The sequence below is a fragment of the Pseudomonas sp. CFBP 5748 genome, assembly GCF_053850495.1.
Map to the genome: position 1 here is coordinate 283,369 of NZ_JBSPTN010000006.1, position 55,072 is coordinate 338,440.

The 55,072-nt window shown below is 60.3% G+C and carries 56 protein-coding genes (1 of these 56 cut by a window edge); 24 read left to right on the forward strand and 32 right to left on the reverse strand.

Going from position 1 to position 55,072, the window contains the following annotated elements:
- Positions 1–56, reverse strand: partial view of an Rnf-Nqr domain containing protein gene (locus tag ACWNZ1_RS16270; protein ID WP_135846859.1) — the beginning only. The gene continues 517 nt to the left of window position 1, outside the view; only the first 56 of its 573 coding nucleotides appear in the window; it begins with the start codon at positions 54–56; its stop codon lies beyond the left edge, outside the window.
- A gap of 129 nt (positions 57–185) precedes the next feature.
- On the reverse strand, positions 186–2,231 hold the full coding sequence (gene metG / locus ACWNZ1_RS16275) for a methionine--tRNA ligase (protein WP_135846858.1): 2,046 nt from the start codon (positions 2,229–2,231) through the stop codon (positions 186–188).
- A 217-nt stretch (positions 2,232–2,448) separates the two neighbouring features.
- On the opposite strand from metG, the gene apbC reads away from it, so the two are divergent.
- Positions 2,449–3,543 (forward strand): iron-sulfur cluster carrier protein ApbC, encoded by a 1,095-nt coding sequence (gene apbC / locus ACWNZ1_RS16280; protein WP_256453632.1) that lies wholly within the window; start codon positions 2,449–2,451, stop codon positions 3,541–3,543.
- Between the two features lie 65 nt (positions 3,544–3,608).
- Here the strand turns inward: apbC and ACWNZ1_RS16285 are convergent, their stop codons facing one another.
- Positions 3,609–4,367 carry an SDR family oxidoreductase gene (locus ACWNZ1_RS16285; RefSeq protein WP_135846856.1) on the reverse strand — a complete coding sequence of 253 codons (759 nt, stop codon included), beginning with the start codon at positions 4,365–4,367 and terminating at the stop codon, positions 3,609–3,611.
- 164 nt (positions 4,368–4,531) lie between these two features.
- On the opposite strand from ACWNZ1_RS16285, the gene ACWNZ1_RS16290 reads away from it, so the two are divergent.
- The 4 genes from ACWNZ1_RS16290 to groL all read left to right on the forward strand — a co-directional run bounded on the left by ACWNZ1_RS16290 (position 4,532) and on the right by groL (position 8,037).
- Positions 4,532–5,263: a HugZ family pyridoxamine 5'-phosphate oxidase gene (locus ACWNZ1_RS16290; protein ID WP_256453631.1), complete on the forward strand. Its 732-nt coding sequence runs from the start codon at positions 4,532–4,534 to the stop codon at positions 5,261–5,263.
- A gap of 66 nt (positions 5,264–5,329) precedes the next feature.
- On the forward strand, positions 5,330–5,806 hold the full coding sequence (locus ACWNZ1_RS16295; RefSeq protein WP_210640289.1) for an FxsA family protein: 477 nt from the start codon (positions 5,330–5,332) through the stop codon (positions 5,804–5,806).
- A 244-nt stretch (positions 5,807–6,050) separates the two neighbouring features.
- On the forward strand, positions 6,051–6,344 hold the full coding sequence (locus ACWNZ1_RS16300; protein WP_024619193.1) for a co-chaperone GroES: 294 nt from the start codon (positions 6,051–6,053) through the stop codon (positions 6,342–6,344).
- Positions 6,345–6,393: 49 nt separating this feature from the next.
- On the forward strand, positions 6,394–8,037 hold the full coding sequence (groL, locus tag ACWNZ1_RS16305; RefSeq protein ID WP_053124505.1) for a chaperonin GroEL: 1,644 nt from the start codon (positions 6,394–6,396) through the stop codon (positions 8,035–8,037).
- Between the two features lie 192 nt (positions 8,038–8,229).
- Here groL and ACWNZ1_RS16310 read toward each other — a convergent pair whose 3' ends face one another.
- Positions 8,230–8,973, reverse strand: coding sequence for a phosphatase PAP2 family protein (locus ACWNZ1_RS16310; protein ID WP_135846853.1), 744 nt, complete (start codon positions 8,971–8,973; stop codon positions 8,230–8,232).
- Positions 8,974–9,304: 331 nt separating this feature from the next.
- On the opposite strand from ACWNZ1_RS16310, the gene colR reads away from it, so the two are divergent.
- The 5 genes from colR (at position 9,305) to ACWNZ1_RS16335 (ending at position 12,985) form a co-directional block, all read left to right on the forward strand.
- Positions 9,305–9,988: a two-component system response regulator ColR gene (colR, locus tag ACWNZ1_RS16315; protein WP_025215158.1), complete on the forward strand. Its 684-nt coding sequence runs from the start codon at positions 9,305–9,307 to the stop codon at positions 9,986–9,988.
- Complete coding sequence (locus tag ACWNZ1_RS16320) at positions 9,978–11,255, forward strand: sensor histidine kinase (RefSeq protein WP_265072337.1); 1,278 nt, start codon at positions 9,978–9,980, stop codon at positions 11,253–11,255. The genes colR and ACWNZ1_RS16320 overlap by 11 nt, the downstream gene beginning before the upstream one ends.
- A gap of 116 nt (positions 11,256–11,371) precedes the next feature.
- Positions 11,372–12,040, forward strand: coding sequence for a class I SAM-dependent methyltransferase (locus ACWNZ1_RS16325; protein WP_135846851.1), 669 nt, complete (start codon positions 11,372–11,374; stop codon positions 12,038–12,040).
- A gap of 4 nt (positions 12,041–12,044) precedes the next feature.
- Positions 12,045–12,755 (forward strand): lipopolysaccharide kinase InaA family protein, encoded by a 711-nt coding sequence (locus ACWNZ1_RS16330; RefSeq protein WP_135846850.1) that lies wholly within the window; start codon positions 12,045–12,047, stop codon positions 12,753–12,755.
- Positions 12,756–12,757: 2 nt separating this feature from the next.
- Positions 12,758–12,985 (forward strand): hypothetical protein, encoded by a 228-nt coding sequence (locus ACWNZ1_RS16335; protein WP_135846849.1) that lies wholly within the window; start codon positions 12,758–12,760, stop codon positions 12,983–12,985.
- A 170-nt stretch (positions 12,986–13,155) separates the two neighbouring features.
- On the opposite strand, the gene ACWNZ1_RS16340 is transcribed toward ACWNZ1_RS16335, so the two are convergent.
- The 11 genes from ACWNZ1_RS16340 to ACWNZ1_RS16390 all read right to left on the reverse strand — a co-directional run bounded on the left by ACWNZ1_RS16340 (position 13,156) and on the right by ACWNZ1_RS16390 (position 25,466).
- Positions 13,156–16,182 (reverse strand): multidrug efflux RND transporter permease subunit, encoded by a 3,027-nt coding sequence (locus ACWNZ1_RS16340; RefSeq protein ID WP_135846848.1) that lies wholly within the window; start codon positions 16,180–16,182, stop codon positions 13,156–13,158.
- A 13-nt stretch (positions 16,183–16,195) separates the two neighbouring features.
- Entirely contained in the window at positions 16,196–17,344 is a 1,149-nt protein-coding gene (locus ACWNZ1_RS16345) for an efflux RND transporter periplasmic adaptor subunit (RefSeq protein WP_135846847.1), read from the reverse strand.
- A gap of 155 nt (positions 17,345–17,499) precedes the next feature.
- Entirely contained in the window at positions 17,500–18,597 is a 1,098-nt protein-coding gene (locus tag ACWNZ1_RS16350; RefSeq protein ID WP_256453628.1) for a DUF1513 domain-containing protein, read from the reverse strand.
- Positions 18,598–18,599: 2 nt separating this feature from the next.
- Positions 18,600–19,664 carry an imelysin family protein gene (locus ACWNZ1_RS16355; RefSeq protein ID WP_135846845.1) on the reverse strand — a complete coding sequence of 355 codons (1,065 nt, stop codon included), beginning with the start codon at positions 19,662–19,664 and terminating at the stop codon, positions 18,600–18,602.
- A 29-nt stretch (positions 19,665–19,693) separates the two neighbouring features.
- Positions 19,694–21,121 (reverse strand): di-heme oxidoreductase family protein, encoded by a 1,428-nt coding sequence (locus ACWNZ1_RS16360; RefSeq protein WP_406822741.1) that lies wholly within the window; start codon positions 21,119–21,121, stop codon positions 19,694–19,696.
- Positions 21,122–21,263: 142 nt separating this feature from the next.
- Positions 21,264–22,604 carry a sensor histidine kinase gene (locus ACWNZ1_RS16365; protein WP_135846843.1) on the reverse strand — a complete coding sequence of 447 codons (1,341 nt, stop codon included), beginning with the start codon at positions 22,602–22,604 and terminating at the stop codon, positions 21,264–21,266.
- 65 nt (positions 22,605–22,669) lie between these two features.
- Positions 22,670–23,107: a Spy/CpxP family protein refolding chaperone gene (locus ACWNZ1_RS16370; RefSeq protein ID WP_135846842.1), complete on the reverse strand. Its 438-nt coding sequence runs from the start codon at positions 23,105–23,107 to the stop codon at positions 22,670–22,672.
- 259 nt (positions 23,108–23,366) lie between these two features.
- Positions 23,367–24,044: a response regulator transcription factor gene (locus ACWNZ1_RS16375; protein ID WP_135846841.1), complete on the reverse strand. Its 678-nt coding sequence runs from the start codon at positions 24,042–24,044 to the stop codon at positions 23,367–23,369.
- Positions 24,045–24,051: 7 nt separating this feature from the next.
- Positions 24,052–24,462 carry a translation initiation factor 2 gene (locus ACWNZ1_RS16380; RefSeq protein WP_135846840.1) on the reverse strand — a complete coding sequence of 137 codons (411 nt, stop codon included), beginning with the start codon at positions 24,460–24,462 and terminating at the stop codon, positions 24,052–24,054.
- Between the two features lie 106 nt (positions 24,463–24,568).
- On the reverse strand, positions 24,569–24,868 hold the full coding sequence (locus ACWNZ1_RS16385; RefSeq protein ID WP_135846839.1) for a YciI family protein: 300 nt from the start codon (positions 24,866–24,868) through the stop codon (positions 24,569–24,571).
- A 1-nt stretch (position 24,869) separates the two neighbouring features.
- On the reverse strand, positions 24,870–25,466 hold the full coding sequence (locus tag ACWNZ1_RS16390) for a septation protein A (protein WP_135846838.1): 597 nt from the start codon (positions 25,464–25,466) through the stop codon (positions 24,870–24,872).
- 87 nt (positions 25,467–25,553) lie between these two features.
- On the opposite strand from ACWNZ1_RS16390, the gene ACWNZ1_RS16395 reads away from it, so the two are divergent.
- The 5 genes from ACWNZ1_RS16395 to rluB all read left to right on the forward strand — a co-directional run bounded on the left by ACWNZ1_RS16395 (position 25,554) and on the right by rluB (position 30,349).
- Positions 25,554–26,417 carry a PHP domain-containing protein gene (locus tag ACWNZ1_RS16395; protein WP_135846837.1) on the forward strand — a complete coding sequence of 288 codons (864 nt, stop codon included), beginning with the start codon at positions 25,554–25,556 and terminating at the stop codon, positions 26,415–26,417.
- Positions 26,418–26,430: 13 nt separating this feature from the next.
- A complete protein-coding gene (locus ACWNZ1_RS16400; RefSeq protein WP_135846836.1) occupies positions 26,431–27,060 on the forward strand; it encodes an L-threonylcarbamoyladenylate synthase in 630 nt (209 codons plus the stop codon).
- 129 nt (positions 27,061–27,189) lie between these two features.
- Positions 27,190–27,888 carry a segregation and condensation protein A gene (locus tag ACWNZ1_RS16405; RefSeq protein ID WP_165826070.1) on the forward strand — a complete coding sequence of 233 codons (699 nt, stop codon included), beginning with the start codon at positions 27,190–27,192 and terminating at the stop codon, positions 27,886–27,888.
- 11 nt (positions 27,889–27,899) lie between these two features.
- The gene (scpB, locus tag ACWNZ1_RS16410; protein WP_135846835.1) at positions 27,900–28,859 is read left to right on the forward strand and encodes an SMC-Scp complex subunit ScpB; all 960 of its coding nucleotides are present in this window, start codon (positions 27,900–27,902) and stop codon (positions 28,857–28,859) included.
- 254 nt (positions 28,860–29,113) lie between these two features.
- Positions 29,114–30,349 carry a 23S rRNA pseudouridine(2605) synthase RluB gene (rluB, locus tag ACWNZ1_RS16415; RefSeq protein ID WP_135846834.1) on the forward strand — a complete coding sequence of 412 codons (1,236 nt, stop codon included), beginning with the start codon at positions 29,114–29,116 and terminating at the stop codon, positions 30,347–30,349.
- A 220-nt stretch (positions 30,350–30,569) separates the two neighbouring features.
- Here the strand turns inward: rluB and ACWNZ1_RS16420 are convergent, their stop codons facing one another.
- Both ACWNZ1_RS16420 and ACWNZ1_RS16425 read right to left on the reverse strand, forming a co-directional pair.
- On the reverse strand, positions 30,570–31,535 hold the full coding sequence (locus ACWNZ1_RS16420; protein ID WP_135846833.1) for a M29 family metallopeptidase: 966 nt from the start codon (positions 31,533–31,535) through the stop codon (positions 30,570–30,572).
- 94 nt (positions 31,536–31,629) lie between these two features.
- Complete coding sequence (locus ACWNZ1_RS16425) at positions 31,630–31,767, reverse strand: hypothetical protein (RefSeq protein WP_003178782.1); 138 nt, start codon at positions 31,765–31,767, stop codon at positions 31,630–31,632.
- A 935-nt stretch (positions 31,768–32,702) separates the two neighbouring features.
- On the opposite strand from ACWNZ1_RS16425, the gene ACWNZ1_RS16430 reads away from it, so the two are divergent.
- A complete protein-coding gene (locus tag ACWNZ1_RS16430; RefSeq protein ID WP_135846832.1) occupies positions 32,703–34,121 on the forward strand; it encodes an amino acid permease in 1,419 nt (472 codons plus the stop codon).
- Positions 34,122–34,282: 161 nt separating this feature from the next.
- Positions 34,283–34,696, forward strand: a complete 414-nt coding sequence (arfB, locus tag ACWNZ1_RS16435; protein WP_060740976.1) for an alternative ribosome rescue aminoacyl-tRNA hydrolase ArfB — start codon at positions 34,283–34,285, stop codon at positions 34,694–34,696.
- Here the strand turns inward: arfB and ACWNZ1_RS16440 are convergent.
- The 4 genes from ACWNZ1_RS16440 to ACWNZ1_RS16455 all read right to left on the reverse strand — a co-directional run bounded on the left by ACWNZ1_RS16440 (position 34,693) and on the right by ACWNZ1_RS16455 (position 37,588).
- Entirely contained in the window at positions 34,693–35,892 is a 1,200-nt protein-coding gene (locus tag ACWNZ1_RS16440) for an MFS transporter (RefSeq protein WP_256453624.1), read from the reverse strand. The two genes, arfB and ACWNZ1_RS16440, sit on opposite strands and share 4 nt — an antisense overlap.
- 102 nt (positions 35,893–35,994) lie before the next feature.
- Positions 35,995–36,189, reverse strand: coding sequence for a hypothetical protein (locus ACWNZ1_RS16445; RefSeq protein ID WP_135846830.1), 195 nt, complete (start codon positions 36,187–36,189; stop codon positions 35,995–35,997).
- Positions 36,190–36,266: 77 nt separating this feature from the next.
- Positions 36,267–36,410 carry a hypothetical protein gene (locus tag ACWNZ1_RS16450; RefSeq protein WP_162893862.1) on the reverse strand — a complete coding sequence of 48 codons (144 nt, stop codon included), beginning with the start codon at positions 36,408–36,410 and terminating at the stop codon, positions 36,267–36,269.
- A 155-nt stretch (positions 36,411–36,565) separates the two neighbouring features.
- Positions 36,566–37,588, reverse strand: a complete 1,023-nt coding sequence (locus ACWNZ1_RS16455) for a transporter (RefSeq protein ID WP_135846829.1) — start codon at positions 37,586–37,588, stop codon at positions 36,566–36,568.
- Positions 37,589–37,950: 362 nt separating this feature from the next.
- Here ACWNZ1_RS16455 and ACWNZ1_RS16460 point away from each other — a divergent pair, with 362 nt between their 5' ends.
- Entirely contained in the window at positions 37,951–39,576 is a 1,626-nt protein-coding gene (locus ACWNZ1_RS16460; protein WP_135846828.1) for a methyl-accepting chemotaxis protein, read from the forward strand.
- Positions 39,577–39,654: 78 nt separating this feature from the next.
- On the opposite strand, the gene ACWNZ1_RS16465 is transcribed toward ACWNZ1_RS16460, so the two are convergent.
- Positions 39,655–39,960: a PepSY domain-containing protein gene (locus tag ACWNZ1_RS16465; protein ID WP_456027746.1), complete on the reverse strand. Its 306-nt coding sequence runs from the start codon at positions 39,958–39,960 to the stop codon at positions 39,655–39,657.
- A 152-nt stretch (positions 39,961–40,112) separates the two neighbouring features.
- On the reverse strand, positions 40,113–41,240 hold the full coding sequence (locus ACWNZ1_RS16470) for a glycerophosphodiester phosphodiesterase (RefSeq protein ID WP_256453623.1): 1,128 nt from the start codon (positions 41,238–41,240) through the stop codon (positions 40,113–40,115).
- Positions 41,241–41,484: 244 nt separating this feature from the next.
- On the opposite strand from ACWNZ1_RS16470, the gene ACWNZ1_RS16475 reads away from it, so the two are divergent.
- Entirely contained in the window at positions 41,485–41,811 is a 327-nt protein-coding gene (locus tag ACWNZ1_RS16475; RefSeq protein ID WP_135846825.1) for a DUF2025 family protein, read from the forward strand.
- Between the two features lie 275 nt (positions 41,812–42,086).
- Here ACWNZ1_RS16475 and ACWNZ1_RS16480 read toward each other — a convergent pair whose 3' ends face one another.
- A complete protein-coding gene (locus ACWNZ1_RS16480) occupies positions 42,087–42,401 on the reverse strand; it encodes an antibiotic biosynthesis monooxygenase family protein (protein WP_135846824.1) in 315 nt (104 codons plus the stop codon).
- Positions 42,398–43,108 carry a CTP synthase C-terminal region-related (seleno)protein gene (locus ACWNZ1_RS16485; RefSeq protein ID WP_265072336.1) on the reverse strand — a complete coding sequence of 237 codons (711 nt, stop codon included), beginning with the start codon at positions 43,106–43,108 and terminating at the stop codon, positions 42,398–42,400. The genes ACWNZ1_RS16480 and ACWNZ1_RS16485 overlap by 4 nt, the downstream gene beginning before the upstream one ends.
- A gap of 14 nt (positions 43,109–43,122) precedes the next feature.
- Here ACWNZ1_RS16485 and ACWNZ1_RS16490 point away from each other — a divergent pair, with 14 nt between their 5' ends.
- Both ACWNZ1_RS16490 and ACWNZ1_RS16495 read left to right on the forward strand, forming a co-directional pair.
- The gene (locus ACWNZ1_RS16490) at positions 43,123–44,070 is read left to right on the forward strand and encodes a LysR family transcriptional regulator (RefSeq protein ID WP_265072335.1); all 948 of its coding nucleotides are present in this window, start codon (positions 43,123–43,125) and stop codon (positions 44,068–44,070) included.
- A 94-nt stretch (positions 44,071–44,164) separates the two neighbouring features.
- The gene (locus ACWNZ1_RS16495; protein ID WP_135846821.1) at positions 44,165–44,695 is read left to right on the forward strand and encodes a DUF1003 domain-containing protein; all 531 of its coding nucleotides are present in this window, start codon (positions 44,165–44,167) and stop codon (positions 44,693–44,695) included.
- A 26-nt stretch (positions 44,696–44,721) separates the two neighbouring features.
- On the opposite strand, the gene ACWNZ1_RS16500 is transcribed toward ACWNZ1_RS16495, so the two are convergent.
- A complete protein-coding gene (locus tag ACWNZ1_RS16500) occupies positions 44,722–45,330 on the reverse strand; it encodes a TetR/AcrR family transcriptional regulator (RefSeq protein WP_256453620.1) in 609 nt (202 codons plus the stop codon).
- 188 nt (positions 45,331–45,518) lie between these two features.
- Between ACWNZ1_RS16500 and ACWNZ1_RS16505 the strand changes: the two genes are divergently transcribed.
- Complete coding sequence (locus ACWNZ1_RS16505) at positions 45,519–46,577, forward strand: MBL fold metallo-hydrolase (RefSeq protein ID WP_135846819.1); 1,059 nt, start codon at positions 45,519–45,521, stop codon at positions 46,575–46,577.
- Positions 46,578–46,592: 15 nt separating this feature from the next.
- Here the strand turns inward: ACWNZ1_RS16505 and ACWNZ1_RS16510 are convergent, their stop codons facing one another.
- Positions 46,593–46,910 carry a helix-turn-helix domain-containing protein gene (locus ACWNZ1_RS16510; RefSeq protein ID WP_063324696.1) on the reverse strand — a complete coding sequence of 106 codons (318 nt, stop codon included), beginning with the start codon at positions 46,908–46,910 and terminating at the stop codon, positions 46,593–46,595.
- Between the two features lie 82 nt (positions 46,911–46,992).
- Complete coding sequence (locus tag ACWNZ1_RS16515) at positions 46,993–47,769, reverse strand: AraC family transcriptional regulator (protein WP_265072334.1); 777 nt, start codon at positions 47,767–47,769, stop codon at positions 46,993–46,995.
- Positions 47,770–47,881: 112 nt separating this feature from the next.
- Between ACWNZ1_RS16515 and ACWNZ1_RS16520 the strand changes: the two genes are divergently transcribed.
- Positions 47,882–48,694: a sulfite exporter TauE/SafE family protein gene (locus tag ACWNZ1_RS16520; protein WP_135846817.1), complete on the forward strand. Its 813-nt coding sequence runs from the start codon at positions 47,882–47,884 to the stop codon at positions 48,692–48,694.
- 5 nt (positions 48,695–48,699) lie between these two features.
- Here ACWNZ1_RS16520 and ACWNZ1_RS16525 read toward each other — a convergent pair whose 3' ends face one another.
- The 4 genes from ACWNZ1_RS16525 to ACWNZ1_RS16540 form a co-directional block, all read right to left on the reverse strand.
- Positions 48,700–49,689: a hypothetical protein gene (locus tag ACWNZ1_RS16525; RefSeq protein WP_135846816.1), complete on the reverse strand. Its 990-nt coding sequence runs from the start codon at positions 49,687–49,689 to the stop codon at positions 48,700–48,702.
- 457 nt (positions 49,690–50,146) lie between these two features.
- A complete protein-coding gene (locus ACWNZ1_RS16530) occupies positions 50,147–51,394 on the reverse strand; it encodes a ribonucleotide-diphosphate reductase subunit beta (RefSeq protein WP_135846815.1) in 1,248 nt (415 codons plus the stop codon).
- Positions 51,395–51,880: 486 nt separating this feature from the next.
- Positions 51,881–52,096: a hypothetical protein gene (locus ACWNZ1_RS16535; RefSeq protein WP_135846814.1), complete on the reverse strand. Its 216-nt coding sequence runs from the start codon at positions 52,094–52,096 to the stop codon at positions 51,881–51,883.
- 31 nt (positions 52,097–52,127) lie between these two features.
- The gene (locus ACWNZ1_RS16540; protein WP_135846813.1) at positions 52,128–52,391 is read right to left on the reverse strand and encodes a DUF2790 domain-containing protein; all 264 of its coding nucleotides are present in this window, start codon (positions 52,389–52,391) and stop codon (positions 52,128–52,130) included.
- A gap of 565 nt (positions 52,392–52,956) precedes the next feature.
- On the opposite strand from ACWNZ1_RS16540, the gene acs reads away from it, so the two are divergent.
- A complete protein-coding gene (acs, locus tag ACWNZ1_RS16545) occupies positions 52,957–54,912 on the forward strand; it encodes an acetate--CoA ligase (protein WP_135846812.1) in 1,956 nt (651 codons plus the stop codon).
- Positions 54,913–55,072: the final 160 nt, after the last annotated feature.

Below are 55,072 nucleotides of genomic sequence, written 5' to 3' on the forward strand. Positions count from 1 at the left end.
AACACGAGGTTGTTGATCAGGGCGGCGCTGAACAATGTGAGAGCAAATTCGGTCATGGGCGTGCCGGCGATAAAAGGCCTGTTACAAGATTAGGCATTATCCGGCACGCGGGCAGGGTGGGCCAGATATGAAAATCCCACAGCCGCCTGCAAGGCGACTGTGGGATCGGTGCAACGCGCAGTCCTTTACTTGATCCGCTGACCCGGCTTGGCGCCGCTGTCGGGGCTCAGCAGGTAGATTTCCTCACCGCCGGGGCCTGCCGCCATCACCATGCCTTCGGAAACACCGAAGCGCATTTTGCGTGGCTTGAGGTTGGCGATCATCATGGTCAGCCGGCCTTCGAGCTGGGCTGGGTCCGGGTAAGCGCTCTTGATGCCGGAGAACACGTTGCGTTGCTCGTCGCCGATGTCCAGGGTCAGGCGCAGCAGCTTGTCGGCACCCTCGACGGCTTCGGCCTTGACGATCAATGCCACGCGCAGGTCAACGGCGGCGAAGGCGTCAAAATCGATTTCCGGCGACAACGGATCCTTGGCCAGTTCGCCGTTACCGGCCGGCGCGCCGGTGTCGGTCTGGCTGGCGGCCAGGTCTTCCTTGGAAGCGTCGGTCATCGCTTGCACCTTGGTGGCGTCGATACGGGTCATCAACGGCTTGAACTCGTTCAACTGATGGTTGCTCAGCAGGGTCTGGTGATCGTTCCAGGTCAACGGCGCGACGTTGAGGAATGCCTCGGCATCGGCGGCCAGCAGCGGCAGCACCGGCTTGAGGAAAATCACCAACTGGCGGAACAGATTGATGCCCAGGGCGCAGATCGCCTGGACTTCGTCCTGCTTGCCTTCCTGTTTGTTCAACGACCAGGGGGCCTTGTCGGCGATCCAGGCATTGGCGCGGTCGGCCAAGGCCATGATTTCGCGCATGGCCCGGGCAAAGTCGCGGCTCTCATAGGCATCGGCGATGCTTGGCGCCGCGGCCAGGAAGGCGTCGGTCAGCTCCGGCGCGGCGTTGCCGGCTACCAGGACACCGGCGTTGCCCTTGTGGATAAAACCGGCGCAGCGGCTGGCGATGTTGACCACCTTGCCCACCAGGTCGGAGTTGACCTTCTGCACGAAGTCTTCGAGATTCAGGTCCAGGTCGTCGACGCCACGGCCGAGCTTGGCCGCGTAGTAGTAGCGCAGGTATTCCGGCGACAGGTGGTCCAGGTAGGTCCGGGCCTTGATGAAGGTGCCGCGGGACTTGGACATTTTCTGGCCGTTGACGGTCAGGTAGCCGTGGACATTGATGCCGGTCGGTTTACGGAAACCGGCGCCTTCAAGCATGGCGGGCCAGAACAGCGCGTGGAAGTTGACGATGTCCTTGCCGATGAAGTGGTACAGCTCGGCGCTGGAGTCCTTGGCCCAGAACGCGTCGAAGTCCAGCTCCGGCGTGCGGTCGCAGAGGTTCTTGAAGCTGGCCATGTAGCCGATGGGCGCATCCAGCCACACGTAGAAATATTTGCCCGGCTCGTCGGGGATCTCGAAACCGAAGTACGGCGCATCGCGGGAGATGTCCCACTGTTGCAGGCCGGCGTCGAGCCATTCGGCGATCTTGTTGGCCACCGCGTCCTGCAGGGTGCCGCTGCGGGTCCAGGTTTGCAGCATTTGCTGGAAATCTGGCAGCTTGAAGAAGAAATGCTGGGAATCCTTGAGCACCGGCGTCGCCCCGGAAATCGCCGATTTCGGGTCTTTCAGGTCGGTCGGTGCGTAGGTGGCGCCGCATTTTTCACAGTTGTCGCCGTACTGGTCTTCCGTGCCGCATTTGGGGCAGGTGCCCTTGATAAAGCGGTCGGCCAGGAACATTTTCTTTTCCGGGTCGAAATACTGGGTGATCGAACGGGTGGCGATGTGCCCGGCGTCGCGCAGCTTCAGGTAGATCTGGCTCGACAGCTCGCGGTTTTCTTCGGCGTGAGTGGAGTGGAAGTTGTCGAAGTCCACCAGGAACTCGGCAAAGTCGGCGCTGTGTTCAGCCTGGACGTTGGCGATCAGTTGTTCCGGGGTGATGCCTTCCTTTTCCGCGCGCAGCATGATGGCCGAACCGTGGGCGTCGTCGGCGCAGACATAAATGCATTGGTTGCCGCGATGCTTCTGGAAGCGCACCCACATATCGGTCTGGATGTACTCCAGCATATGGCCTAGGTGAATCGAACCATTGGCATAGGGCAGGGCACTGGTGACGAGGATCTTGCGTGGCTCGGACATGGGGCTCGGCTACTTGATGAAACGGAGGTCGGCCACTATAAAGCGCTGGCGGCTTTTTTTCACCTTTCGGGGCTGTTTCCGGATACATCGGTTGGGAATGGCGAAAGGTGTGAGCCAGGCACAAAAGGTGTTCGCACCGCGGTAATCGGGTCGCCACAACAGCATGTGGGGCGTAGGATAGCGGCCTGTTTTTCAAGTCTTGCTATCGGAGTTGCCCATGAGCGCCGTCAATCGCGCAGCGGTGGAAGCCGTCCTTCGCCAGTACACCGACCCTTATCTGAACCAGGACCCGGTCAGCGCCGGATGCGTGCGCGCCATCGACATCCAGGGCGAGCGTGTCAGCGTCCAGCTGGAGATCGGCTACGCCGCCGATCTGTTCAAGAACGGTTGGGCGCAGATGCTGCAAATGGCGATCGAGTCCCTGGACGGTGTCGCCAGCGCCAAGGTTGAAATCACCAGCGTGATTGCGGCCCACAAGGCCCAGGCGCAGGTACCGGGGCTGGCGAACGTCAAGAACGTGATCGCCGTGGCCTCGGGCAAGGGCGGCGTCGGCAAGTCCACCACCGCCGCCAACCTGGCCCTGGCCCTGGCCCGTGAAGGGGCGAAGGTCGGGATTCTCGACGCGGACATCTACGGTCCGAGCCAGGGCATCATGTTCGGCGTTGCCGAGGGCACCCGGCCGCAGGTCAAGGACCAGAAATGGTTCGTGCCGATCCAGTCCCATGGCGTGGAAGTCATGTCCATGGCCTTCCTGACCGACGACAACACGCCGATGGTCTGGCGTGGGCCAATGGTCTCCGGTGCCCTGCTGCAACTGGTGACGCAAACCGCCTGGGGCGACCTGGATTACCTGGTGATCGACATGCCGCCAGGCACTGGCGATATCCAGCTGACCCTGGCGCAGAAAGTCCCGGTGGCCGGTGCGGTGATCGTCACCACGCCTCAGGACCTGGCCCTGTTGGACGCGCGCAAGGGCGTGGAAATGTTCCGCAAGGTGAACATTCCGGTGCTGGGCGTGGTGGAAAACATGGCCGTGCATATCTGTTCGAACTGCGGGCATGCCGAGCATCTGTTTGGCGAAGGGGGTGGGGAGAAGCTGGCGAGTCAGTACGGCGTCGAACTGCTGGCCTCGCTGCCGTTGTCGATGTTGATCCGCGAACAGGCCGACGGCGGCAAACCAACCGTCATCGCCGAGCCGGACAGCCAGATCGCCATGGTCTATCAGGAGCTGGCCCGTCACGTGGGCGCGCGGATCGTGTTGCAAGAGGCCGCATCACCGGCGATGCCGAACATCACTGTCAGCGATGATTGATGCTTGAAACGCCATCCAATGTGGGAGCGAGCAAGCTCGCTCCCACATTGGCTGTGTGCAGGTCCTTAGATCCGCAACCCACCATCCATCTCCAAAATCCGACCGGTGTAGTAGTCGTTCTCGAAGATGTACGCCGCCGAATGAGCAATCTCCTCAGGCTTGCCCATGCGTTTGAGCGGAATCCCCGAGGTCATTTTTTCCAGGGCCTCGGGTTTCATGCCCAAAGTCATCTCGGTTTCGATGAAGCCGGGGGCGATGCCGGCGACACGGATGCCATAGCGCGCCAGTTCCTTGGCCCAGGTCACAGTGGCAGCGGCTACTCCGGCCTTGGCGGCCGAGTAGTTGGTCTGGCCGACGTTGCCGGCGCGGGAGATCGACGAAATGTTGATGATCGCGCCGCTGTTCTTCAGCTCGACCATTTTCGCCGCCACTTCACGGGTGCACAGGAACACACCGGTGAGGTTGACGTCGATCACCGCCTGCCATTGGGCCAGGCTCATCTTGGTCATTTCGCCGTCCTTGACCTTGAGCAGCAGGCCGTCGCGCAGGATCCCGGCGTTGTTGATCAACCCGTGGATCGCGCCGAAATCCTCGGCTACCCGGGCGACCATGTCGGTCACTTGTTCTTCATTGGCGACGTTGCACAGGTACGCCCGGGCTTCGACACCCTTGGCCGCGCATGCGGCAACCGCCTGATCGAGTTTTTCCTGGTTGAGGTCGACCAAGGCGAGCTTTGCGCCTTTGCCAGCCAGATACTCGGCCATGGAGCGGCCCAAGCCCTGGCAACCGCCGGTGATAATGATTACTTTGTCGGTGAGTTGCATTCTCATGTCCCGGTGGCAGAACGGTGAAGGAAGTCCTTTTGAAGGCCTCTCGATCTGCGACGGTGTAGCCCGGCTGCACACGAGAACTGCCCCCGCTGGCGCACTGGAACAGAGTCCAGTTGCCCGACCGTTTTTAAGACGGTTTCTATCAAAGGAGTCATAAATTGAGCGTTGAAGCTGCCAAGCATGCCCGAGAATTGCTGCTCAAGGAATACCGTGGAATGCTCTCCACCCATTCCAAGTCCATGCCCGGTTTTCCGTTCGGCTCCGTGGTGCCGTATTGCCTGGACGAACAGGGCCGGCCACTGATCCTGATCAGCCGCATCGCCCAGCACACCCACAACCTGCAAAAAGACCCCAAGTGTTCGATGCTGGTGGGCGAGCGGGGTGCCGAAGATGTGCAGGCGGTCGGGCGCCTGACCTACCTGGCCGAGGCCCGGAAACTGGAAGACCGCGCCGCCATCGACGCCGCCGCTGAGCGTTATTACCGCTACTTCCCTGACTCGCAGAACTATCACAAGGCCCATGATTTCGATTTCTGGGTGCTTGAACCGGTGCGTCATCGTTACATCGGCGGCTTCGGCGCCATTCATTGGATCGACCAGCTCACCCTGGCCAACCCCTTTGCCGGCAAAGCCGAAGCCAGCATGATCGAGCACATGAACGCTGATCACACCATGGCCATTGCCCATTACGTGGATCTCGCCGGCCTGCCGCACACCGAACCGGCGCAACTGGTGGGTATCGACAGCGAAGGCATGCACCTGCGTATTGGCCAGGGCCTGCATTGGCTGGCGTTTCAAGAGCCCTGCAACACCCCGACACAAGTACGCGAAGCCTTGGTTTATCTGGCTCACGCCGAGCAATGGCCGAAAAATACCGCGGCTGACGCTTGAATTCACGAAAGGGCGACGTCATTTAAGGTCTCATAGCAAGGCATTCTTGCGTTGAGGAACCATTTGATGCGCCCTTTTTTGTTGCTCTTTCTGCTGTTCCCGGTGTTGGAGCTGTTCGTATTCGTCAAGGTCAGCGGTGCGATCGGGTTTTTCCCGGCGCTGTTGCTGGTCATTCTCGGCTCGATGCTCGGCGTGTTCGTGCTGCGTATCGCCGGCCTCGCCACGGCATTGCGTGCCCGTGAAAGCCTGAACCGAGGCGAGCTGCCTGCCCAGACCATGCTTGAAGGCCTGATGCTGGCCCTGGGTGGCGGTCTGTTGATCCTGCCTGGCTTCATCAGCGACGTGCTGGGCCTGGTCATGCTGTTGCCATTCACCCGTCGGATGCTGGCCAATAAAATGCGCCAGCGCGCCGAAGAGCAGGCGATGCGCCAGCGGGCCTTTGCCGACGACCTACAGCCCCGTGGCGGGCCAGCTCCGCGCGAACCTTTGGGCCGCGAGCCCAACGTGATCGAAGGCGAATTCGAACACCGCGACCCTCGGTAAAAACCAGCGACACGGCACCTTCAGGTGCCGTGTTCGTTTTTGGCTGCGTGAAGTAAAAAATTTCATACCCGGCCCTTGTAATCGGCTTGTCCGCCCTTATGTATGGGTCACCGCAAGGTTTCCGGTGGCAACACCGGACAGACTTCCGCGGTTCGCTTGACGAACCGCACCCGGCACCGCCGGATTCGTTAAACCCGCCGGGACTACACCGGCCGATGAAAACCACAATTAGGAGAGATCGACAATGAAGCTTCGTCCTCTGCATGACCGCGTCGTCGTCCGTCGCAGCGAAGAAGAAAAGAAAACCGCTGGCGGTATCGTCCTGCCAGGTTCGGCTGCTGAAAAGCCAAACCAGGGTGAAGTACTCGCTGTAGGCCCAGGCAAAGCACTGGAAAACGGTGAAGTACGTGCGCTGTCCGTGAAAGTGGGTGACAAGGTTGTTTTCGGCCCTTACTCCGGTAGCAACACTGTGAAAGTTGATGGCGAAGACCTGCTGGTTATCGGCGAGAGCGAAATCCTCGCTGTTGTCGAAGGCTGATTCCCCGCTCATTTTTCCGCGACTACAAAGTATTTAAGGAATATCGATCATGGCTGCTAAAGAAGTTAAATTCGGCGATTCCGCCCGCAAGAAAATGCTCGCCGGTGTCAACGTCCTGGCTGACGCAGTAAAAGCGACCCTGGGCCCGAAAGGCCGTAACGTGATCATCGAGAAGAGCTTCGGCGCTCCGACCATCACCAAGGACGGCGTTTCCGTAGCCAAAGAAATCGAGCTCAAAGACCGCTTCGAAAACATGGGCGCGCAACTGGTCAAAGACGTTGCCTCCCGTGCCAACGATGACGCTGGTGACGGCACCACCACCGCTACCGTCCTGGCTCAATCGATCGTCAACGAAGGCCTGAAAGCCGTCGCTGCCGGCATGAACCCGATGGACCTCAAGCGCGGCATCGACAAGGCGACCATCGCCATCGTCAAAGAGTTGAAAGCCCTGTCCAAGCCATGCGCTGACACCAAGGCAATCGCTCAGGTCGGCACCATCTCGGCCAACTCCGACAACTCCATCGGCGACATCATTGCCGAAGCCATGGAAAAAGTCGGTAAAGAAGGCGTGATCACCGTTGAAGAAGGCTCGGGCCTGGAAAACGAACTGTCGGTTGTTGAAGGCATGCAGTTCGACCGTGGCTACCTGTCCCCGTACTTCGTCAACAAGCCGGACACCATGACCGCCGAGCTCGACGGCCCGCTGATCCTGCTGGTCGACAAAAAGATCTCGAACATCCGCGAAATGCTGCCAGTGCTGGAAGCCGTTGCCAAAGCCGGCCGCCCACTGCTGATCGTGGCTGAAGACGTTGAAGGCGAAGCCCTGGCGACCCTGGTTGTGAACAACATGCGCGGTATCGTCAAGGTTGCTGCCGTCAAGGCACCAGGCTTCGGCGACCGTCGCAAAGCCATGCTGCAGGACATCGCCGTACTGACCGGCGGTACCGTTATCTCCGAAGAGATCGGCCTGAGCCTGGAAAGCACCACCCTGGAGCACCTGGGTAACGCCAAGCGCGTGATCCTGTCCAAGGAAAACACCACCGTGATCGACGGTGCTGGCGTCGAGGCTGACATCCAGGCTCGCGTTACCCAGATCCGCGCACAAGTGGCCGAGACTTCGTCCGACTACGACCGTGAAAAACTGCAAGAGCGCCTGGCCAAGCTGTCCGGCGGCGTTGCAGTGATCAAGGTTGGCGCCGGTTCCGAAGTTGAAATGAAAGAGAAGAAAGCCCGCGTTGAAGACGCCCTGCACGCAACCCGCGCAGCCGTTGAAGAAGGCGTGGTACCTGGCGGCGGCGTGGCACTGGTTCGTGCCCTGCAAGCCATCAGCGAACTCAAAGGCGACAACGATGACCAGAACGTGGGCATCCAGTTGCTGCGTCGCGCTGTAGAAGCTCCTCTGCGCCAGATCGTTGCCAACTCCGGTGACGAGCCAAGCGTTGTGGTCGACAAGGTCAAGCAGGGTTCGGGTAACTACGGTTACAACGCTGCTACCGGCGAATACGGCGACATGATCGAAATGGGTATCCTGGACCCAGCCAAAGTGACTCGTTCGGCTCTGCAAGCGGCTTCGTCGATTGCCAGCCTGATGATTACCACCGAGGCGATGATCGCTGAAATCAAGGAAGACGCTCCAGCTGGCGGCGGCATGCCAGACATGGGCGGCATGGGTGGCATGGGCGGCATGATGTAAGCCAGCCTTACCCCTGTAGCGAAAAACCCCGCCTGCGAAAGCAGGCGGGGTTTTTTATTGCCTTGGGTTCATGGCGCGGGGCCAATCCCCCTGTGGGAGCGAGCTTGCTCGCGATAGCGGTGGGTCAGCGCCGGGTATATGAACTGATACACCGTAATCGCGAGCAAGCTCGCTCCCACATTTGAATCATGTTCAGGCGTTGGCGGGTTGGCTCAGCGCTACGCGATCAGTCATGGCGGCCGGTCGATACAGGATGTAGTAGTAACACCCCAGGCAAATCAGCCAACAGAACACCGCGGTCCACACGTTGTGGGAAAAGAAGTGCGCCCCTTGCATCATTCGACCCACGGAAAATACCGTGCCCAGGGCAAAGGCGAATACCAGGGCTTGCCGGGCCAGGCGCGGGCGGCGGTCGCGCAGCGCGAAGAACAGCGCAAACAGCGTGAACCCGGTGGCGGCATGACCGCCGGGCCAGCAGCGGCCGGGCTTGTCGGTGGCCGGGCGCGGGCTCAGCAGCTCACTGTAGGTTTCCTTGCCGCCGAATTCCTTCAGGCTCCAGGGGCATTGCACCGCCGTCACGGCTTTCATCGGTGTGACGAAAGAGGTCGCCAGGGCCAGGGACAACACCAGGCAGCCCAGTTCGCGTTGGAATGGTTTGAGCCGGGCGACGAAAAACGTACAGATAAACCCGAGGACCGCCAGTGCGGAAAATGCGATGACCACCTCTTTGGCCCGGTCGTGCAGGATATCTTCCAGAAAAAAACTGTGCCGACCGATGAACTCCGCGCCAACCGGGTCGTAAAACAGCTTGGCCAGGTTCATGTCCAGTGTGGTCAGTTCCAACAACACCATAATCACCGCGACAACGGCGGGCAGGCCCAGGGCGATGCGCAAGTTCAGCGGCCTGGAAGCGGGGCGGATGGCGGTGGAAACCATGAGAGTACCTTTGATGGGTTTTTCGTAAGCAGCGCGTTGCGCGTAGTCTGGTCTGCGTTGCGTTGGAGAGGTGTGAATGTTGGGTGAAAAACTCGTCAATGCCCACGCCGCCGCGTTTCTTGGCTCACTCGACTTATGTGTAAGTGGGCTTGCTCGCGAAAGCGTCGGTACATTCAACATGGATAGCGGCTGGTCCCGCGCATTCGCGAGCAAGCCCGCTCCTACATGGACATACTCGCCAGGGCCACCGATACAACCCTAGCCGTGAGCCAAACTTGGCCTTAAGCTGCGCGGGCCACGACGACTGCCTACGTGCGCAGAGGAGATGCCCATGCGAATTCTGTTGGTTGAAGACAACCGCGACATCCTGGCCAACCTGGCCGATTACCTGGGGCTCAAGGGCTATACCGTCGATTGTGCCCAGGACGGTTTGTCGGGGCTGCACTTGGCGGCCACCGAACACTACGACCTGATCGTGCTCGACATCATGTTGCCGGGTATCGACGGCTACACCTTGTGCAAGCGCCTGCGCGAAGATGCCCGACGCGATACACCGGTGATCATGCTCACCGCCCGGGATCAGTTGGACGACCGTTTGCAGGGCTTCAAATCCGGGGCCGATGATTACTTGATCAAACCCTTTGCCCTGTCGGAACTGGCGGCGCGGATCGAAGCCGTCATGCGACGAGCCCAGGGCGGTGGCCGCCGTGCCTTGCAGGTCGGCGACTTGAGTTACGACCTCGACACCCTGGAAGTGACCCGTGAAGGCAAACTGCTCAAGCTCAACCCCGTAGGCCTGAAGCTGCTGGCGGTATTGATGCAGAAAAGCCCCCACGTGCTGCGCCGGGAAATCCTCGAAGAAGCGCTGTGGGGCGATGATTGCCCGGACAGCGACAGTCTGCGCAGCCACGTCCATCAACTGCGCCAGGTGATCGACAAGCCGTTCGATAAGCCGCTGTTGCACACTGTGCACGGCGTGGGGTATCGCCTGGCCGAGGGCCGAGATGGAGTTTAAGCAGAGCCTTGCCCAACGGATCATCATCGCGTTTGCGCTGATGAGCGCGTTGGTCGCCGGGGCGTTCGCCATGGGCATCGTGGCGACGGTCCACCTGGTGGAAGAAAAGCTGATTTCCGCCGGACTTGGCGGCGATCTGCAACGCCTGCTCCTGATGGACAGCGTCTCGGACTGGAACCACCGTCCGGAACCTGACCAGTTGTTCTATTTCAGCGGCGGCCCGGGTGACTTCGAGTTGCCCAAGGATCTGCGTCACCTGGAGCGTGGTTTCCACGAGGTGTTTCGCGAGCAATTGTCCTATCACGCCATGGTCGAGATCGTTGACGGTCGGCACTACGTGCTGTTGCAAGACCAGAGCGACTTCGAGGAACGTGAGCGCGTGCTGTTCGCCGTGGTGCTGGTGGGCTTCGTGCTCAGCTTGGCGCTGGCGGTATTCCTGGGCTGGGTCCTGGCACGTCGGGTGATGGCCCCCGTGGTTCGCTTGGCCCAGCAGGTACGGCATCGCGACCAGCTCCTCGGACTCGCTCCGCCGCTGGCTCCGGATTACGCCGCCGATGAAGTGGGCGAACTGGCCGTGGCGTTCGACGCGACACTGGGTCGGTTGCGCCAGGCCTTGACTCGCGAGCGGTTGTTCACCAGCGACGTGAGCCACGAGTTGCGTACACCGTTGATGGTCCTGGCGACCTCCTGCGAGCTGCTGTTGGAAAACCCGGCCCTGGATCCGCGTGGCCGCACGCAGGTGGAGCGCATTAGCCGGGCCAGCGAAGAGATGCGCGAGCTGGTGCAAACCTTCTTGATGCTCGCCAGGGCAGAGCGTGAAGACAACGGCATGTCACCTCGGCTGCCCCTTGCCCAGGTGGCTGAAAACCTCCTCGGGGTGTGGCGTGGTCCCATCGAATCAAAAGGCCTCATGCTGATCTTCGAACCGGGGCAAACCGTCGACACGCTGTATAACGCCACATTCCTGACCGCGGTCATGGGCAACCTGCTGCGAAATGCCTTGCACTACACCGACCAGGGTTTCATCCGCCTCTCGTTGACCACTACCGGATTCGTGGTCGAGGACAGCGGCGTGGGCATCCCGGAGGAGAAGCGCGAGGCGATGTTCGAGCCGTTTGTACGCGGCAATGAAAAGCGTGGCGAGGGGTTGGGGTTGGGGTTGTCACTGGTGCAACGGATTTGCGAGAACCAGGGCTGGACGGTCAGCCTCAGCACGATGGAACCCAGCGGGTGCCATTTCGAGGTGGAGTTGAGTTCGAAGGGGTGAGCCCTTGGCTTGGAAAAGTCTTGTAAACATTGGGTTGTTTACATGACTTTTTTTTCACAAAGAGATGACAAACCAATTCATAAGGTGGGGCTGATCAGAAAGAGAGGCCCTCCTCAATGTCCAAACCCATCAAGCTCGATTTTTCCGAAAAATACGATGAGCAGCATGCCCGAAGATATTTTCGTAAGCATCGCAGCGGTGTGAGTCGCCGTCTTTCCAACCTGAGAGATCAACAACTGGCCAGGCGCGCGTTAGCGCTTGTGGGCGATCCGGGTCTGGTGTTGGATCTGCCCTGCGGTGCCGGGCGCTTCTGGCCCTTGTTGGCCGAAAAGCCGAATCGGGTGATCATCGGCGCGGACAATTCCCAAGCCATGCTCCAGACCGCATTGACGTCTCAACCGGCTGATGTCGTGAAACGGGTACAACCCTTGCACACTTCTGCGTTCGACATTGCTTTACCTGATAACGCCGTCGACAGCGTTTTTTGCATGCGTCTGTTGCACCACATCGGTGAACCCGCGCATCGACTGGCGATTCTCAGGGAATTGGAGCGTGTCACCCGCGATAGCGTGATCGTTTCGTTGTGGGTCGATGGCAATTTCAAGGCCTGGAAACGCAAGCGCGAGGAGCGCACTCGTGGGCAAAGAACCTACCAGAATCGATTTGTGTTACCGGTCGCTACAGTAGAAGAAGAGTTTCGGCAGGCCGGGTTTCGCATTCAGGAACGACTGGATTTTCTACCGCTGTATGCCATGTGGCGAGTTTACGTATTACGCAAGAGGTGACGGCATGGGTGTCCAGGTAGCGCAGGCATCAACGATTCCCTTTGACGACTTCGAATACTTCTGGAGTCAGCAGGGGGAGTGGGTGGAAGAACCCAATGTGCGCCGTGGCGGTGAAAGCGGTGTGCAGCGGATCAAGAGCAAGGATGGCAAGCTGTTGTATGCCAAGCGTCAGACCGGCCATATTCATCGCAGTTGGCTGTACCCGTTCGGTCGACCGACTGTGTTGCGTGAGCGGGATGCACTCCTGGCGTTGACCCGGCTTGGTGTGCGCGTCCCCCAGCTCATTTTCTGTGGTGCCCAGCGGGACCCGGTTCATAAGTGGCGTGCGCTGCTGGTGACCCAGGCACTCGAAGGTTTCGAAGAGATCAAGCATTGGTATGCCGCAGGTGGGCGCGAGCGTCATGGGGAAGCAGTGCATGACCAAATCCTCGCAGCATTGGCTGAAAGCCTGGCCCGCATGCACATGGGCCGTTGGCAGCATGGTTGTATCTACATCAAGCACGTGTTTGTGCGCGTGACCGGGGAGGGTGAGGCGGCCCGGGCCGAAGTGGCCTTGCTGGATTTTGAAAAGTGTCGCCAGCGCCTGACTGCCCGGAGCGCTGCATCCCATGACCTGAAGCAGCTGCGGCGCCATTCGTCGTTCAGCGACGCCGACTGGAAAAAACTCGTCTACTTTTATGAGGCGGCGTTTGGCAGCGCTATCAAAGGTTTATAGCGATGAAACTAGAAATTGCTAGAGGTTTATTTTTAGTAGGAGCCCTGGCAGTTGCATCGATGGCGGTGGCTGTATGGGAACAGCCGCGTTCGCAGATCCTCAGTGCTTCCCACATCGACGCCCATTGCCCTGTGCCCAGGGTGGTCAAGGCCAGCGAGGCGATCCGACCGGATAATGATCTGCTGCTGTTCATGTTCAGTCTTTCTCAAGGGATGAGGCCGCAGAGTTGAGCATCATGAAGCCAAAATAAAGGCCTCACCTATGTGAGGCCTTTATTTTTGCGTAGAGGTTCTTCAATGCCTCCCCCCGTCTGCAGCCAAATACTCACCCTGTGGCGAGGGAGCAAGCTCCCTCGCCACAACAGCATCCCGTACCAAAATGAGGTGTGTTTGAACAGTCCTCAGGGTTTGTCCGGCTTGGCCAGCAGTGTGTAGACGCAAGGCAGCACGAACAGTGTGAACAAGGTGCCAATCGACATCCCGGTAGCGATCACCGTGCCGATGTCGAAGCGGCTCACCGCACCGGCACCGGTGGCCAGGATCAGTGGCACCATGCCAAACACCATCGCCGCGGTGGTCATCAGCACCGGTCGCAGGCGAATCGACGCGGCTTGTTCCACGGCTTCCCGTGGCGTCAGGCCCTGTTCCTGGCGCAACTGGTTGGCGAATTCGACGATCAGGATGCCGTGCTTGCTGATCAGGCCGATCAGCGTCACCAGCCCCACCTGGGTATAGATGTTCATGCTCGACCAGCCAAGGAACAGCGGAATCAACGCGCCGCAAATGGACAGTGGCACCGTTACCAGGATCACCAGCGGATCCCGGAAGCTTTCGAACTGGGCCGCCAGCACCAGGAAGATAATCGCCAGGGCCAGGGCAAAGGTGACCCACAGTGCGCTGCCTTCCTGGACGAATTGTCGCGAAGCTCCGGCGTAATCGAAGGCGAACCCTACTGGTGCTTCTTCCCGGGCGATCTGGCGGACCGTCTCGATGGCTTCGCCCATGCTCACGATGGGAAAGCCGGAAATTGTGACCGCATTGAGCTGCTGGAACTGATTCAGTTGCCGTGGCCGCGCCCGGTCGCTGACCTTGATCAGGGTGGACAGCGGCAGCAGCTCACCCTGGGTATTTTTCACGTAGTAATTGTTCAACCAATCCGGGTTGTCTCGAAATGGCCGTTCAACCTGGGCAATGACCTTGTAGCTGCGTCCTTCGATGGTGAAACGGTTGATCTCGGATTCACCCAGCAGGGTTGCCAGGGTACCGCCCAGGTCCTGCATCGAAACCCCCATCTGGGCCGCCTTGGCGCGATCGATGTCTACCACCACCTCGGGTTTGTCGAAGGCAAGGTCAATGTCCATGAAGGCAAATTTGCCGGATTCCAATGAGCGTGCCTTAACCCGCTCGGCGATCTCCAACAGTGTGGCGTAATCCTTCGGCGAGTTGATGACGAAGGCAAATGGCAGGCCTTCGCCGGTGCCCGGCAGCGAGGGCAGGTTGAAGCCGAAAATCTGCAAGCCGGGAATGTTCTCCAGCTTGGCCTGGACTTCAGGCAGGATTTCCATCTGGGTGCGGCTGCGTTCGTTCCAGGGCTTGAGCAGGAAGCCGCCGATGCCGGACTGCACGCCGTTGTAGCCGTTGATCTGGAACGAGGAGTAGTACTCGGGGAACTCCTTGAAGATCGTGATGAAGTGATCGGTGTAGGCGTTCAGGTAGTCGAGGTTGGTCGTCTTCGGGGCATTGGCCATCATGAAAATGATGCCCTGGTCCTCGTCGGGTGCCAATTCGGACTTGGTGAACATGATCAGCACCGGAATCAGCAGCAGGATGATCCCGGCGAACACCAGCACTACCGGGCGGGCATTGAGGGTGCCGTGAAGCAGGCGCTGGTAGCGGCTCTTCAAGCGTTCGAAGACCACGTCCAACCGATGGGCCAGCCCCGACGGGTTCTCGTCATGACGCAGCAGCAGGGCGCACATCATCGGCGACAGGGTCAGGGCGACGATCCCGGAAATCACCACCGCCCCGGCCAGTGTCAACGCGAACTCCTTGAACAACGCTCCGGTCAGCCCTTCGAGCAGGCCAATCGGCGCGTACACCGCTGCCAGGGTGATGGTCATCGAAACCACCGGCATGGCGATTTCCCGAGCACCTTCAATCGCGGCCTCGAACGGGCTCTTGCCTTCCTCGATGTGCCGGTGGATGTTTTCCACCACCACGATGGCATCGTCCACCACCAGACCGATGGCCAGCACCATGGCCAGCAGCGTCAGGAGGTTCAGCGAGTAGCCCATCAATTGCATGAAGAACATCACGCCGATCATCGACAGCGGGATGGTCACCACCGGGATGACCACTGAGCGCAGTGCGCCGAGGAACAAGAAGACCACGACGATGACGATCAGCACCGCCTCGAACAGGGTTTTTACCACCTCGTCGATGGAAGCCTGGATGAACAGGGTGGCGTCGTAGGCGATCTCGGCCTTGAGGTTGGTCGGGAGCTGGGCCTCCATGTCCGGCATGATCTTGCGCACTTCCTTGATCACATCCAGCGGGTTGGCGCCGGGCGTGGCCTTGATCCCGATGTACACCGAGGGCGTGCCACCAAAGGAGCTGATGGTGTCGTAGTTCTCGGCACCCATTTCCACGCGGGCCACGTCCCGCAACAACACGCGGCTGTCGCCGTCGGTCTTGAGCGGGATCGCGGCGAAGGTCTCGGCGGACTTGAGTTCGGTGTTGGCGTTGATGCTGGTGACCACATACTCGCCTTTCACTTCACCGGCAGCGGAGAGGAAATTGTGCTGGCGCACGGCATTGGTCACGTCGGTGGCGGTCAGGCCGAAGCCGGCGAGCTTGACCGGGTCCAGCCACAGGCGCATGGCGAAGACCTGGTTGCCGAGAATCTCCGCTTCGGCCATGCCCGGCAGTGTCGCCAGCTTGGGCTGGATCACCCGTGAGAGGTAGTCGGTGATTTGCGGGTTGTTCAGTTCCTTGCTGAAGAAACTGATGTACATCAGTGCCGAGGCATCGGCGGCCTCGCGGCTGAGCACCGGGTCTTCGGCGTCCTGGGGCAGTTGGTTCTTGACCTCGTTGGCCTTGGCCAGCAGTTCGGTAAAGAGTCGGTCGCTGTTGGCGCCGATGCGGGCATAGACCGATATCACCGAGAAGTTCTGGCGGCTGACCGAGGTCATGTAGTCGATGCCTTCGGCACTGGCCAGGCTCTGCTGCATCGGTTGGGTGATGTAGCCCTGGATGGTTTCGGCGTTGGCCCCGGGGTAAGCGGTGGTCACTGTGATCAGGGCGTTTTCCATCTGCGGGTACTGGCGCAGGGGCAGCTTGCTCCAGGCCTGGAAACCCAGAAGCACGATCAACAGGCTGACCACGGTGGCGAGCACCGGACGGCGGATGAACGGATCGGTAAAAGCCATGGGGGTTCCTTGATCAGTCCGCGCGCGGCGGGCTGTTCTGTTCGGTCAGGGTCTTGTCGTCGCTGATGGCGATGGGCGTACCGTTATCGAGTTTGAGCTGGCCGGCGATCACGACTTGTTCGCCGCTTTGCACGCCTTTGGAAACCAGCACGTGCCCGTCGCGTCGCTCGCCAGTTTCAACGAAGCGCCGTTCGGCGATCAGGATCGGCTGGCCCTTGTCGTCTTTCTCGACACTGCCGTCGGCGGCTTTTTTCTGCGTCACCACGTACATGGAGTTGCCATAGAGGGTGTAGGTCACGGCGCTTTCCGGTACGACGATGCCGGCGGCCACGTCCGGCAGGATCACCTGCAGGTTGGCGAACATACCGGGCAGCAGTTTGCCGTCGGGGTTGGCCAGGGTGGCGCGCACCAGCACGTTGCGGGTGCTGTCCTCGACCTTGGGGTTGATCGCGCTGATGGTGCCGACGAAATTCTGCCCGGGATAGGCCGAGACGCTGACGTTGACTGACTGGGCAACCGCGAGCCTGGGCACCGTTTGCTCGGGGACGTAGAAATCCACGTAAAGGCTGCTGAGGTCCTGCAGGGTGGCGATCACTGTGCCGCTGGCCAGGTAGTCGCCGACGTCCACCTGGCGAATGCCAATGGTGCCGCTGAACGGCGCCAGGATGTGCTTCTTGGCCAACGATGCCTTGAGTTGATTGACCGTGGCCTGGTTCTTTTTCAGCTGTGCCGCGAGCCGGTCGAACTCGCCTTTGGAGATCGCCTGGCTGCCCACCAGTTGTCGGCCGCGACCGAAATCCAATTGTGACAGGCCAAGGTCGGCCTCGGCGGTTTCCAGCAGGGCGCTTTCGACGTCACTGTCCAGTTGCAGGAGCGGCTGGCCGGCCTTGACCTTCTGCCCGGACTGGAACTGCACCTTCTGCACGGTTCCGGCAGTTTCCAGGCTCAGGTCCACGCCTTGCAGCGCCTTGAGGCTGCCAACGGTCGGCAGGCGGGCTTGCCAGGGCTGCTCGACGGCCTTGGCCACGGCGACGCTGACCGGTGGTTTCGGTACGGAAAACATCTGGATCTGCTGGTAGACGGAGAAGGCCTTGTAGCCGGCCAGTAACAGCACAACCAGCAGGACAACCCCCAACATGATCAGCATGCGGCGTCGCAGCATGTTCCACTTCCTTGGAAAAAAGCCGAGAGAAAAGACAGACAGGCGGGCACATTACTCTGAGTGTGCGGGCGATTCCAGCCGCTATAAGCCTGCCTGGCGTAGGAATATTCCCAAAAGTCAGGGCGCTTGGCGCCGATAGGCTTCGCTCCCTTGCATCAGGCCAGATGCAAATGGTTGTCCCAGAGCCCTGCCGGCAGATCCAGCGGTTTTGCAACCAGTTGTGTCTGCCGACAGTCGTAATAGCGGCAACGCCCCTGGCCCGACGTCACGACGAAACCGTCGGCCACCGCACCCACGCCGGCACAGTCCGGCAGCGGCGCATCCAGGCGTACTTCGCCACTGTCCAGGTCCCAGATGAAAAAGCGGTTGCCACGGGGCGCGGTCAAGGCCACCAGGCGCAGGTCGCTGTGCACGGCGACGCTGGCGGTGTAATGCCCCATGGCCTGCAATTGCTGCTCGGGCACCGGGAACGCCTGGAATGGCTGGTCTGGCCGCTTGATCGCCAGCAATTGCGAGGGCTCGTGGGCAGCGCCCATGAACTGCTGGCCGGAGACAATGGTGCCGTCGCGGGCGATGCCCAGGTGACGCACGCTGTTCATCGACTGGGCAAGGGTTTCCTTGCTCAACAGTGTGCCATCGCGTTGCATCAATACCAGGCTTGGCTCCATGGCGTTGAGGTTCATCTCGACCCGGCTCTCGGCCTCGGTGCGAATGCCGCCATTGGCCACCACCAGCGTCTCGCCGTCGGGCATCCATGACACCTGATGCGGGCCGATGCCGTGGGTGGAAATCTCGCCGCTGTGCACCAGCCGCTCGCCTTCGAAACGGTACACGCCCAACAGGCCACGTCCCGGATCGGTGGTGTCGTTCTCGGTGGCATACAACCATTCGCCACTGTTATGGATCACCGCGTGGCCGTAGAAATGCCGGTTCGGCAACGAGGTGATGGTTTGCAGCAGCGCACCATCGCGCAGGTCGATCAGGTAGCTTTCGGTGCCGGGCCGACGGGCGACGAACAGCGCAATCGGCAGCGTCGGATGGTTGATGATGTCATGGCACCGCTGGCCGACCTGGGTGACGAACACCCGGCTGCCGTCCAGCCGATAGCCCACGGCGTAGTGCTTGCCGTCGCCATCGTCCCGTGCCGAAAGCAACAGCGGACTCTTGTCCTTCTGCTTGAACAGCGTCCAGCCGCCCAGGGTAACGGCGCCGAGCAGCAGACTGCCCAGTGCCAGAGCCTGACGTCGAAACATGATCAGTCACCGTCGTTGGCGTTGAAGCCCAATTGAATACCCAGCGCCTTGGCCAGTTCGCCTTCATGCAGGCGATGGACGACGTTGAGGCTGTCGTACAAATCGTTGAGTTGCTGGCGCCCGGCATCGTCGCCGAGCATTTCGCTCAGCGAACGCTGGCTGCTGGCGAACAGCTTTAACGAGGCGTCGTACGCCGCATCGATTTTGTCGGCCAGAGGCTTCTGGTCGCCTGGCAACAGACCGCGCAGGCCTTGGTTATCGACGCCCACCCAGACGGTTCGAGCGGCGCTCAGGCTGGCCTCCAGGCTTTGCAGCGACGACTGGCTGCGCCAGGCATCGGCCTGGAACGGTTGCGGCACGCCCTTGCTCTGGCGGCCCATTGGCGTACCGAGTTTTTTCTTCAAGGTGTCGAGGGCGGTGACCTGGACCCGCAGCAGATCGGCGATGGCTTCGTGGGAATCGGCGTAGCGCTGGTTCGGGAATTTGCTCATCTGGGCGAGCATGCCGTCGTTGGTGTTCCAGCGCGACAGGATCTCTTCAGCCAGTTGCTTCTGGCGCTCACCGATGGCGGTCAGCAGTGGGCAATACTTGGCTTTCTGTGCACTGTCGGCCATGTCGATCTTGGCGTCGAACAGCAGGTACTCATAGGCTGAGAGGCCCTGGACCACAACGCTGGACTTGGCCAGGGCCGCGGCGTCGATCTGCGGCTGGCTGTTGACCAGTTGCTCGACCTGACGGCCCACCAGGTTTTTCTTGTCCGGCCAGAACTGTACCTGCCAGGCGCGGTTACCCTCGGCCAGCGGACCGATCAGCAGCGGTTGCAACTCGGCCCAGGCTTTTTGTGCCTTGAGGAAGTCGGCGCGGGCGGTTTCCAGGTTTTCCTTGCCCTGGCAGAACGCCAGGGCGCTGGTCGCCAGTTGCCGGTCGGCATCGACCCAGCGGCTGTAGGTCGGCAGGATCACTTGCTTGGCGATGGCCGCCGAGGTGACCGCTTGCGGGTCTTGGGGCGAACAGGCTCCGAGGGCGAGGGCGGCGAGGCTGGTGAACAACAGCTTGGGACGGAACATGTCGGGCTCCCGTTTTTCGGAAAGTGCGTTTAAAGGGAATTCAGGAACGCCAGCAACGCAGCACGCTGCTGGGCATTGAACGATAAAACCTGTCGCTGCGCCGCTTGCGCTTCGCCGCCATGCCACAGCACGGCTTCGAGCAGGTTGCGGGCGCGACCGTCATGCAGGAACTGGGTGTGGCCGTTGACGGTTTCGGTCAGGCCGATGCCCCACAGCGGTGGGGTACGCCAGTCACGGCCGCTGGCCTTGAACTCACTGCGGTTGTCGGCCAGGCCTTCGCCCATGTCGTGCAACAGCAGGTCGGTGTAAGGACGGATGACCTGGTTCGCCAGTTCCGGTTCGGCAGCGTTGGCGGACGTGGTGTATTTCGGGGTGTGGCAGGACTGGCAACCGGCCTGGAAAAACAGATTCTTGCCGGCCAGCACCTGAGGTGAATTCACTTCGCGACGGGCTGGCACGGCGAGGTTGCGGCTGTAGAACAGCACCAGGCGCAGGATGTTGTCGCTGACTTCCGGCTCGCCGTCGGGGCCGTTGCCGCTGGGGGCGCGCTTGCAGTCGACCTGGGTCTCGGTGCAATCGTCGAAGGGCCGCAGGCGGGTCGTCAGGCCCATGTCACCAGAGAACGCGTGGACGTTCTGTTGGTTGAGGTTGGGCTGCCCGGCCTTCCAGCCGAAGCGCCCCAGTACGGTTTTTTGCTGGGCATCGTCCCAGACCTGGTTGGGGCGCCCGGCGATGCCGTTGTTCTCGCGCGCCTGGGCCTCGGCGTTCGCCAGGATGGCTTCGTCGGGGATCGCCTCCAGCAGCCCCAGGCCGATCATCGGCGGTGCGACGCGGGCGGAGAAGCGCGTGTCCGGGTGCATCGGTCCATAAGCCAGTTGCGTGATCTGCAGGCTCGGCTTGCGCAGTTCCACGACGGTGCCGTCCTTGAAACGCACGGGCACGGGGGTGTAATCGACTCGCACCTTGCCTTCGGGGGCGACGCCGGGCACAGACATATCCTGCAACTGCCCACCGTAAACCGGTTCCGGCACTACCCCCAGTTGTTCGATGACCTTGGTGTAGGCCGGCGCGTCGGGGATCGAAAGGCGCACCAGCATCGACACCGCGCTGGTCGCGTCCGGCGCCGGCGGATGACCGCGACCGTCCTTGACGTGGCAATTCTGGCAGGCGTTGGTGTTGAACAAAGGCCCGAGGCCGTCGCGGGCGGTGGTGGTCGATGGCGCGATCACCCAGGGGCTGCGGAAGAAACTGTTGCCGACACTGAAGTCCACGCGCCGTGAGGGTGGCAGGTTGGCCGAGGGCAGGGAGAAGGCATTCTGATCGCTCTTGCGCACCGTTGCGGCGCCACCGGATCGGGCTTCGCCGGGTTCGGCCTGGGTAAAACGCGGGGCATCATCGCAGGCACTCAGGCCCAAGGCCATGAACAGCGCGCAAAAACGAAGAGGCAACGACGGCATCGGGCATCCAGGGAGAGCGAAACGGGGGCGCAAAGTCTAACAGGGCGGGGCGCTTTGAATAAGAGGAATTATCGTTTGGTTCGAGGGGGCTGTTTGATTCATTGTGGCGAGGGAGCTTGCTCCCTCGCCACAGGCTCATCCCTCAGGGTTGGCCAATAGCCCCCGGCACCAACGGCAACTCCAGGCTGGCGATGAATCCGCCCCCTGGGTGATTGGCCAGCACCAACGCGCCACCATGGCGTTCGGCGGCACGGCGCGCAATGGCCAGGCCCAGGCCATGGCCGGCGGCGGTCTGGCCGGGCGCTCGGTAGAACGGCTCGCCCAACTGACCCAAGTGTTCGGCGTCCACCCCAGGCCCGTGGTCGCGCACGCTGATCAGGATCCGTTCGCCCTGGCGCACCGCGCGCATCTCGATGGGTTGCCCGGCTGGGTTGAAGCGCTGGGCGTTGCGCAGCAGGTTATCCACCGCCCGTTCGATCATGGTTGGCCAGCCCTTCAGGGCCAGGTTCGGTTCCGTTTCCAGTTGCACGCTCTGTTCGGGGGAAGCCAGTTGCGCATCTTTTTGCAGGGTAATCAGCAGATCGTTGAGATCCACCTCTTCAGCGCTGGCGTTGTCGGCATCGACCCGAGCCAAGACCAGGATTTCGCTGATCAGCGCTTCCAGGCGATCACATTCGCGGGTCAGGCGCGGCCAGAGCTTTTCCCGTTCCTCGGGGCTGGCCCGTTCTGCCAGTGCCAGGGCGATGCGCAACCGGGCCAGAGGCGAGCGCAGTTCGTGGGAGACATCTCGCAATAGCTGCCGTTGACTCGCAATCAGGCTTTGCAGGCGTGCCCCCATACGGTTGAAATCGGTGGCCAGCACGCCGAACTCGTCCCGACGGTTGGCCAGCTTGGCGAGGCTGTTCTGCTGGTAGGTGGCTTGGCCCAGGTCATGTACGGCGCCGCGCAGACGGTTCAGCGGGCGAGTGATGGAGAAGGTCACCAGCAGACTGAACAGGGTCAGCACCACCAGGGCGATCCCCAAGGCACTGAGGGGCCACAGCAAGCTGTCGCGGTGCCAGGCGTCCAGTTCGGGGTGGGGGATGCGGTAAATGAACAGGTACGTGTCGCCGGTTTTGGCGCTGGTGAACTCATCGGTCAGTCGCCGCCACGGCAGGCGTCGGTCATCGTTGTTCTGTCGCGCCTCGAAGGCTGCCGCGCGACGCGGGAAGGTGCCGCGCACCACCGGGTCGCCGCTCTCGTTGAGCACCTGGACGTCGATGTGGTACTGGCGCTTGCGCCCTTGCAGGATGTCCTGCGCCGCCTCTTCGCCCTGGCTTTCGTAGGTTCGCGTCCACTCTTCGGCCAGGGTGTTGAGACCCGGATGGCGGCTGAGGATCCAGGCGTCCTGGTTGAGCATGTGGCCCATGAGAATCGACAGCCCTGCAACCAGGGCGATGGCCAGCCAGAAACTGGCCAGGATGCGCCAGAACAATGAACGCACGGTAAATCCTCGAAAACAAAGAAAGCCCAACGGCGGTTGCCGTTGGGCTGGGGCACTTCAGTGCATTATTGCGCTTTTTGCGGTTGCTGCGCTTTCCAGGCCTTGAACTCGGCCCATTCGGCGCGGCGCTCGGCTTGCTTCTTCTGGATCGCGTCGAACTCTTTTTGCTGCTCAGGCTTGAGCAAACCACGGATCTGGGCGTCGACTTTCTGGTGTCGGGCCTCCATTTCGTCTTTCATGGCTTTTTGATCGGCTGGCGACAGTTTGGCCAGGTACTTGTCGACCAGTTCCCGTTGTTCGTGGCGCTGTTCGCCCATGATATGGCGAATCTGTTGGCGTTGTTCGCGGCTCAGGTCCAGTTGGCTGAAGGGACCTTTGTCGTGCATCTGGCCGCCATGACGCGGGCCGTCCATCGGACCCATCGGGCCGGCGTCTCCAGGCATGGCCATGGCGACGGTGGGCAGGGCGGCAGCGAACATCAGAGCGATAAGGGTCTTGCGCATGGGGTATCTCCTTGTCTCATTCCCGGTCAGTTCCGGATGTGTGCAGATTACGGAGATCAAGGTCAGCGGCGGTCAGGGGAGGGTAAAGCTTGGGTAAAGACGATTTGGTGCGGAGCTGACAAACACCGGCCACTCAGCGTCAGGCCTATCACCTGTAGGAGCTGTCGAGTGCAGCGAGGCCGCGATCTTTTTCCAGACAATTGAGTCGCAAGGGAACGCCTACAAGTCAGGATCAAACGATCGCAGCCTTCGGCAGCTCCTACAGGCTGTAGTAATAGCCACGGCTACGCAGGGCCACGATGCGGGGTCGGCCGTCGGAGTGGGGGCCGATTTTCTTGCGCAGGTTGCTCACGTGCATATCGAGGCTGCGGTCGTACAGGGTCAGCTTGCGGCCCAGGGCGATCTGCGCCAGTTCCTGCTTGTCCAGTGGCTCGCCCGGTTGCTTGAGCAACGCTTCGAGCAGGCGGCTTTCGGATACGGTGAGGGTCTGTTCCTGTTCATCGATGCTGACCACGCCACGCACCGGGCTGAAGGTCAGGTCACCCAGTTCGATCTGGCTGGACACTGCCGCCGGGTGGCTGCGGCGCAGCACGGCGCGCAGACGGGCGGTCAGTTCACGCGGGTCGCAGGGTTTGGCCAGGTAGTCGTCGGCCCCCAGTTCGAGGCCAAGGATGCGGTCCAGCGGTTCGCCACGGGCCGAGAGCATCAGCACCGGCAGATCCGGATGATCGCTGCGTAGCTGCTTGAGCAGTTCCAGGCCGCTACCGTCGGGCAGCATCACATCCAGCACCACCGCCGCCGGGGCGGTTTCGGCCAGGGCTTTGCGGGCGCTATGGCCATCGTGGCAGGCGCGGACCTGAAAACCTTCCTGGCCCAGCCAACTGCCAAGGAGCTCACACAGCTCCTGGTCATCATCAATCAGTAACAGCTCACTCATGACTCACTCAATTTAGCCATTGCCGACGTTGTCTACGTCCACCGCTGGCAAAGATACCGCAGAGCAGGGCCAATAGCGCTACCCCGGCGCCAATGACGAACCATTGCTGTTGATCGGTCAACAAGCGTGGCAGGGGGTTGGACTGGGCTTCCTTGAGTTGCAGCTTCAGGCGCTGGTTCTCCTGGCGCAACCGGGCGAGCAAGGCACTCTCGCGTTCGCTGTCGGCGTTTTGCAATTGTTTGCTCAACTCCTCGCGCTGGCGCTCGCTGTCTTTCAAGCGTTGCTGCAGTTCGGCGATCTGGCCGCCGGCACTCAGGGACAAGGGCGCCGAATGGCTGCCCTCGGTGCTCTCCTCGCCATGGGCGGGTGCCCCGATCGCCAACGTGACCCATAACAGGCACAACGGACCTTTGCGCATTGCCACTCCTGATTTCCAATCGAGATTAGAAAGGTTGTCGGCAGGCAAACGAGAACAATGAGCAATTGAGCGCAATGAGCCGCGCAGGCTCATTGCGCTTGGGGATTTACGGCAGGACTTGCTTGAACGGCTTGACCACGACATTGGCATAGACGCCGGCCGCAACAAACGGATCGGCCTCGGCCCAGGCTTGGGCGGCGACCAGGGAATCGAACTCGGCCACGATCAGGCTGCCAGAGAAACCCGCTGCGCCCGGGTCATTGCTATCTACCGCCGGGTGCGGGCCGGCCAGCACGATACGGCCTTCGGCCTTGAGCTGTTGCAGGCGTGCAAGGTGCTCGGGGCGAGCGGCCAGGCGTTTTTCCAGGGAGTTGGCGACGTCGGTGGCAATGATTGCGTAGAGCATGTCAGTCCTCGGCTTTTGGCGTAGTGGGGTCGGCATCGTGCAGATGACGGGACAGGTAGATGCCCTGGCCAATCAGGAACAACAGCGTCATGCCCAGGCTGCCGAAGACCTTGAAGTCGACCCAGTAGTCCTGGAACGTGAACGCAACGAATAGATTGGCGGCACCACAGAACAGGAAGAACGCGATCCAGGCGATGTTCAGCCGGGTCCAGATCAGGTCTGGCAGGCTGATGGCGTGGCCCATGATGCGCTTGATCAGCAGGCGATCACCGATGAAGTGGCTGCCGATGAAGGCCAGGGCGAACAGCCAGTTGACCACCGGGGCTTTCCATTTAAGGAAGGTTTCGCTGTGGAAGGCCAGGGTCAGGCTGCCGAACACAAGGCAGGCGATCAGGGTCAGCCACTGGCTTTTCTCCAGCTTGCGCTGGGACACGAACAGTGCGCCATAAACCACCAGGGAACTGATGATCAGCACTGCGGTGGCGCTGTAAATACCGCCTACAGTCAAGGAGTGACCGGCGATATCGACGGTTCGTGGATCAAGTTTGTAGACGATGAAAAACAGCAGGAGCGGGATGAAGTCGATGAATTGTTTCACAGTGGCAGCCAGAAGCAGGATGTGGCGGCATAATAACAAACATCCTTGGCCGCGATAGGGCCAGCTGATTTGAGGTAACAAACTCTCGTGAATGTTGATTTGCACTGCCATAGCACGGCCTCCGATGGTGCCCTGGCGCCTGCGGTTCTGGTGGCGCGGGCGTTCGAGCACGGCGTGCGGGTCCTGGCCCTGACCGATCACGACACCCTTGAAGGTCTCGACGAGGCCCGCAGCGCCGCGACTGCGCTGGGCATGCAACTGGTCAATGGGGTCGAGTTGTCCTGTACCTGGGGCGGGGCGACCATTCACGTGCTGGGCTACGGTTTTGATGTGAATGCGCCGGCGCTGGTCCAGGCCATCGCGCAACTGCACGACGGCCGCTGGCTACGCTCCGAAGAGATCAGCCGCAAACTGGCACTGAAGGGCATGCCCGGTGCCCTGGACGGTGCCCGGCAGATCCAGCAGGAGCTGGGCGACAGCGGCAACGCACCGGCCCGGCCGCACTTTGCCGATTGGATGGTGCACGAAGGGTTCGTCAAGGACCGCGCCGAAGCGTTCCGCAAATGGCTGGGGGCCGGCAAGCTGGGGGACGTCAAGCAGCACTGGCCGACGCTGGAGCAGACCGTCGAAACCCTGCGGGCCGCCGGGGCCTGGGTCAGCCTGGCGCATCCATGGCACTATGATTTCACCCGCAGCAAGCGTCGTCGCCTGGTCGCCGACTATATTCAAGCAGGGGGCCATGCCATCGAGGTGGTCAACGGCCATCAGCCGGCCGAGCAGGTCGGCAGCCTGGCGATTCTGGCCCGTGAGTTCGGTCTGCTGGTCACCGCCGGCAGTGATTTCCATGGCCCTGGAGGCTGGTCCGAGATCGGCGAATATCGCCCGTTGCCGGAAGATCTGCCGCCACTATGGTGTAGATTCAAACATGATCTCGTTACCGCCGCCGTCTGAACAGGTAGAACACGTGAGTCAATTTTTCCAGATTCATCCGGAAAACCCGCAGGCGCGCCTGATCAAACAGGCCGTGGAAATCATCCGTGGTGGTGGTGTGGTGGTCTATCCCACCGATTCCGCCTACGCCATTGGTTGCCAGATCGGTGACAAGAACGCTGTTGAGCGGGTAAGACGCCTGCGTCAGTTGGATGACAAGCACAACTTCGCGCTGATCTGCAGCGACCTGTCGCAACTTGGCCTGTTCGCCAAGATCGACACCGGCACCTTCCGTCTGCTCAAGGCCCATTTGCCGGGGCCGTACACCTTTATTCTCAACGCCACGCGGGAAGTCCCGCGGCTGTTGCTGCACCCGAAAAAACGCACCATCGGCCTGCGGGTGCCGAGCCATCCCATTGCCCTGGCGCTGCTGGCGGAACTGGGCGAGCCGCTGATGAGCGTGACGCTGATCATGCCCGGCGACACGGAGCCGTTGACCGACCCCTATGAGATGCGCCAGATACTCGAACATCAGGTGGACTTGATCATCGATGGCGGTTTCGGGGGCATGTCGGCGTCCACGGTGATCAACCTGGCCGACGGCGAGCCGCAGGTGGTACGTGTCGGTTGTGGCGACCCGGCGCCGTTCATGGTCGAGGCCTGAATGTCGGCTGTGGAAACCGTGGAAAGCGCCGACAGCCAGGCCGGCGCCCAGCAGGAGCTGCCGTTCGCCATGGTTTATGGCCAGGCGGTCATGGAAATGCCCCTGGACTTGTACATTCCGCCGGACGCGCTGGAAGTGTTTCTCGAAGCCTTCGAGGGCCCGCTCGATCTGCTGCTGTACCTGATCCGCAAACAGAACATCAATATCCTCGACATCCCCGTGGCGGAAATCACCCGCCAGTACATGGGCTATGTGGAGCTGATGCAGTCGGTGCGCCTGGAGCTGGCGGCTGAATACCTGGTGATGGCGGCCATGCTCGCCGAGATCAAGTCACGGATGCTGCTGCCGCGCTCGGCCGAGGTCGAAGCGGAAGAAGACGACCCGCGGGCCGAGCTGATCCGCCGCTTGCAGGAATACGAGCGCTTCAAGGTCGCGGCCGAAGGCCTCGATGGCTTGAACCGGGTCGGGCGCGATGTGGTGGTGCCCAAGCTCGATGCCCCCGAAGCGCGGGCGCGCAAGTTGCTGCCGGATGTCAGCCTGGAAGAGTTGCTGATGTCCATGGCCGAGGTCCTGCGCCGCGGCGATATGTTTGAAAGTCACCAGGTCAGCCGCGAAGCGCTGTCCACCCGCGAACGCATGAGCGATGTGCTGGAGCGGCTCAAGGGCGGCGGCTTTGTGCCGTTCGTCGAGCTGTTCACCGCCGAGGAAGGGCGGCTGGGCGTGGTGGTGACGTTTATGGCGGTCCTGGAATTGGTCAAGGAATCCTTGGTCGAGCTGGTGCAGAATGAGCCGTTCGCAGCGATCCACGTGCGGGCACGAGCCGAATAACGAGCAAATCAATGAATCTGACTGAACCCCGCGAGCTGGCCCCCTTGCTTGAAGCTTTCCTGTTGGCCTCGGGAAAGCCGCAATCGATGGAGCGGCTGTTCGAACTCTTCGAAGAAGGCGAGCGGCCTGAGCCGGCCGTGTTCAAGAAAGCCCTGACACTCCTGGGTAAATCCTGTGAGGGGCGGGCTTTCGAGCTCAAGGAAGTGGCTTCTGGTTATCGCCTGCAGATTCGCGAGAAGTTCGCGCCCTGGGTCGGGCGTCTGTGGGAGGAACGGCCGCAGCGCTATTCCCGCGCCATGCTCGAAACCATGGCGTTGATCGCTTATCGCCAACCGATCACCCGGGGCGAGATCGAGGATGTACGGGGCGTGGCGGTCAACAGCCATATCGTCAAGACGTTGCTGGAGCGTGAGTGGATCCGGGTCGTCGGCTATCGCGATGTGCCGGGCAAGCCGGCGATGTTCGCCACCACCAAGGCTTTTCTCGATCACTTCAACTTGAAGAATCTGGACGACCTGCCGCCCCTGGCTGAACTGCGGGAGCTTGAACCCGAGCCGATGCTGGACTTCGACGACGCCCCGGTGCCCCAGGGCCTGCAGGAACTGGCCGACGCCAGCGCCGAGCCGGAGGAGCCCAAGGAGGAGACCAGTTTCCACACGTTGTTGTTGGAGCTGGACACCATGGAGGAGGGCCTAAAGACCGATTTCGACGACCTGCTGCGTGAAGGCCCCGGTCCTGAAGGCGAGCCGGATGAACTCTCGCCGCCCGACGGTGAAGTTGAGCTTCAGACCGAGCCTGAACCCGAGCCTGAAGAAGACATTCTTGGCGTTGCCGAGGCTCGGGAAAAACTCCTGGCGGCCGTCGCCGCCCTCGAACCGCGTGAACCCGAGCCTGAGCTGAGCGATGAAGAAGCCGAAGCCCGGGCCTTGGCTGAAGCGATTGAAAACGAACGGCGTCAGTTCGACGATTGATCTCGTTTTTTGGAACACATCTCTGTGGCCCCGCGACCGGAGCACCGCTATCGCGAGCAAGCTCGCTCCCACATGAATACAGTGCATCACCGGTCGGCGGAAAAACCGCTGAGCGTGGGTTGATCAACTAGTCTCTGATGCGCAAACGCCACAACAGGCGTATGATTCGCGACCCTTTGGCGATCCCTTCGTCGAAGACCCGTTTTCAAAGTGTCAGGCCTGGCCTGACCCGACCACACCGGGAGGTGCCCAGAATGAAAGACCTAGACCAGAACGACAGCCAGGAAATCGGCCCAGCAGGCGAGAAACTGCAAAAAGTCCTCGCCCGTATCGGCGTCGGCTCGCGCCGCGACGTGGAAGCCTGGATCACCCAGGGCCGGATCAAGGTCAACGGCAAAGATGCCACCTTGGGCCTGCGTGTCGACATGCACGACGCCATCACCATCGATGGCAAGGTGATCAAGCGCGAAGAGGCCGCCGAAACGGTGCGCCGCGTGATCATGTACAACAAACCCGACGGCGAGATCTGCACCCGTGACGACCCGGAAGGCCGTCCGACCGTGTTCGATAAAATGCCACGTCCGAAAGAAGGCCGCTGGATCAACATCGGTCGCCTGGACATCAACACCACCGGTCTGCTGATGTTCACCACCGACGGTGAGCTGGCCAACCGTTTGATGCACCCGTCCTACGAGATGGACCGCGAATACGCCGTGCGCGTACGTGGTGAAGTCGATGACGAAATGATCGAGCGCCTGAAGGCTGGCGTCGTGCTGGAAGACGGCCCGGCGCGTTTCACCGACATCAAGCAGGCGCCCGGCGGTGAAGGCTTCAACCATTGGTACCACTGCGTGGTGATGGAAGGCCGTAACCGTGAAGTGCGTCGCCTGTGGGAATCCCAGGGGCTGGTGGTCAGCCGCCTGAAGCGCGTGCGTTTCGGCCCGGTGTTCCTCAACTCCGACCTGCCGATGGGCCGCTGGCGCGAAATGAGCCAGTATGAAGTCGACATCCTGGCGGCCGAAGTAGGCCTCAAGCCGGTGGCGATGCCGCAGATGACCGCCAAGAGCAAGGACAAACTGGAGCGGATGCAGCGTAAATCCTCGCGTCCGATGGGCAAGACCGAGCGCGTGCGTACCCTGCGTCCGGCTGCTGACGGTGCGCCGACCGGCCCACGTCCTTCGCGCGAGCCACAGATCGAAGGCGAGCGCCCGGCCCGCAAGCCAGCACCACGCCAGGATGGCGAGCGCGGCCCGCGCACGCCACGCCCGGCCAATGGCCGCACTGAACGCAGTGAAGGTCGCGGTGCTCCTGCAGGCCGTGGCACGCCAGTGGCTGATCGCCCGGCCGACACCAAGCGCCCGGCCAAGCCCGCACCGAAAAAGCGCCCGGGCATCGTCCTGGTCGACCGCGACACGCCATCGGGCAAGCGCCGTGGGGCACCGGCAGGTTCCGGGCAGCGTCCGGGGTTTGGGCGTCGCAAGCCGGAGTGAGGCAGCTGTGAGTTTCTAGCTGCAAGAAAAAACGCCAACCCCTTGTGGTTGGCGTTTTTTTTTGGCTTGGTTTAGTGATGCGGTACAGATAGTCCGCCATCGCGAGCAAGCTCGCTCCTACACTGGGACGGTGTCGGTCGCAGATCTTCCATTCGCTGAAGCTCAACTGTGGGAGCGAGCTTGCTCGCGATGGCGGCATCAGCCTTACAGAAATCCCAACCTAAAGCACAAACCGCCCATCAAACATCGGCTCATTATCGAGCGCCAACATCCCCCGCTCAAAAATCAGATCCAGATGATGGCTACCCTTGGCCCCGCCACCGAGCCCCAGGTGCAGGCCGCAATGGCGCTCCTCGAAACCGGCATTGCGGGCGTACAGGCTCTTGACCCCTTCGTTGGTGCCGATCCCCAGTTCCTCGATGCGGCGGTTGGATGGGTTGGCGTCCAGGTACTTGTTGAAGTCGTGCTCCAGGCCTGGCACGTCGGTGGCGATTTTCTGGATGGTGGAGTCTTCAATCCACAGCTCCAGCGGCGATTGCAGCACGCCGTATTTGCGCGCAAACGGGATGGTGCTCAGGAATGTGCCGAGGAAACTCACCCGGCCATTGATGGTGTCGCTGTGGGTGGCGATTTCGCCGGGGGCCAAGTCATAGTTGCCGAGGCCGTTGATGTCGGTCCATTTTTTGACGCTGTGCAGGGGCGTGTCGAAATACGACCCCAGGTCATCCTGGAAGCTCAAGGTTGTCGCCTGGGACATGCGCCGGATCAGGTGGCTGTTGAGCCCGGCGATGCGCTGGGGAATGACGCTGAAGGTGTCGTAGAAATAATCGCCGTAGTCCTTGAACAGTAGCGATTTCTTCCAGTTGTCGGCCATCACGCCTTGCAGCGCGCGGACAAAGTCCGGGCCTTCGGGGCGCGGGTTGGGCAGGGTGGAGGAGTCGTAGAAGAAAATATACAGATCGCTGTCGGCAATGGCTTTGGACAGGCGCTCGGTGGGTTCAAGGTCCAGGCGCATGGCGCTGAACCGGAAGGGCGAGCCACTGCCGGCCTGTTCGGCGATGGCACCGGTCAGTGCTTCGTAGTCGGCGGTATGGCCGAGCAACACCTTGGCGGGCTGGATGCCGGCCAGGGCGGGATGGTGTTCGAGGTAGTAAAGGAAATGTGAGATGGCTCGTTGTGTGTCCATGCTTTTTCTTCCCCTGACAAATGTAGTTGGCTTCCCTGACACATCCGCGACAGTGGCGGAGCTGACCGGCCGGATCAGCACCGCCGGGTAGTGCTTAGAGCGGCCACATCGCCGTGCCGAACGGAACGACGGCGTCGGCTTGCATCATTTCAACGGCGGCCTCATGGGTCGGTGCTTCAAACCATTCGTCCAGTTGCAGTTCGGTTTCCAAGTCTTTGTCCAGTGCTTGCATAGTGAATCTCCTAGATGACTTTTACGGAAAGTGCGGAGCGATGGGCTGAGTGAAAACTGACCGCAAGCGCCACCGCAAAACTTGCCGGCACGATGCGTGGGCAAGTCGCTGAAACCTAGTCCAGGGTTTTTTGGAATGCAAAAAATAATTTTATTTTTTTCTTTTGAATTTTTTATTCCATTTTCGGCGAAGAAATTACTCATTCAAAAACAGCCGGCTGAAGAGTTTTTTTATTAGGTAGCTACCTACCGTCAATTTGCAGTCGGGTTACGGAAAATTCCTACGTGGAAATGATGCGTTACAGGTTGTAAAGAAATACTGACGATTGGCGCCCGTGGGGCTGGCCGGGAACGGTGTTTTCAAAGGCTGTAAGAAAAAACTTCCGCAGGGCCTGTGCTGGTGGGTTTTCCAGGGCTCTGACCCGCTTGTTTCAAGTCTGCGGGAAGGGTGAGATGCGTCCCATGCCTGTCGTGCAGGTGCATAACAAGAAGGAGGCGCAATGAACGCCGTAGCTCGATTCCATTTCTCCCGTCGTGGCGTTTTTCGCGCCACACCCATCGAGGGCTCGCAAGGGCCTGGACGCATTTTTGCAGTCGCCCGAGACCTTCGAGGCGGCCACGTGCAATCCCGGCAAATGACACGCTGATCTGGTGGTGTCTGGCAGCAGGGGGTCGGCGGTGTACAATGCGCCGCGTTTTACTGTGACCCTTCGCGTACCCACGCACTTTCAAGGTTATCCGCCTTGTTCACTCCGCCACGTCACAAGCGTGTCGGGTTCGATTTCGTCACAGATAAAAACAAACAGGTGACGCATGACCGTTGTTAAAACGCTGAATTCCTGGTGCCTGCGCTGGGGTTTGATCGGCGCTGCTTGAAATCCGATTTGAGCGGCAACGTCTAACGAACATCATCAAACCTTGCGTGAGACCCTTTTCATGAGTGGACAAAACTCGCATTCAGGCGAGCTGAAACGCGGCCTGAAAAATCGCCACATTCAACTGATCGCCCTCGGCGGCGCGATCGGCACCGGCCTGTTCCTTGGTTCGGCGGGGGTGCTGAAGTCAGCTGGCCCGTCGATGATCCTCGGCTACGCTATTTGCGGTTTCATCGCCTTCATGATCATGCGCCAGTTGGGCGAAATGATCGTCGAAGAGCCGGTGGCCGGTTCCTTCAGCCACTTTGCCCACAAATACTGGGGCGGTTTCGCCGGGTTCCTGTCGGGCTGGAACTGCTGGATTCTCTACATCCTGGTGGGCATGTCCGAGCTGACGGCGGTGGGCAAGTACATCCACTACTGGGCGCCGGACATTCCAACCTGGGCCTCGGCTGCCGCGTTTTTTGTGCTGATCAACGCGATCAACCTGGCCAACGTCAAAGTCTTCGGCGAGGCCGAATTCTGGTTCGCGATCATCAAGGTCGTGGCGATTGTCGGCATGATTGCCCTGGGCAGCTACTTGCTGGTCAGCGGTCACGGCGGCCCACAAGCGTCGGTGACCAACCTGTGGGCCCACGGTGGATTCTTCCCCAACGGCGTGAGCGGGCTGGTGATGGCCATGGCGATCATCATGTTCTCCTTCGGTGGCCTGGAGATGCTTGGCTTCACCGCGGCTGAGGCGGACAAACCGAAAACCGTGATCCCCAAGGCTATCAACCAGGTGATTTACCGGATCCTGATTTTCTACATCGGTGCCCTGGTGGTGCTGTTGTCCCTGACCCCTTGGGACAGCCTGCTGACCACCCTCAACGCCTCCGGCGATGCCTACAGCGGCAGCCCGTTCGTGCAGGTGTTCTCGATGCTGGGCAGCAACACGGCGGCGCACATCCTCAACTTCGTGGTGTTGACCGCTGCGCTGTCGGTGTACAACAGCGGCACTTACTGCAACAGCCGCATGTTGCTGGGCATGGCCGAGCAGGGCGATGCGCCCAAGGCTTTGGCGAAGATTGACAAGCGTGGCGTGCCGGTGCGTTCGATCCTCGCCTCGGCTGCGGTCACGCTGGTGGCGGTGTTGCTGAACTACCTGATCCCGCAGCATGCGCTGGAGTTGCTGATGTCCCTGGTGGTCGCGACCCTGGTGATCAACTGGGCGATGATCAGCTACTCGCACTTCAAGTTCCGCCAGCACATGAACCAGACCCGCCAGACGCCGCTGTTCAAGGCGCTGTGGTACCCGTACGGCAACTACGTCTGCCTGGCGTTCGTGGTGTTCATTCTGGGCGTGATGTTGTTGATCCCCGGCATCCAGATCTCGGTCTATGCGATTCCGGTGTGGGTGGTGTTCATGTGGGTGTGCTACGTGATCAAGAACAAGCGCAGTGCCCGGCATGAAATGGCCGTGGCAGCGGCTGCCAAGTAAGCACGAAACCCTGTGGGAGCGAGCTTGCTCGCGATGGCGTTGGGTCAGCAGCATCAATGGTGACTGACACGCTGCAATCGCGAGCAAGCTCGCTCCCACAAGGTTGATCGTTGGCTGGGGGATTCGGGGTATCCTGTGGGGCCTGAACCCGGACGTTTTCCATGCTGGCGATTTCCAACACTGTGCACATCCCGGACGCCGAGATCGAGTTGACGGCCATCCGCGCCCAAGGCGCCGGGGGGCAGAACGTCAATAAGGTGTCCAGCGCCGTGCACTTGCGCTTCGACATTCCGGCCTCGTCCTTGCCCGAGTTCTACAAGGAGCGCTTGCTGGCCTTGCGCGACAGTCGCATTACCAGCGACGGTGTGCTGATCATCAAGGCCCAGCAATATCGCACGCAGGAACAGAACCGGGCCGATGCCCTGGAGCGCCTGAGCGAACTGATCCTCAGCGCCACCAAGGTCGAAAAGAAGCGCCGCCCGACCAAACCGACCCTGGGCTCGAAAAAACGTCGCCTGGAATCCAAGACCAAGCGCGGCTCGATCAAGGCCGGTCGCGGTAAGGTGGACTTCTAGTTTTTCTCCCGCCCTTGGCGAGACCCCGGTGCCTGCCGGTACAGGTAGACACTCAGCGACAACCCGGCCAGGGCTGCCAGTGCGGCGAACAAAAAGATCGAAGCAAAGCCAAAGCCTGCCGCAACTGCACCAGCCAGTGGGCCGGTGATCCCCAGCGACAAGTCGATGAACAGCGAGTAAGCACCCACCGCCGCCCCACGGCTGGAGGCCGGTACCAGGTTGACCGCTTCCACGCCGAGCGCCGGGAACACCAGGGAAAAGCCGAAACCGCTCAACGCCGCACCCGCCAGGGCCCAATGGGCATCCGGTGCGAGCCACAGCAGCAACAGGCCGAGGGTTTCCACCGAGAGGCAGACGATCGCTACGCGGAAGCCGCCCAGGCGGTTGATCAGGTTGCCGAACAGCAAACGCGCGCCGATGAAGCTGGCGCCGAACAGACTCAGGCACAGCACCGCGTTGTCCCAATGCTGTGTTGCGTAATACAGGGTGATGAACGTAGCGATGGTGCCAAACCCGATGGAGCCCAGGGCCAGGCCACAGCCGTGCGGCAAGACGCGCCCCAGCACGTGCATGAACGGCAGGCGCTCGCCAGCGACGATGGGCGCAGCGGTCTTGCGCCAGGCCAGTGCCAACCCCAACAAACCCAGCAAGATAATGCTGACGCCCATGCTCCACAGCCCCAGGTGATTGACCAGCCAGACCCCCAACGGCGCACCAATCGCCAGCGCGCCATAACTGGCGATCCCGTTCCAGGAAATCACCTTGGCGGTATTGGCCGCGCCGACCCGGCCGATGCCCCAACCAATCGAACCGGAGCCCACCAGGCTTTCCGCGCTGCCCAGCACCAGGCGCCCGATCAACAGGCTGATCAGGCTGAGTATGGGCAGGTGTGGCGTCCAGGCAGACACCAGCATGAACACACCACTCAGCCCGCAGCCGGCGAGGCCGAACATGACCGCGCGTTTGCTGCCCAGATTGTCAATGATCCGGCTCGCATAAGGACGGCTGAGCAAGGTGGCCAGGTACTGAACGCTGATCACCAGCCCGGCGATCACCGCGCCGAAACCCAACTCGCCATGGACATAGCCAGGCAGCACGGCCAGGGGAATACCGATATTCAGGTAACCAATGAACGTGAACAGGACGATGGAAACGACTTGCAGCGTGACCGCCAGGGGGCGCTGGGAATCTGACATGGGGTAAAGGTCCACGGAGCAGCAGGATAGATAGGCTGCTTATGATAACGGCGACCGTGGCGGCAGCGCGTGGAAAAGTAAAACTATTTGTCCAATGGTTGCTCAGCGGTCGTTTTGCCCGCCGACCAGGTGCGTGGTGACGAGTGCCGCAAGGGCGTTTTCTTCGGTGCCGAAACGAGCCAGCAGGGCGGCTTGTTTCTCAGGAGAAAGGCGTGTCCAGATCTCGACCATTTTCTCGGCGGTGCCGATCAGTACGCTGGCCTGGGCTTCGCTGAAGGTCGGGGTGTCATCGGTCATGGTGCGGGGGCTCGGGATTCAGGCAGTGTGGAAAGCGCATATTAGCGCTTTCCACACGGTCTGGTGGTGCGGGTGAATCAGTCTTCGCTGTCGGCCTGGCGGCGTTCAGTGGCTTCCTTGGGCTCGGGTTGCTGGGCGTCTGGTTGCCCCCCGGCTTGTAGCGTGGTCGTCTGCTCAGTGTCGTGCAGGCTTGGGAAGGGGAGATTAGGGATCTCGTGCATATCGCGCTCCTCGCAAAGTCTGTTGATAGATCTGGTAGATCCGCGCTTTTAAAAAGCCTGGGCAGGATACCCCAGGAGAAATGACAAAAAGACTTTTAAATCCCGCTGTGCCGACAAAAGGGGTTGTCTGGACAGGTCATGCTCAATGCTGTGACTCAATAGTCGCGGCGCTTGCGAAATGCCCATCGGCCGGCAATCAGGGTGAAGGTTGCCACCAGCGCCACCAGGATCCAGAAGCCTTCGGGATCGCCGGCAAGCGGCACGCCTCCGACGTTCATGCCAAAGAAGCCGGCAATGATGTTGATGGGCAACGCCAACACGGTGACCACCGTCAGGGTGAACAGGGTGCGGTTGCTTTGTTCGTTGAGGTTGGCGGCGATTTCTTCCTGCAACAGCTTGATCCGTTCGCCCAGCGCGGTGAGGTCGTTGATGATCAGGGCGAACTCCTCGGTAGATTTACGCAGCTCCTTGACGTCTTCCTTCTGCAACCATTGTGGCGGGCGGTTGAGCAGACGCAGCAACGAACCCGGCTCCAGGGCCAGCAGGCGTTGCAGGCGCACGAGTATCCGACGTTGGCTGCCCAACTCGGCGCGGTTGGTGGACAGTCGTGAGGACAGCAACTGATCTTCGATCTGGTCGACGCTAAGGCTGGTCTTGCGCACGATCTGGGTCAGCACTTCGCCTTGGTCGCGCAGCAGGTGTACGAGTAGCTCCAGCGGCGAGCGAAAGCGCTCGCCGGCCTTGACCGACGAGCGCAGCTTATCGACCGAGTGCAACGGTTGCAGTCGCGCGCTGACAATCAAGCGACTGTGCACGCACACCCACAATGTGGAGACGTCCGAAGACACCAGGTTGCTGAGGTTGAACACGACATCGTTCACCACCGCCAGCAGCGCCGAGTCCACGTGCTCGATGCGGGTCGAGCGCGAGCCTTCGTGCAGGGCTTCGAAAAACTCATCTGGCAAGGTCAGATGGCTTTTCATCCAGCGCTCGCACGCGGCATGCGCCAGGTTCAGGTGCAGCCAGAGGAACTCATCGGCCTCTTGCGGGTGTTGCAGGCTCCGTAAGGCCTGAGCCGAATCAATCTCCTGCCCACGCTCGCCGGGACGGAAACGAAACCCGTACAGCAGGCCGAACAGATCCGGATCGCGGTGGCTTTGATCGATGCTGTGGTTCATGAAGTCTCGCTGGCGGGAAGTGCCTGTGGCGGCTACAGGTTCACTTGGAGGGCATCATCGCAAGCTTTCTTGATGCTTTTGTGACAGTTGTGCAGCACCGCCAAACCGGCAGTTACCGGGAGTTGCAATGTCCATCGATGATGGATGGCGCAGATCGCCGCGCTTTGGTTCTCGCATCGTTTTTGTGAGGTCCGACAACCGACCACTCCTGCTGGCTACCGATGGTCGGGAAGGCTCAAGAACGCCCCTGGCAGGCCGATGGTGTGTACATATCCACCGCATTCGGTTGCGGCACGAACATGGAGGTCGGGACACGTCGTTCCGTGGGTTCGATTATTTTTTCTTCTCAAGAGATCCCCTCTATGTTTCTACAAAAATCCCTGAGAGCCCAGATTCTCACCCTGCTGAGCGGCAGCCTACTGGCGATGCTGCTGATCGCCCTGGCGTCTTTTCATTTTCTTTCCGATGGCATCCAGAATTATCGCAACCTGATCGACGGCCCATTGCGTGCCTCGCAGTTGATCGATGAGGCCAACCTGCAATTCAAGGTGCAGGTGCAGGAATGGAAAAACGTCCTGCTGCGCGGCAAGCAGCCGGCGGATCTGGATAAATACTGGAAGCAGTTCGAGGAGCGCCAGCGTGATGTCCAGGGCATTCTGGGTGAATTGATCGGGCGTGAGGGTGTGCCGGCGCCGATCAAGACGCGTATCGAGGCCTTGCGAGACGAACACCGTCAATTGGGCGCGGCGTACCAAAAGGGCCGCGATGCATTTGTGGCGGCCGGTGGCGACGCAGCGGCGGGCGATGCGGCGGTCAAAGGTGTGGACCGTGCGGCCAGTGAGCAGATGAGTGCGCTGGTGGTGGAGTTGCGCAAACTGGCCACCGAGCAATCGACGTTAATCAGTGTCGGCGCTGACCGCACGATTATGTTGGGCACTGTGGTCATGCTGGTGTCGGGCCTGCTGATCGGGTTGTTCAGCCTGTGGCTGGTCAATCGCAACCTGGTTCAGCCGATCCGTAACCTGATCGAATACGTGACCCGACTGAGTCATGGGCGTTTCGCTGAGCGTGTGACGAGTAACCGTCAGGACGAGTTGGGCAATCTGGCGGTAGCGGCCAACACACTGCGTGATTTCCTGGCTGAAACCTTTACCCGGCTGCAACGCAGTGCCACGGAACTGGACAGTGCCAGCGGTGAGCTCAATGCCATCGCCAGCCTGATGAGCCAGGGCACCAGCGAGCAATTCGAACGCACCGATCAGGTGGCGACGGCGATGAACGAAATGTCCGCCACGGCCCAGGAAGTCGCCCGTCATGCCGCCGACGCAGCACGGGCGGCCGATGACGCTGATCAATCGGCGCAACAGGGCGAGAAGGTTATGCAAGGGACCATCCACACCATCACCCGCATGCGCGGAGAGATCGCCAACACCGCCACGGTCATTCGTCAGTTGGAAACCGACAGTGGGCGCATCGGCAAGGTGCTGGAGGTGATCCGCGGGATCGCCGAGCAGACCAACCTGCTGGCCCTCAACGCAGCCATCGAAGCGGCTCGGGCCGGTGAGGCGGGGCGCGGTTTCGCGGTGGTCGCCGATGAAGTGCGCAGCCTGGCCCAGCGCACGGCTTCATCCATCATCGAGATCAACCAGATCATCCAGACCGTACAAACCGGTGCGGTGGACGCGGCCCAGGCCATCGAAAGCGGGCAGTCGCGCAGCGAAGAAAGTGTGGAACAGGTGACCCAGGCCGGTGCGATGCTCGAACGCATCACCCAGGCTGTCGAAGCGATCCGCGACATGAACCGCCAGATCGCCACCGCCGCCGAAGAGCAGACTTCCGTGGCCGAAGACATTTCGCGCAACCTGACTGAAATCACCTGTATCGCCAGCACCAACCTGGACAACGTGCAGCGCACCGAAGCCGCCAGCCGGAACCTGCACGGCTTGTCTGGGCAGTTGAATGAAGTGACGGCGCGGTTGAGTGCCTGACAGCAGTTAGCGTAGTTGTTGATAGATGCAAAAAAGCCGCGCAACCTTAGGGTTGCGCGGCTCTTTTTTGCCGATGGATCAAGTGTCTTGCTTGTTGCTCAGTACTTTGCCGGTCGTGGCATCGAAGTCCACGTCGAACTCTTTGCCGTCAGCGGTTTTCAGTTCCACTTCATATTCATAACCGTCGAAGTGGTTGTCCAGGTCGGTGTCGGTGATGCTCGCGCCCGGGTGCAACTTCAGGGCTTCTTCGTTCATCGATTCAAGCGACTTGATCTTGCCTTCCTTGACCAGTTGTGGGATCTGGTCAACTCGCACATCCGCCTGGGCCAGGCCAGCGCCGAGGGTCAGGGCAGCGGCGGTAAACAGGGCAGTCAAAGTTTTCATAAGTTCTTTCCTTGGTGTCATTAAGGGGTGAGTCGTTTAAGTGGGGCCAGATTATCTCTGGCAACTTAATTCACCCTTAATTCGAAAAAACTTCTGAAGTGCCGAACAGGGCCCATGGGGCAAAGTCTTTACCCCTATGGGCGTGTTTGGGTTCAGTAACCGTTCTTTTCCAGCAACTGCACGACGTTGCCAGTCTCGGGGCGCTTGAAGTATTTGAGCAGTTCACTGGCGCGGTTGGTAAAGATGCCGTCGACGCCGGCCTCCATGACTTTCTTGAAGTCCACCGCATCGTCCACGGTGTAGACATGCACCAACAGACCCTGATCATGGGTGTACTGGTTCATCCACGGCTGCACCAGGTTCGAGTAACTCTGGCTACCACCCTGGGTCAACGCTGCAGACGGTCCGGTGCCGATGGCGCCCAGGGTCTTGGCGTACTGCACCCATTTTTCGAACTCAGCCCGGTCCTTGGGTTCCTGTTTGGCGTAATAGGCCGCTTTGTCGGTTTCGCCGGACTCGGCGAACGGCACCTTGGACTTGGGCTCGATGTTGCCTTCGCCCACCCACAGCAGCAGGATCTTCGGCACTTTCGGCATCTCTTTGTGCAGCAGTTCGAGGCTGCTCCTTTCAAAGGTCTGCAAGACCACCTTGCCCTTGCCCTGGCCCACTCCGGTGGCGCGCTTGGCCAGTTTTGAGCCGGACGGGCTCAGCCAGCCGCGGTCCTGCAATTTATCCTTCAGGTCGCGCTCGATGCCAGGGAACAGTTTCGGCTCCTTGGTTTCGATGTACAGCCCGGGTTTTTGCTGCGTGTTGCCCTCGGCGATATTGATCACTTCATCCAGGGTCAGGATTTTCAGGCCCACGAACGAAGGGCGGGCGCGGTCTGGATAGGCCGCGTTGAACCAACTGCCGGCGTCGAGGGTTTTGAGTTCCGCCATGGTGAATTGGTTGGCGGTGCTGTCCTTGCGCTCGGGAAACTTGCTGGCGACATCCGTGGTGCGCAGCAGACTGTCGTCATGCAGGACGAACAACACGCCGTCCTTGCTGCGTTGCAGGTCCAGTTCCAAGTAGTCGGCGCCCAGGTCGCGGGCCAGTTTGTAGGCTGCCGCGGTCGATTCCGGCGCGTCGAACGAGGCGCCGCGGTGGGCGATCACTGCCGGGTGGGGGATCCCCTGAAGGGCCGCCAAGGCCTTGGGAGCCGGGGCCTCGGAGGCCTGTGTCTGACCGAGGCCGAGCAACAGGCTCAGCATCAACGCACTGCGGGTGAAGGTGACAGGCATGCTCGAGATCCTTTCGTAGGTTTTGCAAAGACCTATCTTTTAACAACTGAACGCCAGCGGCGCTATCGCTATACCGACATAAATATGTGCAAAGCAGATTTTTCCCACGCATTTTCGGGATGCTTTGCAGTACCCTTAGCCGCACCAGTTTCCCCGGCAGAGGGAAACCTGAAACCATCGTTCACTTGCCTTGTGTGTAAACCATCGATCAGACGTCCTGCGAGACGCATCCGTGAGGTTTACCATGCGCACCACTTCGACATTCATCTGCCAGGCCGCCGACCAGCTCAAGGGTTTTGTCGGCCTGAACCGCAAGACCGGCCAATACATCGTACGTTTCAGCGAAGACGCCTTCGGCATGGACGTGGCCGACGACGGCATCATCCCCACCTGCGAATTTGTCTGGGCCCCCGTGGCGGACGGCACCATGGCCCTCAAACGCGAGCGGATCCAGTTACTGCTGGACCAGCACATCGACGACCGGATCAACCTCAGCGAACCTTTGCGGGTGTACATGGCGCGCAGCGACCTGCCGGAGATCATGGCGGTGCGGCAGTTGGTGACAGGCTGAACCCCGATCTCGAGTTGAACAAAGACACTGTGGGAGCAAGGCTTGCCCGAGATGGCGGCGGAACATTCAGTATTGATGCAAGCTGACCCACCGCTATCGCGAGCAAGCTCAGCTCCCACAGGGGATTGTGGTGAAGGCAGGATCTGTGAACACCCGAGATTCAGTGTGGGAGCAAGGCTTGCCCGCAAAGACGTCGACACATTCAACATCGCTGCAAGCTGACCCACCGCTTTCGCGAGTAAGCCCGCACACACATCAGGTTTTGTATCCTGGCATCAGGTTTGTCGTCGGAACGCATAATCGCGTTCAACCTTGCACACACGCGTGTGGCAATGGGCATACCAGGTTGAACGGCCGCGCTCCCGGATTGCGCTATGTTCGGGGTGTTGTTTCCAGGCCAGGATCGCCGCTTCGCTGCTCCAGTAGGACACGGTGATGCCTAAGCCATCTTCGCCACGGGCCGACTCGACGCCGAGGAACCCCGGCTGCTCTCGCGCAAGGGCCAGCATGCGTTCTGCGGCTTCAGCGTAGCCTTGGTCTCCCTCGGTGCGCAGGGAGGTGAAAATCACCGCGTAGTAGTGTGCACTCATGGCCTTGTCCTCGCGCAGGCCTCCACAAACGCAGCAACCAACGGCGGCACACGACCCTCCAGCGCAGCGCGTTCCGGCTGAAATAGCGTCGCGACAAAGAATGGATGGTCACGCAATTCCACGGCCCGCAAGTCGCCGGCCGAATCCCGGGCAACGGCGTGCAGGCGCTGGCTCAGCAAGTCTTTTTCAAAATCCGGATTGACCCCGAAGCGGCAGTGATAGCCCTCGAAAACCGTCTGGCGATCATAGGCCTTGGCGATCAAGGAGCCCGCTTCGAGCTGAAGGCTATCGATGGTTTCGACCAGGGCACAGCTCAGCGGTGTCAGCAGCGCCCGTTCAGCCTCGGGAGCGGTTTCGCCATGGGCGGCATCGGCCCAACCCATCACATGGCGAGCGTATTCCAGCACGGCATGCTGAAAACCACCGCAGGTGCCGAGGAAAGGGCGACGCTGTTCGCGGGCAAAACGAATCGCTTGCACGACGCCGTCTTCACTTCGGTAAGGACTGCCGGGCACGCACCAGACGCCGTTGAAGTCATTTAGAACGCTGTTGTCAGCGATGGAGTCGGTTGCCAACCATTGGAAGTGAATGTCTTGGCCGGTTTGTCTGGTGATGAGCTCAAGGGCGATAAGGATTGCCCGATGAGCCGTTATCTGGGGGTCATAGTCGCCGACCAAAGCGATGTGTAAAGAACGCTGGTTTTCCATGAGAGATTCGCCGCTTGTTGATTCCTGGTGGCCACTATAGATTGGCGTTCACGCAATCAATATTGGCGTTTACCCAAGTGTTCAATGCATCGACGCACTATCGTCTGGACTACCCCGATCTGTCCCTGATCCTGGCGTTGGTCCGTGGCGGCTCGTTGGCCCGAGCCGCGCGACTGCTGCATGTGGACGTGTCCACGGTATTTCGCGCGGTACGCCGACTTGAGGCGGCCTTGGGCCAACCCTTATTCGAAAAAAGCCGTTCCGGGTATCTGCCTACGAGCCTGGCCCAGGCATTGGCTGAGCAGGCCGAGCGCGCCGAGCAGGCTTTGGAGGCGGCGCGGATCGGTGTGGAGCAGGGCGGTGAGGTCGTCAGCGGCACGGTACGACTGACATGCACCGATTCGGTCCTGCAAGCATTGCTGCTGCCTGCGCTGGCGCGGTTCATGCCCGCCTACCCGGCACTGACTCTTGAACTGAGCACCTCGAATGACTTCGCCAACCTGAGCCGCCGTGATGCCGACATTGCATTGCGCTTGACCCGTACGCCGCCGGAACATCTGGTCGGTCGAAACCTGGGCAATGTGGCTTACCGGGTATGTGCCGGCGCCACCTATCTGCGCTCGGTGAACCCGGATGATCTGGCGGGCATGACCTGGATCGCGCCGGACGATTTCCTCCCGGATCACCCCACCGTGGCCTGGCGTCGGCAATATTTACCCGGCGTGGTGCCTGCTTATCGCTGCAACAGCATGCTTTCGGTCACCGAGTTGGTGCGGGCCGGTTTGGGGGTCGCGGCGCTGCCGGACTTTCTGATCGATGAAAGCCAGGGCCTGATGCCTCTTGGCGAACCGTTGGAGGGATATGACACGGCCCTGTGGCTCCTGACCCGCCCGGACTGCCGAGCCTTGCGTTCGGTGGTGACCTTGTTCGACGAGTTGGGGCGTAATCTACGGTGGCGCTGACTTTTAACGAGCAGGGCGTGTATGACATCAATGGAGGATGCCCCCCCAGCGGTTATAGTGCCTTAAGCCCTAGCCCCAGGCGGAGATCATCACGATGACGAAACCCTCGCAACCTTCTACCGCAGCTCCAGTTGACCACTTGCGTTTTCATCGTCCTCACGCTCATCTGGCGCCGACCTTTGGCAATGACCGCTTTGCGCTGCGCGCGGAGGCGTTCGCGCGTTTTTTCGGGACGCCGATGTTCCTTGGCGCGCAAACCCTGATCGTGCTGCTATGGATCAGCCTGAACCTGATGGGGGTCTTTCACTTCGATGCTTACCCGTTCATTTTGCTGAATCTGGCGTTCAGTCTGCAGTCGGCCTATGCCGCCCCACTGATCCTGCTGGCGCAAACCCGACAGGCTGCTCGGGATAAAGCCCAGGCGGAAGCCGACGCTCAACATCGTGAAGCGCTGGCGATTGCTAACAGTGAACGTCAGGCCCAGGCCGCGCAGAACACCGCGCAGTTACTCGAGTTGTTGGAGCAGAACACCCGCCTGACGGAAATGACCAAGGCATTGACTGAGCGTATCGACAGCCTGACCACCGAAATGCACCAGAAATTTGTCAGTAAGCCTTCGCTTTAGTAGCCCTATCCGCAGTGATCTGACGCTCAGGCCTGGTAGCGGGCCAGAAACATGTCGAGGGCTGACTCGATCACCCGCGTCTGTTCATCCTGGTTCAGGCTCGGTTGCCCCATGGATATTTGTGGCCAGAAGGCGAATGCCTTGAGCAGCCCATGCATTTGCTGGGCGGCAAATGCCGGTTCCACGGGTTTCAATCGACCATCGGCCAGTGCCAGACGAATCCAGGCGGTCAAGCCTTCTTCGCGCTGGCCCATGCGCGCGACCATGTCCTGGGCCCGCTCGGGAGAATGAATCGTGGCGGCGATGGCGATGCGCGCCAGGTCGAGGAAGTTATCGTTCGCGAGCATGTGCAATTTTGCTTGCAGCAATGTTTGAAGCTGCTCCCGTAGAGGCTTCAGCGAGCTATAGGGCATGTCCTGTTCTGCGGTAATGCTGTTCCATAACCGATTCAGAATCTCGGCAAACAGTTCTTCCTTGCTGGGGAAGTGGTTGTACACCGTGCGTTTCGATACGCCAGCGGTCGCCGCGATCTTGTCCATACTGGTGATCTCGAAACCGCTGCTACGAAATTCAGCAATCGCGGCCTGAAGGATGGCTTCGCGTTTCCGTTCGGTAAGGCGCTGCGGTACGGTCATGGGGCATTCGTCGGTTGAGGAGGGAATTTACACTCGGCAGTTTACTTGCTCCCGGGATTCATGCAATCTAGAAACTACACCGAGTGGTGTAGTTTGTGCGTCAAACGGCTGAGCGTGCATGCAACGGCCATCCAGCGTCCCACAACGGCGAATCGGAGTTCCGACGACGCCCTTGGAGTTATCGCACCATGACCATCCCCTCTTTTCCCACCGACAACCCGTCCGCCCAGCCTTCATCCCGGCAGGAACAGGGCAAGTATCGCAATCACGCTTTCACTCCGCGGCAAGGGTTTGGCACGACCCTGCGCATCATCTGGAACATGACCTTCCACAAGCCGCGCGCTACCCGGCCTACCGGCGCCATCGAGGTTCAACCGCTGACGCGTGACGCCCTGCTGGCCGCGCCGAACAACAGTGTCTGGCGCCTCGGCCATTCCACCGTGCTGCTCAAGCTGCGGGACAAGTTCTGGCTGACCGACCCGGTTTTCTCCGAACGCGCCTCACCCGTGCAATGGGTCGGTCCCAAGCGTTTTCATCAGCCACCCATCAGCCTGGAAGAACTGCCACCGATCGAAGCAGTGATCCTTTCCCATGATCATTACGATCACCTCGACCATCAGGCCATTCTCAAACTGGCTGCCAAGACTCGCCACTTCCTGGCTCCCTTGGGCGTGGGCGACACCCTGATCAAATGGGGCATCGACGCCAGCAAGGTCCGTCAGTTGGACTGGTGGCAAGGCACCGAAGTGGAGGGTATCGAGTTCATTGCCACGCCATCCCAGCATTTTTCCGGTCGCGGCCTGTTCGACAGCAACGGTACGTTATGGGCCTCGTGGGTGATGATCGACGCCGACACCCGGATTTTCTTCAGCGGCGACACCGGTTATTTCGATGGTTTCAAACGCATCGGCGAGCAATACGGCCCCTTTGACCTGACGCTGATGGAAACCGGTGCCTATAACGTCGACTGGCCGCATGTCCACATGCAGCCGGAACAAACCCTACAGGCTCATATCGACCTCAAGGGCCGCTGGTTGCTGCCGATCCACAACGGCACATTCGACCTGGCGATGCATGCCTGGTATGAACCCTTCGATCGTATCCTGGCCCTGGCCTGGGAGCGCAACGTCAGCATCGCCACGCCGCAAATGGGCGAAGCATTCACCCTGACTCAGCCACAACGTGGCCGGGCCTGGTGGCTGGACGTGGAGCCCTCGGCTTATCAGGACCAGCCCGACATGGCCTGACTCCAGACGCATCGATCATTCGATCATTGCGTAGTCTGGGCGCTCCATCGGATCCGGCGTGGCGCCCTTGATGTTCATGCCTCGCCCCGGGGCGAACCCAGGGAAGAACACCAGGCCTTCGGCTTCCAGCCGAAAGGCCAACGCCAGGCGGGTCACGTCGAGCAGCTCACCCCCGGCTTCGAAGCGCCGGATGGCTTGGACCGAAACGCCGGACTGCCGCGACAGCTCCTCGACACTCCAGCCCAGCATGGCTCGGGCCTGCGCGCTGTGGGCTGGGGTGAATTGATAGACAGCGATGCGTTGCAGGGTGGTTTTGATTGCGAGAGAGGCCATGGGATTCTCCAAAGCTGTGGATTCAAAAAATACTGTGTTTTTGTACAGTTGTTTTGAATCCGGATCAATCTCATTTTTTTGATCAATGACCAGCGGTCTTTTCCAACCAGGCACTCGGCGCGTGACCCAGTATCCGGCGGAACATGGTGGAGAACGCGGCGGGGCTGTCGTAGCCCAGATCAAGGGCAATGCGGGTTACCGAATCGCCTACGGCCAATCGAGACAATGCCGACATCACACACGCCTGTTGCCGCCATTGGCTGAAACTTACCCCGGTTTGCTGGCTGAACAGGCGGTTGAACGACCGCAAACTGATATGTAACTGCGTCGCCCATTGCCCGGGCGAGGCGTGGGCGTCTGGGTGTTTCAGAAATGCCTGGCACAGGCCGAGCAGGCGTGGGTCTTGGGGCAGTGGAAGGTGCAGCGGCAGATGGTTGCTGCGCAGCAGTTCGTGCAGTAGCAAGTCGATCAGCGCCCCATCGCGCCCAACCTCATCGTAGTCCGGCGCAAGCTCCACGGCTTCCATCAGCAACTGGCGCATCAAGGGCGACACATTGATCACCTGGCAGCGGGTGTCCATGGCCGTCACCGCTGCCGGTTCGATGTACAAACTGCGAGTGCTGACGCCCAGCATCAGCACTTCGTGGGCAATCCCGGGCGGAATCCACACCGCCCGTTGCGGCGGCACCACCCAATTGCCGTCCGCCGTGCTCACCTGCATCACACCGGTGGCGCCATAGAGTAACTGCGCCCGACGATGGCGGTGCAACGGCAGCAAATGTCCGTGGGAGTAATCGGTGCCAATGGCGACGACCGCCCTGGGGGTTGCATCCAATAAATCGATCGAAGTGTTGCGCATCGAAGGGCCACTCGTGGCTGGCGTAAACGCGAACATTATTGGCTTGTTTGCTACAGCAGGCCAGGCGTCGCTTACCTATCGTGGGCGCCCCCCATTTCACGGATTCACCTCAATGTCCTATGTATTGCTCGCATGCTTCGGCTGCCTGAGTGGCGTGACAGCCGTGCTGTTCGGGTTCGGCGGCGGTTTTGTCGTGGTGCCCTTGATGTATCGCATGCTGACGGCTCATCACGCCGGTGATGTCATCGGTGAGTCGGCGATGCACATCGCCGTCGCCACCTCCACCTGCGTCATGATCGTCAACGCCCTGGTCGCCACAGGAAAACATCACCGAGCCGGTCAGTTGATTCGTCATTATTTGTGGCCGTTCGGCGGCTTCATTGCCCTGGGGGCGATCCTCGGCGCAGCGGCCGCCACTTGGCTCAGCGGCGAGATTATTCGCTACGCTTTCATTGCCTACCTGGGCCTGACCATTCTGGATTGCCTGCTGCGGCGAGGTTTTCTGACACACTCCCGCGATGCCGTCCCACGCCCTTTGGCGACGATGGAGAGCGCGTTGGGCGGCACCACCATCGGAATCATCGCCACGGTCCTGGGGGTTGGCGGCAGCGTCATGACCGTGCCGCTGCTGCGCCGTTGTGGCCTGAGCATGTCCCAGGCCACATCCATGGCTAACCCGCTGAGCTTGCCCGTTGCCCTGGCCGGTACTGTTACCTACATGGCCTTGGCCGGTTTCACCGATATAGACTTCGGCCCGTGGTTTATCGGTTATGTCGACCTACTGGCCTTTGTTGCACTCACGCTTGGCGCGCTACTGGGCATTCGCTTGGCAACGCCATGGATCGGGCGGATACCGGATCGCCTGCATGCGCGAGTGTATGTGGGGCTGTTGATGTTGGTGATGGTTGGGATGTGGCAGGGGTAGGGTAACTACTGATCAGTCAATCCTGGCGCCTCTCGAATAATGAAGTGATCCAGATTCTCAATATTGGCACTGAACACCCCGAACGTCTGCTCGGGGTTCTTCTTGCTCGGCACCTGTTTCAACTCCGGCGTCACGCCATAAAAGAAGCAATACAAATCCCGCTCACTGTCGACGGCGTGCCTGATCTCTTCCAGAAACGCTTTGCGCTTGCGGTAGTTGTCGATCAGCTTCTTGCTCAGGTAAACGTTGACCGAGTATGGCTTTTTCTTCTCCTCGTCCGGCTGTTTGAACCAGACCTTTGCTTCGAAATCGATGCGAAAGCTCTGGGTGTAATCCTTGATCTCCTTGATCTTGCCCCAGTAAATCAACCCCTTGTTGTCCAGCAGGTACTCGATCTTCTTGAAGAACGACCCATAGGGCGCCGTGTGCTCGCCAATCTTCAATGGCATGCGCTTGAGCAGGTCCTTGTTATCGAAATTCGAGACGAAACATTCCACCGGGTGGGCGAAGACACTGGTCTTGTCCGGTGTCGAGTCCTGGGCGGAATGAGTGTTATCACCGTGGGACGAGACGGAGGGGGGCGTAGGCCGAGTCGCTTCAACATCCTTTGACAGTTCGGACGGCTTACGCACGTACTGACGCCGAGTCAGCAACAGCTCCGACGGAAAATGCTCTTCACGGTCGTCATCCGTTTCCGCCTCAACACCCTCCGCACCCAACCCCTGCGTTTTCGGACTGACATAAGGACAGCCCTCGATATGCTGGGTCGTTGGCTGATTCTTGAAATGTGGCGTGCGGATGTAGTTGACGTTCTTGGCGTTGAACGTCGTCAGCCGGTTCTCCTCATCAAACGCCGCCCGACAGGCATCGTTGGGGCACTGAAAACGCTCCTTGGCCGAATCGAATGCCATGGTCTCGTCGAAATTCAGATCTCGAACGTCATAGATCGAAAGCTTGGCATCGAGGCTGAGGCAGTAGGCGGTGTCAAATTTCATCGGGGCTCGGGTCCGTGAGAGGAAGTGTATTAATACCGAAGGACGCGGCGGGCTGCACCCAAAGTTTCAACACGCCATAAACCCCCTGTGGAAGCGAGCTTGCTCGCGATTCCCAAAATCAACCCGGCCATCAAACCTGCCACCCACCTGCGCCCTGACACCAACCTGTGGCGAGGGAGCTTGCTACCGCTGGGCTACGGAGCAGCCCCAAATTCCATATCACCAACAAAAAACCGCCGCCCGAACAATGGACGACGGCTTCTGATTGAATCTCAAAACCCTCGCAAAAATCCGACGAGGCAATACGGCGTCAATACGGAACGATTCTGAGTTTTTCCTAGGGCAGAGGTAGCGTACCTGTCCTGAAGTTAAACGCGGTTTTGGTTCCGTAGAATACAAAAAACCCCGTTTTCACGGGGTTCTTAGTTACGCGTGCAGCCCAGGATTTTCTTTCGAATCAATCCCAGCTAAGCGCACCGCCAGTCTGATACTCAATCACCCGCGTCTCAAAGAAGTTCTTCTCTTTCTTCAAGTCCATGATCTCGCTCATCCAAGGGAACGGGTTCGTCGTCCCTGGGTACTCTTCCTTCAGACCAATCTGCGACAGGCGACGGTTAGCGATGAACTTCAGATAGTCTTCCATCATCGCCGCGTTCATGCCCAGCACGCCGCGAGGCATGGTGTCGCGGGCGTATTCGATCTCCAGCTGAGTCCCTTGCAGGATCATCTGGGTCGCTTCTTCCTTCATCTCGGCATCCCACAAGTGCGGGTTTTCGATTTTGATCTGGTTGATCACGTCGATGCCGAAGTTCAGGTGCATGGATTCGTCGCGCAGGATGTATTGGAACTGCTCGGCGACGCCGGTCATTTTGTTGCGGCGGCCCATGGAGAGGATCTGGGTGAAGCCGCAGTAGAAGAAGATGCCTTCCAGGACGCAGTAGTAGGCGATCAGGTTGCGCAGCAACTCTTTATCGGTTTCCGGGGTGCCGGTTTCGAACTTCGGATCGGAGATCGAACGGGTGTATTTCAGGCCCCAGGCGGCTTTTTTCGCGACCGATGGGATCTCGTGGTACATGTTGAAGATCTCGCCTTCATCCATGGCCAGTGATTCGATGCAGTACTGGTAGGCGTGGGTGTGGATCGCCTCTTCGAAGGCCTGGCGCAGGATGTACTGGCGGCATTCCGGGTTGGTGATCAGGCGGTACACGGCCAGGACCAGGTTGTTGGCAACCAGGGAGTCGGCGGTGGAGAAGAAGCCCAGGTTGCGCATCACGATGCGGCGCTCGTCGTCGGTCAGGCCTTCCGGGTCTTTCCAGAGGGCGATGTCGGCGGTCATGTTGACTTCTTGCGGCATCCAGTGGTTTGCGCAGCCGTCCAGGTACTTCTGCCAGGCCCAGTCGTATTTGAACGGCACGAGCTGGTTGAGGTCGGCGCGGCAGTTGATCATGCGCTTTTCATCGACGGCGACACGGGCGGAGGCGCCTTCGAGTTCGGCGAGGCCTTCGGCGACGTCGAGTTTGTCGAGGGCGGCCTTGGCGCGAATGATCGCGGCCGAGTCGCTGGCCGTCACGGCCCGGGCTTCGAGGGCGGCGGCACCGCCGGCGCTGTCGAGGCGGTCCATGTTGGCTTCAGAAGCGTGGCCGGCGTTGGCGCCTTTTACAGCGACTTCGCCGTCTTCTTTGTCGAATTCGTCCCAGCTCAGCATGACGTGTCGTCTCCTGCGTGAGGGCCAGATGCCCGATGAGGGCCCTACTGGCCACGGTGGATCTTGGAAAAATCGTTTCTTGCAGCTGACGCAGGCAACAAACAGAAAAATGTACGGGTCATGCTGAAGCGGCTGTGAACGCTGGGCGGTGATTGGCCCTGCGTGGCTTCAGGCTGGCGTGATTCCCTGTAAGGGAATATTGCAGGCCCGTTTAAGGCGGCATTATAAGGACTTTTTTGCCTACGTGGTGCGGCGAAATAGCCCACGCAGGGGCTGGCGGGTGGCATATCCGCGTGGGAGCGAGGGTTTACAAGGCTTTGGCCGCTGAAGATTTTTTTTGCATGGATCGCATGGCGGTTTTTTTTGATCAAAAAACCAGCGTTTTTTGCGGTTTTGCACTACATGTTGTGTTTGTGGAGGGTTTTAAGCGGTTCCAGACACAACCAGGCCCGATCGAAACCGGGCCGTGGAAAATGCCAGTAATGATCAGCCGATGCGGGCCGAACCGGTTTGATCGTAGCCATCTTCCGCGACGGTAGCGGAGCCGGTACGGTCGTAGCCGTCTTGTGCGACGGTAGCAGAACCGGTGCGGTCGTAGCCGTCTTCAGCGACCGCGGAACCGGTGCGATCGAAACCGTCGGCGGCGAAGGTGTTGGCGGCCAGTACGGACAGGGTCAGGGCGAGGATCAGTGGGGTTTTCATGGTGGTTGCTCCCGATGGGGTTAAAGGTCGATCAGCCGTTGGAGCAGCCGTTGCCCATGACGCTGTAGCGCAGGATGTGGCGTTGGCCCTTGGAGTCGTCGTATTCCATCTTCGCCGGGACCACTTCGCAGACATTGGGGATCTCGCTCATGGAGATGACTTTGGCGATGTCCAGGTGGGTGGAGTAGGTGTACTCCTCAATGGCGGGTTTTTGCTGGGCGACATCGGCCGGGGCTTCGTCTGCCATCGCGCTGGCGCAAAGGCCGACGAGGACTGGAACCCATAAAGCTTTCATCTGATTCACCTTTCTTGAGGTCGAGTGGGGTCACGCAACCTTTTTGGGGTTGCGTGTGGAGCTTGGTTTTGGAGGTTGGATTAACGGCCTTCGTGGGGGCTGTGTTGCGTTAATCGTGTTTGCCGGTTGGCGAGGTGGATTTTAGGGGGTGGGGTTAATCGCAAAAAGACCGGGTTTTGATAAACACTGTTGGTTGATCTGGTAATAATCGCGGCAGGTGGCGGGTGTTGTCTGTTGCATCTATGTTGGATTTGCCGCCGCCATCGCGAGCAAGCTCGCTCCCACAATGGGTCTGTGGTGTGTATGGGATTTTCGTTTTATTGGAGATCCCTGTGGGAGCGAGCTTGCTCGCGATGGCGTCAGATCAGCCAGTAGCACTGTTGATTGACACACTGCTATCGCTAGCAGGCTCACTCCCACGGGGAAATGGCCGCTGGCAGGGCCTTGCACGTTAGTACCGACATTTTGTAGGGACTTGTTACTACCATCGTCGAATGGTTCTATAGGCCCGCCCCGGGCTACAACGGGACCATACAAAAACAACTATGTCACCGAGGTAAGAAACATGAGTGCGGCTTCTCTGTATCCCGTTCGTCCCGAGGTTGCGGCTAACACGTTGACTGACGAGGCGACCTATAAGGCCATGTATCAGCAGTCGGTGGTCAACCCGGATGGCTTCTGGCGCGAGCAGGCCAAGCGTCTCGACTGGATCAAGCCTTTCACCACGGTGAAGCAGACGTCCTTCGATGATCACCATGTCGATATCAAGTGGTTTGCCGATGGCACCTTGAACGTTTCCTACAATTGCCTCGACCGTCACCTGGCCGAGCGCGGTGATCAGATTGCGATCATCTGGGAGGGCGACGACCCTGCCGAGAGCCGCAACATCACCTACCGCGAGCTGCATGAAGAAGTCTGCAAGTTCGCCAATGCCCTGCGCGGCCAGGACGTGCATCGCGGCGACGTGGTGACGATCTACATGCCGATGATCCCCGAGGCCGTGGTCGCCATGCTGGCCTGTGCCCGGATCGGCGCGATTCACTCGGTGGTGTTCGGCGGTTTCTCGCCTGAAGCACTGGCCGGACGGATCATCGATTGCAAATCCAAAGTGGTGATCACCGCCGACGAAGGCGTTCGCGCCGGCAAGAAGATCCCGCTCAAGGCCAACGTCGATGACGCGTTGACCAACCCGGAAACCAGCAGCATCCAGAAGGTCATCGTGTGCAAGCGCACCGGTGGCGGTATCAAGTGGAACCAGCACCGTGACATCTGGTACGAAGACCTGATGAAAGTGGCCGGCACCGTTTGCGCGCCGAAGGAAATGGGTGCCGAGGAAGCGCTGTTCATCCTCTACACCTCCGGCTCCACCGGCAAGCCCAAGGGTGTGCAGCACACCACGGCCGGCTACTTGCTGTACGCGGCGCTGACCCATGAGCGGGTGTTCGACTACAAGCCTGGCGAAGTCTACTGGTGCACCGCTGACGTGGGTTGGGTCACCGGCCATAGCTATATCGTCTACGGCCCGCTGGCCAATGGCGCGACCACGCTGCTGTTCGAAGGCGTGCCGAACTATCCGGACATTACCCGGGTGGCCAAGGTCATCGACAAGCACAAGGTCAACATCCTCTACACCGCGCCGACCGCCATCCGCGCGATGATGGCTTCGGGCACCGCCGCCGTCGAAGGCGCCGATGGCAGCAGCCTGCGCCTGTTGGGTTCGGTGGGCGAGCCGATCAACCCGGAAGCCTGGGGCTGGTACTACAAGAATGTTGGCAAGGAGCGTTGCCCGATCGTCGACACCTGGTGGCAGACCGAAACCGGTGGCGTGCTGATCAGCCCGTTGCCAGGTGCTACGGCGTTGAAACCGGGTTCGGCCACGCGTCCGTTCTTTGGTGTGGTGCCGGCGCTGGTGGACAACCTCGGTAACCTGGTGGAAGGCGCTGCCGAAGGCAACCTGGTGATCCTCGATTCTTGGCCAGGCCAGGCGCGGACGCTGTACGGCGACCACGATCGGTTTGTCGACACCTATTTCAAGACTTTCAGCGGCATGTATTTCACCGGTGACGGTGCGCGTCGTGACGAAGACGGTTACTACTGGATCACCGGTCGAGTGGATGACGTGCTCAACGTGTCCGGCCACCGCATGGGCACGGCCGAGATCGAAAGCGCCATGGTCGCCCACCCGAAAGTCGCCGAAGCGGCGGTGGTTGGTGTGCCGCACGACATCAAGGGGCAGGGCATCTATGTCTACGTCACCTTGAATGCTGGCGAGGAAACCAGCGAAGCCCTGCGCCTGGAGCTGAAGAACTGGGTGCGCAAGGAGATCGGTCCGATTGCCTCGCCGGATGTTATCCAGTGGGCCCCGGGCCTGCCGAAAACCCGTTCCGGCAAGATCATGCGCCGCATCCTGCGCAAGATCGCCACGGCGGAATACGATGGGTTGGGTGATATCTCCACCCTGGCCGACCCGGGTGTGGTGGCGCATCTGATCGAGACGCACAAGACCATGAATGTTGCCTGACGGCAGCGTGTAACACCGAAAGCCCCGCCCGGTATTTGCCGGGTGGGGCTTTTTTATGCGTCCGGCGTGGATCCCTGTGGAGAGGGGATTTATCCCCGATTTGTGGGAACCAGGCTTGCCCGCGATGCAGGCGATGCGGTCCTTCAGAAACCGAGGCGCT

What these genes read in the sequence shown, in the direction of transcription:
- metG (WP_135846858.1), bottom strand. Translation starts at nt 2,231, where the DNA reads ATGTCCGAGCCACGCAAGATCCTCGTCACCAGTGCCCTGCCCTATGCC.
- apbC (WP_256453632.1), top strand. Translation starts at nt 2,449, where the DNA reads ATGAGCGCCGTCAATCGCGCAGCGGTGGAAGCCGTCCTTCGCCAGTAC.
- ACWNZ1_RS16285 (WP_135846856.1), bottom strand. Translation starts at nt 4,367, where the DNA reads ATGCAACTCACCGACAAAGTAATCATTATCACCGGCGGTTGCCAGGGC.
- ACWNZ1_RS16295 (WP_210640289.1), top strand. Translation starts at nt 5,330, where the DNA reads ATGCGCCCTTTTTTGTTGCTCTTTCTGCTGTTCCCGGTGTTGGAGCTG.
- ACWNZ1_RS16300 (WP_024619193.1), top strand. Translation starts at nt 6,051, where the DNA reads ATGAAGCTTCGTCCTCTGCATGACCGCGTCGTCGTCCGTCGCAGCGAA.
- groL (WP_053124505.1), top strand. Translation starts at nt 6,394, where the DNA reads ATGGCTGCTAAAGAAGTTAAATTCGGCGATTCCGCCCGCAAGAAAATG.
- ACWNZ1_RS16310 (WP_135846853.1), bottom strand. Translation starts at nt 8,973, where the DNA reads ATGGTTTCCACCGCCATCCGCCCCGCTTCCAGGCCGCTGAACTTGCGC.
- colR (WP_025215158.1), top strand. Translation starts at nt 9,305, where the DNA reads ATGCGAATTCTGTTGGTTGAAGACAACCGCGACATCCTGGCCAACCTG.
- ACWNZ1_RS16320 (WP_265072337.1), top strand. Translation starts at nt 9,978, where the DNA reads ATGGAGTTTAAGCAGAGCCTTGCCCAACGGATCATCATCGCGTTTGCG.
- ACWNZ1_RS16325 (WP_135846851.1), top strand. Translation starts at nt 11,372, where the DNA reads ATGTCCAAACCCATCAAGCTCGATTTTTCCGAAAAATACGATGAGCAG.
- ACWNZ1_RS16330 (WP_135846850.1), top strand. Translation starts at nt 12,045, where the DNA reads ATGGGTGTCCAGGTAGCGCAGGCATCAACGATTCCCTTTGACGACTTC.
- ACWNZ1_RS16335 (WP_135846849.1), top strand. Translation starts at nt 12,758, where the DNA reads ATGAAACTAGAAATTGCTAGAGGTTTATTTTTAGTAGGAGCCCTGGCA.
- ACWNZ1_RS16340 (WP_135846848.1), bottom strand. Translation starts at nt 16,182, where the DNA reads ATGGCTTTTACCGATCCGTTCATCCGCCGTCCGGTGCTCGCCACCGTG.
- ACWNZ1_RS16345 (WP_135846847.1), bottom strand. Translation starts at nt 17,344, where the DNA reads ATGCTGCGACGCCGCATGCTGATCATGTTGGGGGTTGTCCTGCTGGTT.
- ACWNZ1_RS16350 (WP_256453628.1), bottom strand. Translation starts at nt 18,597, where the DNA reads ATGTTTCGACGTCAGGCTCTGGCACTGGGCAGTCTGCTGCTCGGCGCC.
- ACWNZ1_RS16355 (WP_135846845.1), bottom strand. Translation starts at nt 19,664, where the DNA reads ATGTTCCGTCCCAAGCTGTTGTTCACCAGCCTCGCCGCCCTCGCCCTC.
- ACWNZ1_RS16360 (WP_406822741.1), bottom strand. Translation starts at nt 21,121, where the DNA reads ATGCCGTCGTTGCCTCTTCGTTTTTGCGCGCTGTTCATGGCCTTGGGC.
- ACWNZ1_RS16370 (WP_135846842.1), bottom strand. Translation starts at nt 23,107, where the DNA reads ATGCGCAAGACCCTTATCGCTCTGATGTTCGCTGCCGCCCTGCCCACC.
- ACWNZ1_RS16375 (WP_135846841.1), bottom strand. Translation starts at nt 24,044, where the DNA reads ATGAGTGAGCTGTTACTGATTGATGATGACCAGGAGCTGTGTGAGCTC.
- ACWNZ1_RS16380 (WP_135846840.1), bottom strand. Translation starts at nt 24,462, where the DNA reads ATGCGCAAAGGTCCGTTGTGCCTGTTATGGGTCACGTTGGCGATCGGG.
- ACWNZ1_RS16385 (WP_135846839.1), bottom strand. Translation starts at nt 24,868, where the DNA reads ATGCTCTACGCAATCATTGCCACCGACGTCGCCAACTCCCTGGAAAAA.
- scpB (WP_135846835.1), top strand. Translation starts at nt 27,900, where the DNA reads ATGAATCTGACTGAACCCCGCGAGCTGGCCCCCTTGCTTGAAGCTTTC.
- rluB (WP_135846834.1), top strand. Translation starts at nt 29,114, where the DNA reads ATGAAAGACCTAGACCAGAACGACAGCCAGGAAATCGGCCCAGCAGGC.
- ACWNZ1_RS16420 (WP_135846833.1), bottom strand. Translation starts at nt 31,535, where the DNA reads ATGGACACACAACGAGCCATCTCACATTTCCTTTACTACCTCGAACAC.
- ACWNZ1_RS16425 (WP_003178782.1), bottom strand. Translation starts at nt 31,767, where the DNA reads ATGCAAGCACTGGACAAAGACTTGGAAACCGAACTGCAACTGGACGAA.
- ACWNZ1_RS16430 (WP_135846832.1), top strand. Translation starts at nt 32,703, where the DNA reads ATGAGTGGACAAAACTCGCATTCAGGCGAGCTGAAACGCGGCCTGAAA.
- arfB (WP_060740976.1), top strand. Translation starts at nt 34,283, where the DNA reads ATGCTGGCGATTTCCAACACTGTGCACATCCCGGACGCCGAGATCGAG.
- ACWNZ1_RS16440 (WP_256453624.1), bottom strand. Translation starts at nt 35,892, where the DNA reads ATGTCAGATTCCCAGCGCCCCCTGGCGGTCACGCTGCAAGTCGTTTCC.
- ACWNZ1_RS16445 (WP_135846830.1), bottom strand. Translation starts at nt 36,189, where the DNA reads ATGACCGATGACACCCCGACCTTCAGCGAAGCCCAGGCCAGCGTACTG.
- ACWNZ1_RS16450 (WP_162893862.1), bottom strand. Translation starts at nt 36,410, where the DNA reads ATGCACGAGATCCCTAATCTCCCCTTCCCAAGCCTGCACGACACTGAG.
- ACWNZ1_RS16455 (WP_135846829.1), bottom strand. Translation starts at nt 37,588, where the DNA reads ATGAACCACAGCATCGATCAAAGCCACCGCGATCCGGATCTGTTCGGC.
- ACWNZ1_RS16460 (WP_135846828.1), top strand. Translation starts at nt 37,951, where the DNA reads ATGTTTCTACAAAAATCCCTGAGAGCCCAGATTCTCACCCTGCTGAGC.
- ACWNZ1_RS16465 (WP_456027746.1), bottom strand. Translation starts at nt 39,960, where the DNA reads ATGAAAACTTTGACTGCCCTGTTTACCGCCGCTGCCCTGACCCTCGGC.
- ACWNZ1_RS16470 (WP_256453623.1), bottom strand. Translation starts at nt 41,240, where the DNA reads ATGCCTGTCACCTTCACCCGCAGTGCGTTGATGCTGAGCCTGTTGCTC.
- ACWNZ1_RS16475 (WP_135846825.1), top strand. Translation starts at nt 41,485, where the DNA reads ATGCGCACCACTTCGACATTCATCTGCCAGGCCGCCGACCAGCTCAAG.
- ACWNZ1_RS16480 (WP_135846824.1), bottom strand. Translation starts at nt 42,401, where the DNA reads ATGAGTGCACACTACTACGCGGTGATTTTCACCTCCCTGCGCACCGAG.
- ACWNZ1_RS16485 (WP_265072336.1), bottom strand. Translation starts at nt 43,108, where the DNA reads ATGGAAAACCAGCGTTCTTTACACATCGCTTTGGTCGGCGACTATGAC.
- ACWNZ1_RS16495 (WP_135846821.1), top strand. Translation starts at nt 44,165, where the DNA reads ATGACGAAACCCTCGCAACCTTCTACCGCAGCTCCAGTTGACCACTTG.
- ACWNZ1_RS16500 (WP_256453620.1), bottom strand. Translation starts at nt 45,330, where the DNA reads ATGACCGTACCGCAGCGCCTTACCGAACGGAAACGCGAAGCCATCCTT.
- ACWNZ1_RS16505 (WP_135846819.1), top strand. Translation starts at nt 45,519, where the DNA reads ATGACCATCCCCTCTTTTCCCACCGACAACCCGTCCGCCCAGCCTTCA.
- ACWNZ1_RS16510 (WP_063324696.1), bottom strand. Translation starts at nt 46,910, where the DNA reads ATGGCCTCTCTCGCAATCAAAACCACCCTGCAACGCATCGCTGTCTAT.
- ACWNZ1_RS16515 (WP_265072334.1), bottom strand. Translation starts at nt 47,769, where the DNA reads ATGCGCAACACTTCGATCGATTTATTGGATGCAACCCCCAGGGCGGTC.
- ACWNZ1_RS16520 (WP_135846817.1), top strand. Translation starts at nt 47,882, where the DNA reads ATGTCCTATGTATTGCTCGCATGCTTCGGCTGCCTGAGTGGCGTGACA.
- ACWNZ1_RS16525 (WP_135846816.1), bottom strand. Translation starts at nt 49,689, where the DNA reads ATGAAATTTGACACCGCCTACTGCCTCAGCCTCGATGCCAAGCTTTCG.
- ACWNZ1_RS16530 (WP_135846815.1), bottom strand. Translation starts at nt 51,394, where the DNA reads ATGCTGAGCTGGGACGAATTCGACAAAGAAGACGGCGAAGTCGCTGTA.
- ACWNZ1_RS16535 (WP_135846814.1), bottom strand. Translation starts at nt 52,096, where the DNA reads ATGAAAACCCCACTGATCCTCGCCCTGACCCTGTCCGTACTGGCCGCC.
- ACWNZ1_RS16540 (WP_135846813.1), bottom strand. Translation starts at nt 52,391, where the DNA reads ATGAAAGCTTTATGGGTTCCAGTCCTCGTCGGCCTTTGCGCCAGCGCG.
- acs (WP_135846812.1), top strand. Translation starts at nt 52,957, where the DNA reads ATGAGTGCGGCTTCTCTGTATCCCGTTCGTCCCGAGGTTGCGGCTAAC.